General features: G+C 62.0%; 61 protein-coding genes, 3 tRNA genes and 1 pseudogene (1 of these 65 only partly in view). 46 read left to right on the forward strand and 19 right to left on the reverse strand.

From position 1 onward, the window contains the following. The first annotated feature begins 947 nt into the window (after nt 1-947). From QM609_RS05845 to QM609_RS05945, 22 genes and pseudogenes are all read left to right on the forward strand, one after another. A complete protein-coding gene (locus QM609_RS05845; RefSeq protein WP_230587491.1) occupies nt 948-1,697 on the forward strand; it encodes a Tox-REase-5 domain-containing protein in 750 nt (249 codons plus the stop codon). A 3-nt stretch (nt 1,698-1,700) separates the two neighbouring features. After that, complete coding sequence (locus tag QM609_RS05850) at nt 1,701-2,474, forward strand: hypothetical protein (RefSeq protein ID WP_228232371.1); 774 nt, start codon at nt 1,701-1,703, stop codon at nt 2,472-2,474. A 432-nt stretch (nt 2,475-2,906) separates the two neighbouring features. After that, nucleotides 2,907-3,059, forward strand: a pseudogene (locus QM609_RS29245) (HNH endonuclease signature motif containing protein); the annotation flags it as partial. Then, nucleotides 3,010-3,561 carry a hypothetical protein gene (locus QM609_RS05855; protein WP_128637879.1) on the forward strand — a complete coding sequence of 184 codons (552 nt, stop codon included), beginning with the start codon at nt 3,010-3,012 and terminating at the stop codon, nt 3,559-3,561. The pseudogene QM609_RS29245 and the gene QM609_RS05855, both read left to right, overlap by 50 nt. A 17-nt stretch (nt 3,562-3,578) precedes the next feature. Further along, nucleotides 3,579-4,325, forward strand: coding sequence for a hypothetical protein (locus QM609_RS05860; protein WP_283337135.1), 747 nt, complete (start codon nt 3,579-3,581; stop codon nt 4,323-4,325). A gap of 132 nt (nt 4,326-4,457) precedes the next feature. Further along, nucleotides 4,458-5,279: a hypothetical protein gene (locus tag QM609_RS05865; protein ID WP_143541217.1), complete on the forward strand. Its 822-nt coding sequence runs from the start codon at nt 4,458-4,460 to the stop codon at nt 5,277-5,279. A gap of 60 nt (nt 5,280-5,339) precedes the next feature. Beyond that, nucleotides 5,340-5,759 (forward strand): hypothetical protein, encoded by a 420-nt coding sequence (locus tag QM609_RS05870; protein ID WP_050655601.1) that lies wholly within the window; start codon nt 5,340-5,342, stop codon nt 5,757-5,759. A gap of 43 nt (nt 5,760-5,802) precedes the next feature. Further along, entirely contained in the window at nt 5,803-5,979 is a 177-nt protein-coding gene (locus QM609_RS05875) for a hypothetical protein (protein ID WP_158656560.1), read from the forward strand. After that, nucleotides 5,976-6,671 carry an Imm52 family immunity protein gene (locus QM609_RS05880; protein WP_228232375.1) on the forward strand — a complete coding sequence of 232 codons (696 nt, stop codon included), beginning with the start codon at nt 5,976-5,978 and terminating at the stop codon, nt 6,669-6,671. Before QM609_RS05875 ends, QM609_RS05880 begins: the two co-directional genes overlap by 4 nt. A gap of 92 nt (nt 6,672-6,763) precedes the next feature. Further along, on the forward strand, nt 6,764-7,819 hold the full coding sequence (locus tag QM609_RS05885) for a prenyltransferase/squalene oxidase repeat-containing protein (protein WP_283337137.1): 1,056 nt from the start codon (nt 6,764-6,766) through the stop codon (nt 7,817-7,819). A 510-nt stretch (nt 7,820-8,329) separates the two neighbouring features. After that, nucleotides 8,330-10,015 (forward strand): ammonium transporter, encoded by a 1,686-nt coding sequence (gene amt, locus QM609_RS05890; RefSeq protein ID WP_007731720.1) that lies wholly within the window; start codon nt 8,330-8,332, stop codon nt 10,013-10,015. Nucleotides 10,016-10,066: 51 nt separating this feature from the next. Then, entirely contained in the window at nt 10,067-10,369 is a 303-nt protein-coding gene (locus QM609_RS05895; RefSeq protein WP_007731718.1) for an urease subunit gamma, read from the forward strand. 29 nt (nt 10,370-10,398) lie between these two features. Next, nucleotides 10,399-10,836, forward strand: a complete 438-nt coding sequence (locus QM609_RS05900) for an urease subunit beta (protein ID WP_003943812.1) — start codon at nt 10,399-10,401, stop codon at nt 10,834-10,836. A 35-nt stretch (nt 10,837-10,871) separates the two neighbouring features. Continuing rightward, nucleotides 10,872-12,590 (forward strand): urease subunit alpha, encoded by a 1,719-nt coding sequence (locus tag QM609_RS05905; protein ID WP_003943847.1) that lies wholly within the window; start codon nt 10,872-10,874, stop codon nt 12,588-12,590. 9 nt (nt 12,591-12,599) lie between these two features. Beyond that, nucleotides 12,600-13,247 carry an urease accessory protein UreE gene (locus QM609_RS05910; RefSeq protein WP_050655600.1) on the forward strand — a complete coding sequence of 216 codons (648 nt, stop codon included), beginning with the start codon at nt 12,600-12,602 and terminating at the stop codon, nt 13,245-13,247. Beyond that, the gene (locus QM609_RS05915) at nt 13,231-13,944 is read left to right on the forward strand and encodes an urease accessory protein UreF (protein ID WP_047271507.1); all 714 of its coding nucleotides are present in this window, start codon (nt 13,231-13,233) and stop codon (nt 13,942-13,944) included. Before QM609_RS05910 ends, QM609_RS05915 begins: the two co-directional genes overlap by 17 nt. Nucleotides 13,945-13,954: 10 nt before the next feature. After that, entirely contained in the window at nt 13,955-14,596 is a 642-nt protein-coding gene (gene ureG / locus QM609_RS05920; protein WP_007731713.1) for an urease accessory protein UreG, read from the forward strand. Further along, entirely contained in the window at nt 14,593-15,540 is a 948-nt protein-coding gene (locus QM609_RS05925; protein ID WP_007731712.1) for an urease accessory protein UreD, read from the forward strand. Before ureG ends, QM609_RS05925 begins: the two co-directional genes overlap by 4 nt. A gap of 34 nt (nt 15,541-15,574) precedes the next feature. Continuing rightward, entirely contained in the window at nt 15,575-16,618 is a 1,044-nt protein-coding gene (yut, locus tag QM609_RS05930; RefSeq protein ID WP_030535783.1) for an urea transporter, read from the forward strand. A 104-nt stretch (nt 16,619-16,722) separates the two neighbouring features. Next, a complete protein-coding gene (locus QM609_RS05935; RefSeq protein WP_030535782.1) occupies nt 16,723-17,244 on the forward strand; it encodes a gluconokinase in 522 nt (173 codons plus the stop codon). Next, nucleotides 17,241-18,023: an SDR family oxidoreductase gene (locus tag QM609_RS05940; protein ID WP_007731708.1), complete on the forward strand. Its 783-nt coding sequence runs from the start codon at nt 17,241-17,243 to the stop codon at nt 18,021-18,023. The genes QM609_RS05935 and QM609_RS05940 overlap by 4 nt, the downstream gene beginning before the upstream one ends. Before the next feature lie 45 nt (nt 18,024-18,068). Then, nucleotides 18,069-18,995 (forward strand): D-isomer specific 2-hydroxyacid dehydrogenase family protein, encoded by a 927-nt coding sequence (locus QM609_RS05945; RefSeq protein ID WP_047271509.1) that lies wholly within the window; start codon nt 18,069-18,071, stop codon nt 18,993-18,995. Here QM609_RS05945 and nac read toward each other — a convergent pair. Next, entirely contained in the window at nt 18,989-19,912 is a 924-nt protein-coding gene (gene nac / locus QM609_RS05950) for a nitrogen assimilation transcriptional regulator NAC (RefSeq protein ID WP_030535780.1), read from the reverse strand. The genes QM609_RS05945 and nac overlap by 7 nt on opposite strands. Nucleotides 19,913-20,103: 191 nt before the next feature. Between nac and QM609_RS05955 the strand changes: the two genes are divergently transcribed. The 6 genes from QM609_RS05955 to QM609_RS05980 all read left to right on the forward strand — a co-directional run bounded on the left by QM609_RS05955 (nt 20,104) and on the right by QM609_RS05980 (nt 25,914). Beyond that, nucleotides 20,104-20,907, forward strand: coding sequence for a LamB/YcsF family protein (locus QM609_RS05955; RefSeq protein ID WP_007731705.1), 804 nt, complete (start codon nt 20,104-20,106; stop codon nt 20,905-20,907). Then, nucleotides 20,904-21,611, forward strand: a complete 708-nt coding sequence (locus QM609_RS05960) for a 5-oxoprolinase subunit B family protein (protein WP_172403470.1) — start codon at nt 20,904-20,906, stop codon at nt 21,609-21,611. The genes QM609_RS05955 and QM609_RS05960 overlap by 4 nt, the downstream gene beginning before the upstream one ends. After that, nucleotides 21,604-22,677, forward strand: a complete 1,074-nt coding sequence (locus QM609_RS05965; protein ID WP_047271511.1) for a 5-oxoprolinase subunit C family protein — start codon at nt 21,604-21,606, stop codon at nt 22,675-22,677. The genes QM609_RS05960 and QM609_RS05965 overlap by 8 nt, the downstream gene beginning before the upstream one ends. Further along, entirely contained in the window at nt 22,674-24,008 is a 1,335-nt protein-coding gene (locus tag QM609_RS05970) for an MFS transporter (RefSeq protein ID WP_047271513.1), read from the forward strand. The genes QM609_RS05965 and QM609_RS05970 overlap by 4 nt, the downstream gene beginning before the upstream one ends. A gap of 95 nt (nt 24,009-24,103) precedes the next feature. Next, nucleotides 24,104-24,859 carry an SDR family oxidoreductase gene (locus QM609_RS05975; protein WP_007731698.1) on the forward strand — a complete coding sequence of 252 codons (756 nt, stop codon included), beginning with the start codon at nt 24,104-24,106 and terminating at the stop codon, nt 24,857-24,859. Between the two features lie 11 nt (nt 24,860-24,870). Next, nucleotides 24,871-25,914: an L-idonate 5-dehydrogenase gene (locus QM609_RS05980; protein WP_283337140.1), complete on the forward strand. Its 1,044-nt coding sequence runs from the start codon at nt 24,871-24,873 to the stop codon at nt 25,912-25,914. A gap of 59 nt (nt 25,915-25,973) precedes the next feature. On the opposite strand, the gene QM609_RS05985 is transcribed toward QM609_RS05980, so the two are convergent. The 4 genes from QM609_RS05985 to QM609_RS06000 all read right to left on the reverse strand — a co-directional run bounded on the left by QM609_RS05985 (nt 25,974) and on the right by QM609_RS06000 (nt 29,087). Continuing rightward, complete coding sequence (locus QM609_RS05985) at nt 25,974-26,642, reverse strand: 4-carboxy-4-hydroxy-2-oxoadipate aldolase/oxaloacetate decarboxylase (protein WP_007731695.1); 669 nt, start codon at nt 26,640-26,642, stop codon at nt 25,974-25,976. A 25-nt stretch (nt 26,643-26,667) separates the two neighbouring features. Next, complete coding sequence (locus QM609_RS05990; RefSeq protein WP_007731694.1) at nt 26,668-27,876, reverse strand: aspartate transaminase; 1,209 nt, start codon at nt 27,874-27,876, stop codon at nt 26,668-26,670. Nucleotides 27,877-28,036: 160 nt separating this feature from the next. Then, nucleotides 28,037-28,441, reverse strand: coding sequence for a DUF4259 domain-containing protein (locus QM609_RS05995; RefSeq protein ID WP_042447698.1), 405 nt, complete (start codon nt 28,439-28,441; stop codon nt 28,037-28,039). A 25-nt stretch (nt 28,442-28,466) separates the two neighbouring features. Beyond that, on the reverse strand, nt 28,467-29,087 hold the full coding sequence (locus tag QM609_RS06000) for a LysE family translocator (RefSeq protein ID WP_047271517.1): 621 nt from the start codon (nt 29,085-29,087) through the stop codon (nt 28,467-28,469). 399 nt (nt 29,088-29,486) lie between these two features. On the opposite strand from QM609_RS06000, the gene QM609_RS06005 reads away from it, so the two are divergent. Continuing rightward, entirely contained in the window at nt 29,487-30,497 is a 1,011-nt protein-coding gene (locus QM609_RS06005; protein WP_047271519.1) for an alpha/beta hydrolase, read from the forward strand. Between the two features lie 8 nt (nt 30,498-30,505). Here QM609_RS06005 and QM609_RS06010 read toward each other — a convergent pair whose 3' ends face one another. The 3 genes from QM609_RS06010 to hisC all read right to left on the reverse strand — a co-directional run bounded on the left by QM609_RS06010 (nt 30,506) and on the right by hisC (nt 34,284). Then, the gene (locus tag QM609_RS06010; protein WP_047271521.1) at nt 30,506-31,375 is read right to left on the reverse strand and encodes an MYG1 family protein; all 870 of its coding nucleotides are present in this window, start codon (nt 31,373-31,375) and stop codon (nt 30,506-30,508) included. A gap of 37 nt (nt 31,376-31,412) precedes the next feature. Next, nucleotides 31,413-33,107 (reverse strand): bifunctional metallophosphatase/5'-nucleotidase, encoded by a 1,695-nt coding sequence (locus tag QM609_RS06015; protein WP_283337143.1) that lies wholly within the window; start codon nt 33,105-33,107, stop codon nt 31,413-31,415. Nucleotides 33,108-33,207: 100 nt separating this feature from the next. Beyond that, complete coding sequence (gene hisC, locus QM609_RS06020; RefSeq protein ID WP_047271525.1) at nt 33,208-34,284, reverse strand: histidinol-phosphate transaminase; 1,077 nt, start codon at nt 34,282-34,284, stop codon at nt 33,208-33,210. 61 nt (nt 34,285-34,345) lie between these two features. Between hisC and QM609_RS06025 the strand changes: the two genes are divergently transcribed. The 5 genes from QM609_RS06025 to QM609_RS06045 all read left to right on the forward strand — a co-directional run bounded on the left by QM609_RS06025 (nt 34,346) and on the right by QM609_RS06045 (nt 37,474). After that, a complete protein-coding gene (locus tag QM609_RS06025) occupies nt 34,346-35,065 on the forward strand; it encodes a dienelactone hydrolase family protein (protein WP_003943860.1) in 720 nt (239 codons plus the stop codon). 96 nt (nt 35,066-35,161) lie between these two features. After that, nucleotides 35,162-35,253, forward strand: a tRNA-Ser gene (locus QM609_RS06030). Nucleotides 35,254-35,335: 82 nt separating this feature from the next. Further along, a tRNA-Arg gene (locus tag QM609_RS06035) sits at nt 35,336-35,408 on the forward strand. A gap of 237 nt (nt 35,409-35,645) precedes the next feature. Further along, the gene (locus tag QM609_RS06040) at nt 35,646-36,107 is read left to right on the forward strand and encodes a hypothetical protein (protein WP_047271527.1); all 462 of its coding nucleotides are present in this window, start codon (nt 35,646-35,648) and stop codon (nt 36,105-36,107) included. A gap of 188 nt (nt 36,108-36,295) precedes the next feature. Beyond that, entirely contained in the window at nt 36,296-37,474 is a 1,179-nt protein-coding gene (locus QM609_RS06045) for a cation:proton antiporter (RefSeq protein WP_047271529.1), read from the forward strand. 73 nt (nt 37,475-37,547) lie between these two features. On the opposite strand, the gene QM609_RS06050 is transcribed toward QM609_RS06045, so the two are convergent. From QM609_RS06050 to QM609_RS06075, 6 genes are all read right to left on the reverse strand, one after another. After that, nucleotides 37,548-38,750 carry a DUF6461 domain-containing protein gene (locus QM609_RS06050; RefSeq protein ID WP_047271531.1) on the reverse strand — a complete coding sequence of 401 codons (1,203 nt, stop codon included), beginning with the start codon at nt 38,748-38,750 and terminating at the stop codon, nt 37,548-37,550. 98 nt (nt 38,751-38,848) lie between these two features. Beyond that, nucleotides 38,849-40,093 carry an alpha/beta hydrolase family protein gene (locus QM609_RS06055; RefSeq protein WP_047271533.1) on the reverse strand — a complete coding sequence of 415 codons (1,245 nt, stop codon included), beginning with the start codon at nt 40,091-40,093 and terminating at the stop codon, nt 38,849-38,851. A 79-nt stretch (nt 40,094-40,172) separates the two neighbouring features. After that, nucleotides 40,173-40,862, reverse strand: coding sequence for a DUF998 domain-containing protein (locus QM609_RS06060; RefSeq protein WP_283337146.1), 690 nt, complete (start codon nt 40,860-40,862; stop codon nt 40,173-40,175). A 10-nt stretch (nt 40,863-40,872) separates the two neighbouring features. Beyond that, complete coding sequence (locus QM609_RS06065; protein ID WP_047271535.1) at nt 40,873-41,277, reverse strand: very short patch repair endonuclease; 405 nt, start codon at nt 41,275-41,277, stop codon at nt 40,873-40,875. Nucleotides 41,278-41,287: 10 nt separating this feature from the next. Further along, nucleotides 41,288-42,148 carry a hypothetical protein gene (locus tag QM609_RS06070; RefSeq protein ID WP_003943911.1) on the reverse strand — a complete coding sequence of 287 codons (861 nt, stop codon included), beginning with the start codon at nt 42,146-42,148 and terminating at the stop codon, nt 41,288-41,290. Beyond that, complete coding sequence (locus tag QM609_RS06075; protein ID WP_178377331.1) at nt 42,145-43,290, reverse strand: DNA cytosine methyltransferase; 1,146 nt, start codon at nt 43,288-43,290, stop codon at nt 42,145-42,147. Before QM609_RS06075 ends, QM609_RS06070 begins: the two co-directional genes overlap by 4 nt. Nucleotides 43,291-43,528: 238 nt before the next feature. Between QM609_RS06075 and QM609_RS06080 the strand changes: the two genes are divergently transcribed. After that, on the forward strand, nt 43,529-44,116 hold the full coding sequence (locus tag QM609_RS06080; RefSeq protein ID WP_073512852.1) for a putative glycolipid-binding domain-containing protein: 588 nt from the start codon (nt 43,529-43,531) through the stop codon (nt 44,114-44,116). 26 nt (nt 44,117-44,142) lie between these two features. Here QM609_RS06080 and QM609_RS06085 read toward each other — a convergent pair whose 3' ends face one another. Continuing rightward, entirely contained in the window at nt 44,143-45,117 is a 975-nt protein-coding gene (locus QM609_RS06085; RefSeq protein ID WP_047271538.1) for a prephenate dehydrogenase, read from the reverse strand. Between the two features lie 48 nt (nt 45,118-45,165). On the opposite strand from QM609_RS06085, the gene QM609_RS06090 reads away from it, so the two are divergent. The 4 genes from QM609_RS06090 to QM609_RS06105 all read left to right on the forward strand — a co-directional run bounded on the left by QM609_RS06090 (nt 45,166) and on the right by QM609_RS06105 (nt 46,644). Continuing rightward, entirely contained in the window at nt 45,166-45,705 is a 540-nt protein-coding gene (locus QM609_RS06090) for a tRNA adenosine deaminase-associated protein (protein WP_003943823.1), read from the forward strand. Further along, a complete protein-coding gene (locus tag QM609_RS06095) occupies nt 45,706-46,167 on the forward strand; it encodes a nucleoside deaminase (RefSeq protein ID WP_003943976.1) in 462 nt (153 codons plus the stop codon). A 138-nt stretch (nt 46,168-46,305) separates the two neighbouring features. Beyond that, nucleotides 46,306-46,497 carry a CsbD family protein gene (locus QM609_RS06100; protein WP_003943869.1) on the forward strand — a complete coding sequence of 64 codons (192 nt, stop codon included), beginning with the start codon at nt 46,306-46,308 and terminating at the stop codon, nt 46,495-46,497. Nucleotides 46,498-46,553: 56 nt separating this feature from the next. Beyond that, nucleotides 46,554-46,644, forward strand: a tRNA-Ser gene (locus QM609_RS06105). 52 nt (nt 46,645-46,696) lie between these two features. On the opposite strand, the gene QM609_RS06110 is transcribed toward QM609_RS06105, so the two are convergent. Together QM609_RS06110 and QM609_RS06115 are read right to left on the reverse strand one after the other, a co-directional pair. Further along, nucleotides 46,697-48,184 carry a DUF1254 domain-containing protein gene (locus tag QM609_RS06110; protein ID WP_238587972.1) on the reverse strand — a complete coding sequence of 496 codons (1,488 nt, stop codon included), beginning with the start codon at nt 48,182-48,184 and terminating at the stop codon, nt 46,697-46,699. A 98-nt stretch (nt 48,185-48,282) separates the two neighbouring features. Continuing rightward, entirely contained in the window at nt 48,283-48,456 is a 174-nt protein-coding gene (locus QM609_RS06115; RefSeq protein WP_167398190.1) for a hypothetical protein, read from the reverse strand. A gap of 246 nt (nt 48,457-48,702) precedes the next feature. On the opposite strand from QM609_RS06115, the gene QM609_RS06120 reads away from it, so the two are divergent. From QM609_RS06120 to QM609_RS06130, 3 genes are all read left to right on the forward strand, one after another. After that, nucleotides 48,703-49,386, forward strand: a complete 684-nt coding sequence (locus QM609_RS06120; protein WP_003943876.1) for a YceI family protein — start codon at nt 48,703-48,705, stop codon at nt 49,384-49,386. A gap of 123 nt (nt 49,387-49,509) precedes the next feature. After that, the gene (locus QM609_RS06125; protein WP_050655626.1) at nt 49,510-49,860 is read left to right on the forward strand and encodes a YidH family protein; all 351 of its coding nucleotides are present in this window, start codon (nt 49,510-49,512) and stop codon (nt 49,858-49,860) included. Next, entirely contained in the window at nt 49,861-50,199 is a 339-nt protein-coding gene (locus QM609_RS06130; RefSeq protein WP_050655588.1) for a DUF202 domain-containing protein, read from the forward strand. Here QM609_RS06130 and QM609_RS06135 read toward each other — a convergent pair. Further along, nucleotides 50,165-51,106, reverse strand: a complete 942-nt coding sequence (locus QM609_RS06135; protein ID WP_047271543.1) for a sterol desaturase family protein — start codon at nt 51,104-51,106, stop codon at nt 50,165-50,167. The genes QM609_RS06130 and QM609_RS06135 overlap by 35 nt on opposite strands. A gap of 128 nt (nt 51,107-51,234) precedes the next feature. Between QM609_RS06135 and QM609_RS06140 the strand changes: the two genes are divergently transcribed. Then, nucleotides 51,235-51,690, forward strand: a complete 456-nt coding sequence (locus QM609_RS06140) for an RrF2 family transcriptional regulator (protein WP_003943908.1) — start codon at nt 51,235-51,237, stop codon at nt 51,688-51,690. A 12-nt stretch (nt 51,691-51,702) separates the two neighbouring features. Here the strand turns inward: QM609_RS06140 and QM609_RS06145 are convergent, their stop codons facing one another. Next, a complete protein-coding gene (locus tag QM609_RS06145) occupies nt 51,703-52,812 on the reverse strand; it encodes a GGDEF domain-containing protein (RefSeq protein WP_020968182.1) in 1,110 nt (369 codons plus the stop codon). A gap of 250 nt (nt 52,813-53,062) precedes the next feature. Between QM609_RS06145 and QM609_RS06150 the strand changes: the two genes are divergently transcribed. The 3 genes from QM609_RS06150 to QM609_RS06160 form a co-directional block, all read left to right on the forward strand. After that, on the forward strand, nt 53,063-53,692 hold the full coding sequence (locus QM609_RS06150; RefSeq protein WP_050655587.1) for a TetR/AcrR family transcriptional regulator: 630 nt from the start codon (nt 53,063-53,065) through the stop codon (nt 53,690-53,692). Between the two features lie 71 nt (nt 53,693-53,763). Beyond that, the gene (locus tag QM609_RS06155; RefSeq protein WP_050655586.1) at nt 53,764-56,118 is read left to right on the forward strand and encodes an MMPL family transporter; all 2,355 of its coding nucleotides are present in this window, start codon (nt 53,764-53,766) and stop codon (nt 56,116-56,118) included. A gap of 114 nt (nt 56,119-56,232) precedes the next feature. Further along, on the forward strand, nt 56,233-56,496 hold the beginning of the coding sequence (locus QM609_RS06160) for an ABC transporter ATP-binding protein (protein WP_003943950.1). The gene runs 1,470 nt beyond the window's last position; only the first 264 of its 1,734 coding nucleotides appear in the window; its start codon is at nt 56,233-56,235; the stop codon falls past the right edge of the window.

Here is a 56,496-nt window from a genome sequence, read left to right on the forward strand (position 1 = left end):
AACCCTGTCGGCGACGCAATACTCGCCAATCAAACCCAGGAGCCGATCACTTCGAACATCGGCGGGCAGGACTACACCACAGAACCTGCGGACCCGGCAGATTCAGACCTCGGCCATCTCATGTCCGGTGACCCTAACTCCGAGGTCTCCGAACCACCGATCACTGAAACAGGAACCGGAAACCCTGTCGGCGACGCAATACTCGCCAATCAAACCCAGGAGCCGATCACTTCGACATCGGCGGGCAGGACTACACCACCGAACCTGTCGTCACTGACACCTCCTTCACGGACGAAAACGGAACCAGCTGGTCTGGCACAGCCTCGAAAGTGCCGAACGTGTGGAGCTGGACGTACACCGACGCCCAGGGAGAAGAGCACGACCTGCAGGTCACCTACGACGAGCAGGGTCGCCCGCATCGGGTTTTCGACAACTACACCTCCACTCTGTACCTGTACGACTGGAGCACCGGCGAACCCGTTCTGATCGGCGACCCGCATTATCTGGACCCGGGCGTTGCTTTCGATCAGCCTTACACCGGCGAGATCATGAGCTTCGTTCTCCCACCATTGCGTGGGGGGCGTCTGATTGCTGGCGCAGTCCGGGCCGAAGACCTGATCGTCTCGAACCGGACAACACCGACCCGGCCCCCGACCAGCGCACCGTCTGTTCCGGCGCAGAGTGTTCCCCGGCCGGGTGGAGTGCCACCGCGCGGCATACCCGTCATCGACGGCACCGTTCCACCTGCCGAGCATGACCAACCCTCTGTTCCGTCCGTGAATGAACCTGCACGCCCGGATCCCACGATTCCGGAACCCTCGCAACCCACTTTTCCCGGCGATCCCGATCGTGGCGAGTGGGAATCACCCTCGCCCGGTGAGGTTGCTGATCCGGGGTCGAACCCAGAACCGAAGGCTCCCTCGCCAGGTCACGTCGAGGAACCGAGTGTGCCGACTTTGCCCGATGTCGGTCATGTGCCGGTGAATCCGGATGCTCCCGGCGCTCCGCAGCAACCCGGACCACCGGAATTCGACCCCTTCGCCACCGATCCGAGCACGATCGAGCAGCCAGGTGTTATTCCAGGTCCGACAGACCGGCCGACTGTCGCTACTCCGCCGCTACAGCCCGATTCTGGCGAACCAGGCGTATCGCTTCCGATTACAAACACGCAGACGGATCCTGGCGGAATCGAAACCGGTGAACCCGCAGACGTTCCTGCAGGTCGTATTCCGATACTCGGAGATCCTGAGGGCGGTCACGGTATTTGGGACAACGCCTATCCATCAGAGATCGCGTCGATGTTCGACCAGAACGGCAATTTGACACCCAACGCAGCTTTTCAGCAGTTGGTTACCGGAGTTGACCCAGCGTTCACTTACTACCTTCCGGCGCCTTTCAGACCAACCGGGCGCATCAGTATCGACAACTGGATCCGAGAACTCAATATTCTTCAAGAGGTCAAAGGTAATTACGACATGCTGTTCAGACCGCATGTACCAGACTTCATGCGCGACAATATTGTCGATGGCATGCTTGAGCAAGCTGAGCGACAGGTCCGAGCCATAGCTCTTGCGGGCAGCGATGCACACCTCCAATGGGTGTTTCTGCAAGAACAAGCTGCGCAGATAATGGAGGATGCGTTCGACGAGGTAATCGGGCTGGAGAACATCAACATCATCGTATTTGGAGGGGAGTGAAGAGTGCCTACATCATCACTGCGCCGCAATCCTACGGCGGGCTTGACAGTGAAGGTCATTCCACGAAAGGGTGCGCCTGAAAGCGAGGCCGTCACGGCCGCGCTCGTTGCACGTTCGCTACGATTGCTTCGCGACATCGATCCTGTCTTCGACGTCGACTTGTACCAAACAGTAGGCGATGCCCTCCCCGACGGTGCCGGAGTCGAGCAAGCCTTGGCGTCGAATATCCGTCAGATCCTTGTGCCTCCGACGGAAAAATCGATCGAAGCCGCATTGATCGAGCGCAGACGATCCCCTGATGCCACCGGCGGTATGTATCCCCTCTCATTGGGACGACATATGACCCTGTATTCACCCGCTGGAGACGTCAAAGTCGTTGTTAGTTTCGGGGGCACCTCAGGGTCCGGCGCATTCGCATGTGCCTTTGCCGACGAATCACTGATTTCGCTGGCATCGAAGCTCGTACAGGGACTAGCCGACATCTGGGACTCGCGTGTCACCGTGCTCTACCGCCGAACCGAATCATCGCCTCAGCGCAACGTACCGGGTGACGCAATCGTGGGCAGTTGCACCTACTTCGGTCCTGAGTTGCCGATCAAGGAAACGCAGCTCCCGCCCAGCGTGGAGGCATTTCCCTACCATGACGGCACAATCGTCATCCAGAAGAATCTGTCCACGCCGGTAACCGTCGAGGACATCCGAAGCATCCGCGCAGCAGCAGGACTGCCGACCGAACGACCGGAGATTCCTCTACCCAAAGGTTTCAGACGGCTGTGAGCCCTACGTTGGGCGCACTCGGGGCTGCCTGCAGGTAGGGATGGCGCGGACCGACCAGCCTGCCCGCAATTACCGCGCCGCGATCCCGATCCGGCTACGCACCAGCTGATCGACGCTCCGGGTGGAGTGCCACCGCGCGGCATACCCGCCATCGACGGTACCGTTCCACCTGCCGAGCATGATCAACCCTCTGTTCCGTCCGTGAATGAACCTGCACGCCCGGATCCCGCGATTCCGGAACCCTCGCAGATAGTGCTTGATACTGAGGGATGATGTCCGGACTGCCAGGTAGGCCGGGGCTAATTGTGCGGATGATTCGTGGGTCGGTAGTGAGGCGGTCAGCGGAGACCATACCGTTTTCGAAGGCGGGCGGCCGGCTGCGGCCTTTGTCTATGGCGTCGAACCCTTCGGCGATCCAGTCGATGTGGGAGATTCCGGCGCGGTCGAAGGCGCTGGGAGGTGCATCACATACTTCCCCGAAAGTACGGAGGTACGAATGAATTCTGGAATCTAGTTCCCCTGCCCACTTCTATACATGCACTCTTCACTCGATGGTGGGAATTTTATGCCGATATCTATAACTGATGCGCTGGAGTCCTATCCCGACATCCAGCGGGTCCTAGTCCCGACGCATCCAGGCCGATCATTTGACGTCTACAACACATACGACCCGCCGGCAGAGGCTGAAGAGGTGTCTCAGTATTGGAACCTAGATACCCTGCCGAGAGATCTCTTCGATTTATGGAGAAGTGCGAGAGAATGCAGACTTCACCACGATAGGGGCTTAGGAAAGGACGGAATAACACTCCTTTCTCCGCCTAAAGCTCGAGAAGTTACGGAACGCGAGCTGGAATTCTGGGATGACGAGGATGGGCGCTTCTTGAAGAGTGACATAATAATCGGCACAATGGTGGTCGAGCCAGATTTCATTGTATTCGACACAAGAAAAAACGACTTCAATGTTCTGTTAGCTTCAACTCTCGACGGACGTGAGGACTGGCCTATCGTGGGGCGGAATATTTCCGACTTCTTGCTGCGTTATCGTGATTTACCTGGAGAAAGCCACTGGCAGCGCTCGATCGTTTGATACACCGGAGAGCGAAGTTGGCTTCCATCCTCGAGGGAATCGATGGCTTGGCCATGTCGACCCCGAGGAAGGGGCGCGGTTCTGCATGGGAGCGGGTGTTGAAGTCTGCGGCGAGCAACCTTGGCCCAGAGTGGGTTGTGGCACGATCTGGCACTCAGGCGGAGTTGATCCATCTACCAGTGCGATGGTGGTTCAATTCCATTGGGTTGGATCCCAAACCGAATCGGGAAGAGCTGACCTTCAGTCATGCGCCCCTGATGAGAGAATTCACGCCGGGCACTATCACCTTTCGACAGAGTTCATATCAACCTGGTCCCACAGATTCTGAACCACCGAATATTCAGATGGACATCTTCGATACCCGCGGTGCTGCGGAGATCGTGCGCTGGTGGGCGCTCGGTCCGTCCACCAAGTTCTTTGCTGCAGCGCCGCTTCCCGACTCGGTAGCTGCAGCCGAGCAGGCTTATGCCGACCGCAAGGAAGAGCCTTGCCGGGATTGGATGATTTCGGCTGGACTGCGGGTGATAGCTGACACCGGTTCGCCAATCGAGGTCATCGACAGCGTCCTCTGGGAGTTGGCTCGCCGTGATGTCGGTGGCCACGTCCAAAGTTTCTGGCGAGAATTTCGCGCGGTCGCGGAAAACAGAGACCGACTAGCGACATTGCAGTGGCTGGACGAAGAACGACGTCGTTCTGTAAAGGATGCATACGGGCTTCGGGATTCTGCGTTTGCCGATGTGATTTCCCGTACTGAGGACTCGTAGCCGAGGGAAGTAGGCGTGAGGGAGTGGAATCGGATGGATCGCGCGCCGCGTCGGAGAACCGCTGGCGGTGCGCACAGTCGCTCCTTTTCGTCTACCAAATAATACGAATGGTCCTTTATGGCAAGCATGCACATGAGCGATGACAAGCCTAAGTCGCCGAAATCGGTCACTGAGGTCCTGGAGTCCCTGGGAATGGACCGGGATCAGTTGCGGGAGATGGCGATAGATGCGATCGCGGACCTCACTCCGAAAAAGGGGAGAGGCGCTGCGTGGGAGAAGGTGTTGGGAGCGGCAGTGGAGACGCTCGGCCCGAACTGGACGATCATCGGGAGCGGGTTGCGAGCCAAGCTGCTGCACACTCCGGTGCGATGGTTTTTCGACACCGTCGGGATCGATCCGATTCCCAACCGTGAGAAACTGACGATTACTCACCTACCACTCATCGAACCCCTCGATCCCGGAACACTCACTGAGTGGCAGGACCACTACGACAGCAGGCATTGCGGACACGACTACCATGGCCGCCAGATTGATATCTTTGATACCGTCTCCGCTGCCGAGCTAGTGATCTGGTGGGCTGAGGGGCCAGCATCCGAGCTGTTCGACGCACGATCGGAGGCGGCACTCACCCCACTCCGTGAGAAGCAGTACCTTGAGCGCAATCAGTCGGGTCCAGCACGCTGGACAATCTTGGCGGGGCTGCGTGTGATCACTGACACCGGTTCACCGCTCGAGGTTATCGACAACGCAATTGAATACTTCCGCGGCTGGGTTGCCGACCCGAAAGCTCCACTTGTGATGTTCTGGACACAGTTTCGTGAAGTCGCTGCTGCCGATGATCGTGAGAGGACACTGCGGTGGCTCGACGAGCATCGCCGTGCCGCGGTGCGTGAGCACTACCCGTTACCGGATTCGGTGTTCGCCGACGTTCTCGAAGACCTGGGCGACGGCTAGCCATGTGAGTGCAAGAATCTCGGATTTGCTTCGACCACAACACTTCAAGGGGAGAAATTAATGGACTACTGGGTCGTCGTCCCGGAAGAGCCAGGGTTTGTCGGGGATCGTACAGTTGTCGATACCGCAACCTTGCCGCCGACGGTGGAGAGGGCTCACTTCGTGTTCACCCGGCAACCTACCGACGGACTGATCGGCGCCGGCCCGCTGGTGTTGGTGGACCGTGAGACCGCGGAAGCGCTCGAGGACAACGTCTTCGGCGAAGTGTCCCTTCATCCGGCGGACCTCGATACGGACCCGGCGTCGGGGTTGTTGCGGGTTCCCGACTTCGTGTGGTGCCAGGTGCATGGGCAAGCGGGGATGCTCGATATCGGCCTCACCGAGGACGGTCGCCTGGTGATGTCGGGGCAAGCGTTGCTGGTGTTCCACTCTTTCGGTGGCGGTGTCGACAACGCCACCATCTCCGAATGGCTCGGCTGAACCAACTTGCCCAACATATGCTTTGCCGTGGTGAAACTATGTGATGGCATGCCTTGAGCGCAGCGCGCTCCCCCAAGTCGCCGTGATCGAGGAACTACCCACTGACACGTTGATCCGGTTGGGAGACAAGCCTATGCACGTCCATGCCGCCGACATCGTGGCAGTGCGCGCAGTGTCGGGCTATGGAGATCAGGTCGGATTGGAAAGGACGGGGCGATGAGCATAGTCGGGCGATGGCCGACCGTGATCGGATATTGGGGCACGCGGGTGCAGTCGAGTCAGGAAGTGGCGCAGACGATGCGGGCCTTCCTCGACGATCTGGAAGAGATCGACCCGGAGTTGGCGTTGCCGTGGGTGTACACCAAAAAACTGGACAAAGGCCCCGCGGATCTCAGTGTGGACGGGTTGGTGAAAATCTTCGAGCATTCCCGCTCGAAGGAGATGGGGTATTCGGACACCCCCGGACCGGGGTACAGCATCGGTTTGTCGCCCGAGGACGGGACCGCGCGGCGGATTATCGCCGGGGTCGGCGGCTTAGAAACCAGCGCCCCCAACAGTGTCCGGGTGTCGTTGCCGACGGAGACGCAGCTCACCGACAGCACCCGGCAGCTGCTCGGCCCTGACATCGGAGACGCGATCATGAAAGTTATCGTCAAGCATTGGAAACCGGATCGAGCTCGGTGGAGCATCGGCGACTACATAGATCTTCAGAAGCGGTCGAAAGCTGAGGTCGAGGTGGGATGGGAAACATACTTCCATTCAGGAGTTACGTTCGATCGCAGCGCGCTGCCCCAATCTGCGGTGGTAGAGGAACTGCCCACTGGCACGTTGATTCGGTTGGGGGACAAGCCTATGCAGGTCGCTGCCGCCGACATCGTGGCGGTGCGGGCGGCGTTGGGTTATCCGGTGTAGGCCACGCAACGGGTCCGGAGTTCACCATTGCATCAGACGTCGAGAAATGTGTTAACCGGATGGCCTGCTTCGCCTTTCGATAGTATTGCCAGATGGCACCCCGAGCCGACTTGCTCGCGTGGCTCCTCGATTCGGATCCGGCGATTCGGTGGCAGGTGGAGCGCGACCTGCTGAACGAAGCGCCCACTGTGTGGGCGGCGACGCGCGCGTCGATCGCTACCAAAGGATTTGGTGCACGCCTGCTTTCATTGCAGGATCGAGACGGCCAATGGACGGGTGGGGCGTTCTTCCCGGCAGAATTCGACTTCGTGGGACCCGAAGCAGCAGAAGAAGGTTCGCAACCCTGGACAGCAACTACTTGGACGCTCAACTCCTTGCGTGAGTGGGGCCTCGACGCCAGTGTTCTGCGGGAGCGTCGTACCGCAGAACTGCTCGCGGAGAACTGTCGCTGGGAGTACGAGGGCCGGCCGTACTGGGACGGTGAGGTCGATTGCTGCATCAACGCCTGGACGGTGGCAAACGGTGTGTGGCTCGACATGCGCGTTGATGAACTGGCTGATTGGTTTGTGCGGCATCAACTTCCGGATGGTGGTTGGAACTGCGAGTGGATCGAAGGTTCGACCCGATCGTCGTTCCATTCGACCCTCAATTCACTCAAAGGGCTTCTCGCGTACGAGATCGCGACCGGGGGAACAATTGAGACGCGCGCGGCTCGACGATCCGGTGAGGAATTCTTGCTGCAGCGCGGTCTGTTCCGGAGACTCTCGACCGGGGAACCGGTGGGGGACTGGATCGGCCGGTTCGCGTACCCGTTCCGGTGGCGTTACAACGTGCTCAACGCAGCCGACTACTTCCGCGAAGCGTCGTTGTCGGATGGAAATGAGCCTGATCCGCGAATGGCGGACGCGATCGAGATGATCCGGGCCGCTCGAGCCTCGGATGGGACGTGGCTCCAGGCCGGTCGCCAACCGGGGCGGGTGTGGTTCGAGGTCGACACAAAGGCGGGGGAGTCGTCGAAGTGGCTGACTTTGTCCGGCATCCGAGTGCTCGCCTGGTGGGATCAATCCTCCCCTCTAGGGTTCTGCATAACAAAAGAGTTACAGCGAAAGTCATTTCACCTTCAAAGGTTATCGAAAGGTGATCTTTGATCTTCCAGTCGAAATATCCAGTACGGATTAAGAACATATTAACGACAGGATTGCCCTCAGTGCGGTGAAGGTTAATCATCTGAACAGGTGAGAAGATGTTCGGTGAAATTACCTACCCGATTGGATAGGCGGGTCACCGACGTTGGTAATCGCATAAGGTGCTCGCGATTGTCTTGGTTAGGGAGCTAAGTCCCGAGCTGGAAACGGCATTTCTGCTCCGAAAGTGGCGCTCACCTGCGGCTACGTTCCCCATTTTGCAGGACTTAAACCACTTTCGGCGAGATTTAGTCTCGCAATTGCAGGTTGTGGAGCGTCCGCAATGTTTAGGCAAAGTCCCATCTTTTCCCAGAACAATGCTCTACTAAACGTGAAAACCGGATGTTCCCCCGATTTTGCTGAGAAGGTGCAACTATGGGGCGTAGCGTAACTGTCGCAGCGAACCGGAACATCGCGAATTGCTGCTCTAACCAATGACTTTGTTCAGGTCCGAATAATGCTCGGAGGTCGTCGATGTCGATGGAAATGGTGTTAGCCGAAGCAGTGATAGACAGTGGGGACACGGCGTGGGTGCTGATCTCCGCGGGTCTGGTTCTCTTCATGGTTCCCGGACTCGCCTTCTTCTACGCCGGTCTGGTGCGTGGTAGCAGTGCGCTCGTCATGTTGCAGCAGAACCTCGTCCCACTCGGACTCGTCTCGATTACCTGGGTCGTGTTCGGATACAGCTTCGCGTTCAGTGGAGACTGGGGTTCCGGCTTCCTCGGTGACCTCAAATTGTTCGGCTTGCAGGACATACACACAGCCGCCGCCCCGGGCTTCCACCTGATCGAAGGTGCAGTCGCGGTACCGACTCTGGCGTTCGTGGTCTATCAGATGATGTTCGCGATCATCACGCCCGCGCTGATCACCGGTGCGACCGCAAACCGGCTCAAGCCCTTGGGCTGGGCCGTTCTGCTCGTGCTGTGGTCGATCATCGTCTACCCCCCGATTGCGCACTGGCTCTTCAATCCCGAAGGCTGGTTGGCGCTCCGCGGAGCTCAGGACTGGGCCGGCGGAATTGTCGTCCACGCATCCGCCGGCGCCGCCGCCCTGGCAATCTTGCTGGTGGTCGGTAAACGTCCGGGATGGCCCAACGCCGAGGCAGTCCCGCACTCGGTGCCTCTGGCGTTGATCGGCGCAGGCATCCTGTGGTTCGGCTGGTTCGGATTCAACGCAGGCGACGGATTGGCCGCCGATGGTGTTGCGGCACAAGCCTTGATGAACACTCACATCGCCGCAGCGGGCGGTATGGTCGTCTGGCTCGTCATCGAAAGGTACACCGAGGGCAAGGCCACGGCGATCGGCGGAATCACCGGCGCGGTAGCCGGTCTCGCGACCGTCACCCCTTGCGCCGGCTTCGTCAGCACCTTCTCCGCGTTGGCGATCGGCGCGCTTGCCGGACTGGTCTGCCACTTCGCGCTCGCGCTCAAGTCGATCTTCAAGTTCGACGACGCGCTCGACGTCATCGCGGTCCACTTCATCGGCGGCATCCTCGGTTCACTCCTTCTCGGTTTGTTCGGCGAAAAAGCCATCAATTCGATCGGCCGCGACGGACTCTTCTTCGGCGGCGGGGCAGGACTACTCGGCGAGCAGGCGCTGGCGTTGATCGTCGTCATCGCTTTCTCGTTCGTGGTGACCTGGCTGATCGCCACGGGCATCGAGAAGACCATCGGTCTCAAGCTGGCCCCGAAAGACCAGGTGGACATCGACCGTCGTCAGCAAGGCATGGACGCATACCGCTACAACGCCGCATTCGTGGACGCGGGTGGTGCGCCGCAGACCAGCGGGTTCGACTCGGGGGTCCTGGTCGAGGGGGCAAAACTTGTTCCGAACCTCGGCGCCCCGAAGCACGAACTCATCACCGCGGTATTGCAGACCATCGAGTCCGAGAAGCTACGGGAGGCGCTGCTGGCCGCCGGAGCGGAGTCGATAGTCGTATCGGAAGCGCATGTCTCCGCGAGTGACTCGGCCTCGCTCAAGTTCCGCGGACAACGCAACGACGTCGTGTTCACCGAGCGGTTGCGTGTCGAGGTGCTGGTCGCCTCGGAACATGCACAGGCGGTTCTGGACGCGATCAACGAGTACTCGGGCGGCAGGAGGAGCGGTTTCGTCCAGCAAGCGGCCGAACCTCTCACCGAAGCGACGGAACAGGGGAGCTGACATGTATTCGACGACAGGGAGTTACCGCATGATCGACAAGGAGCGTTCAGAATGCATCTGACACCGCGAGAACTCGACAAGCTGACAATCCTCATGTTGGCGGATGTCGCACTGAGGCGAAAGGCAAAGGGGCTCAAACTCAATCACCCGGAGTCCGTCGCAGTTATCACTGCAGCCGCCCTGGAGGGAGCTCGGGAGGGCAAGACTCTCGAGGAGGTCATGGCCGACGCATCGCACGCCTTGACGGTCGACGACGTGATGGACGGTGTGGCGGAGATGATTCCACGTGTGCAGGTCGAGGCGGTGTTCCTCGACGGTAGCCGGCTCGTCACCGTGCACTCTCCGATCCAGTAGCCCGACCGAGATGTCAGGAGCACTCCAAGATGGCAAGCAAATCGACGAAGAAGGATTCCGGCGGCGAGAAGAAAGTACCGGTCGGCGGATACGTGTTGCGGGACGAGCCGATCGAACTCAACGAGGGCCGTCCACGTTTGAAGTTGCGAGTCCGAAACACCGGTGACCGTCCCATCCAGGTGGGTTCGCACTACCACTTCATGGAAGTCAATCGCGCGTTGTCCTTCGATCGTGAACAGTCCTTCGGCTGGCGCCTCGACATTCCCGCGGGCACGGCGGTCAGGTTCGAGCCGGGCGACGAGAAGGAAGTGACGTTGGTGCCGTTCGGCGGCAAGCAACGAGTGCAAGGCTTCAACGGACTTGTCGACGGTTGGGCGCCGACCCACGCCGCCTACCGGCCGAGGCTCCCCGGAGCCGTCCAGCGTGCCGAAGAACTCGGCTTCCTGTCCGAACCTCAAACCGACTGATTCTCGTTCACGGCGGACGAAGGAGAGCAACACCAATGACAAGCATTTCGAGACAAGAGTATTCGGGTCTGTTCGGGGTCACCACGGGTGACCAGATCAGGCTGGGTAATACCGACCTGTACATCGAGGTCGAGGAAGATCTTCGAACGATCGGCGACGAGTCGATCTACGGCGGCGGCAAGACGCTGCGCGACGGCATGGGCCAGGATCCGGAGTCGTGCAGCATCGACGGTGCCCTCGACCTCGTGATCACCAACGTGGTCATCGTCGATGCAACCATCGGCGTCGTCAAGGCAGACGTGGGAATCAAAGACGGCAAGATCGTCGGCTGGGGCAAGGCGGGAAACTCCAGCACGATGGAAGGCGTCACCCCGGGGCTGACCACCGGTCCGGCGACCGACGCGATTTCCGGTGAGCAGATGATCCTCACTGCAGCCGGCATCGATCCGCACGTGCACCTCGTGTCACCACAGCAGGCGTACCACGCGCTCAGTGGGGGAGTGACGACGCTGATCGGTGGCGGCATCGGCCCGACCGACGGAACCAACGGCACCACCATCACTTCCGGTATCTGGAACATGGAGATGATGCTCAAGGCCAACGAGGGTTTGCCGGTCAACGTCTGCATGTTGGGCAAGGGGAACTCGTCCGGGCATCAGTCGCTGGTCGAACAGATCAAGGCCGGTGCGGCCGGTCTGAAGGTCCACGAGGACTGGGGCGCGACACCGGCCACAATTCGTGAGTCTCTTCGGGTGGCAGACGAAATGGACGTTCAGGTCGCCATTCACACGGATACCCTCAATGAGGCCGGATACGTCGAGGACACCATCGCGGCCTTCGAAGGCCGTACCATTCACACCTATCACAGCGAGGGTGCGGGTGGTGGTCACGCACCCGACATTCTGCGGGTGACGGGCGAGGACAACGTACTTCCGGCGTCGACCAATCCGACGTTGCCGTACGGCATCAACACTCAGGCCGAGCTCTTCGACATGATCATGGTCTGTCACAACCTCAATCCCAAAGTGCCCTCGGATGTTTCGTTTGCCGAGTCCCGCGTTCGCGCCGAGACGATCGGTGCCGAGAACGTACTGCAGGACATGGGCGTCATCTCGATGTTCTCGAGTGACTCACAGGCGATGGGCCGGGTTGGAGAAAACTGGCTACGCGCGATCCAAACAGCGGACTGCATGAAGCGGTCCCGCGGAAAGCTGCCCGAGGATTCACCGACGCACGACAACTTCCGCGTGTTGCGCTACGTCGCGAAGGTCACGATCAATCCCGCGTTGACGTTCGGTCTTTCGCATGTGGTCGGGTCGATCGGTGTCGGGAAGATGGCGGATCTTGTTCTCTGGGAGCCCGCATTTTTCGGTGCGAAGCCGAAGACGATCATCAAGAACGGTCTGATCAGTTGGCATGCCATGGGAGATCCGAATGCTTCACTCCCGACACCACAACCGGTGATCTACCGGCCGATGTTCGGTGGATTCGGCAAGGCGTTGCCGCAGAGTTCGGTCTCGTTCGTCTCGCGAGCGGCACTCGACGACGGCATCAAGGACCGGCTCGGTCTCGAACGTCAGGTTGTTGCTGTCGAGGGGACCAGAACAGTCACCAAGCGTGATCTGGTTCGCAACTCGGCCACTCCGGAAATCAAGGTGGACCCGGAGACCTTCGCGGTGACTGCGGACGGCGTCCACGCATACGTCGAACCTGCCGAATCCATTCGCTTGAACCAACTTTACTTCTTCAGTTAGGGGTCTCCAGTGTCGGGAACAATCACACACACGCACGGCGCCGATGCGACGCCACACACGCACGGCGAGATGACCGCGCCGAGCGGAAAGCCGACGCGAGTCGACGCGCTGCTCGGGAAGGAGACCGACGAGGAGTGGGCCGGTCGACTCGACAATGCGGTAGTCGACGTCTTGTCGCTCGATCAGTGGGAAGCGCAGAAGAGTCGGTTACGACGCACCACGATCGGTGGCCGTGAATTGGCCGTCTCGCTCGATCGGGGTATTCAGTTGCAGGACGGCGACATTCTGCTGTGGGACGAGCAGGCGAACACCGTCGTCGTGGCGAGGATCAACCTCAAGGACGTGTTGGAGATCGACCTGAGCGCACTGGTCGAGGTGACGCCCGAGAAGATGATTCAGACGTGCTTGGAGTTGGGACATGCCGTGGGTAACCAGCACTGGCCTGCGGTGGTGAAGGGAATGAAGGTCTACGTTCCGTTGACGGTCGACAAGGCGGTCATGGGCTCGGTGATGCGGACACATGCTTTCGAGGGCATCGAGTACACCTTCATCCCGGGCGCCGAGGTCATTCCCTACATCGCTCCACACGAGGCACGCCGTTTGTTCGGTGCGGCCGCGCGTGAGGGCGAGGGGCATACCCATGACCCTCTCGTCTGAGGGATCCGGGCTCAGCATCAACCGCGCGATGCGGATGATGCAGTTTTCCGATTCCATGTTCCCGGTCGGTTCCTTCTCGTTCTCCAACGGTTTGGAATCGGCCGTGGCGCAGGGAATTGTCACGGGTGGTCCGTCGCTGCGGGAGTTTGTGCTCTCGGCCGCCCATCAGGGCGCGACGTGCGACGGTATCGCCGTACTCGCGGCGCACCGGGGTGCGGCAGCCGGTGATTTCTCGGCGATCCTCGCCGCTGATCATGCAGTGATCGAACGCAAACTCAACGAAGAAGCACGCACGATGAGTACCCGCATGGGTAAGAAGTTGGCCGAACTCGGCGGGCGCTTGGCCGGTGAGACCCTGTTCAACAAGTGGTTGGCCGCGATCGCATCGGGGGAGACGCCGGGTACCTACCCCGTCGGCCTCGGAATTGCTTTCGCGGAGATGGGTTCTCCGGAAGAGGACGCTTTCACGGTCAATCAGTACGGTGTCGCGATGACGTTGCTCGGCGCTGCCCTTCGTATCGTCCGAGTCGATCACCTCACGACGCAAGAGATTCTGTTCGAGGTCAATCAGAGCGCCGGCCGTGAGTACGCCGCAGTGCGTGACTACGGACTCGACGACATGTCCAATTTCGCCCCGATGATCGACATTCTGGCTGCGGTTCACGTCAAGGCGCACGTCCGAATGTTCATGAACTAGAAGGAGAACGATGAAGAAGACAACGCGCATCGGAATCGGCGGACCCGTGGGTTCGGGTAAGACCGCACTCATCGAGGCGATCACGCCGGAGTTCATCAAGCGGGGCACCAGCGTTCTGATCATCACCAATGACGTGGTCACCACCGAAGATGCCAAGCATGTGCGCAAGGCTCTCAAAGGTGTTCTCGTGGAGGAACGTATCGTCGGCGTGGAGACGGGAGCCTGCCCACACACCGCCGTCCGCGAAGACCCGAGTATGAATCTCGCGGCGGTCGAGGACATGGAGAAAACGTTCCCGGACACCGACGTGGTGTTCATCGAAAGTGGTGGCGACAACCTCACACTGACGTTCAGTCCAGCTCTGGTCGACTTCTTCATCTACGTCATCGACGTAGCCGCAGGCGACAAGATTCCGCGCAAGAACGGTCCGGGAATCTCGCAGTCCGACATCCTGGTCATCAACAAGACCGATCTCGCACCGTACGTCAACGCCGATCTCGGAGTCATGGATCGCGACTCCAAGGGGATGCGCGGCGACAAGCCGTTCGTCTTCACCAATTGCATGACCGGGGAAGGCATCAAGGAAGTGGTGGACCTCATCGTGCACGGAGTCCTCTTCGACGAAGAGGAAGTGGGAGCGAGCGCACCGTGAGCGCAACGTCCGTCCCGGGAGCATCGCGGTCGCTCCCGGGGCCGATCCCGACCATCCCGGAACTCGACCAGTACCAGGACCAGCCGAAGCAGGCCCCGGCCGGCAAGGTCGGGAAGACCGGCGTTCTCGAGATGCGATTTGTCGACCGTGGCGACAAGACGATTCTGCGGGACATGTACCGCAAGACACCGCTGCTCGTTCAGCAGGCGCTGTACTGGGACGAAGCGTTGCCGACCATGCCGTGCGTCTACATGATCTCGACGTCCGGCAGTGTGTTGCAAGGCGATCGACTGTTCCTGACCATCGAGATGGAACCGGGTTCCCTCGCGCACGTGACCACTCAGTCGGCCACCAAGGTTCACCGGATGGATGCCAATCACGCGTCGCAACTCCAGAAAGTGGTGCTCGCGGAGAATTCGTATCTCGAACTGATGCCCGGGGTGACGATCCCACACCGCAACGCGAGGTACTACGCGCGCACCGACATCACGGTGGATCCGACTGCAACGCTGTTGTTCTCGGAGATCGTGATGTCGGGTCGCAAGTACCACGACGGCGGAGAGATGTTCGTCTACGACCTGTACTCCACAATGATCAAGGCGGAGCGTCCGGACGGGAAGAACCTCTTCACCGAGAAATTGGTGATCGAACCGGCACGCTTCCCCGTGCGATACGGCGGAATCATGGGCGACCACGACGTGTTCGGCAATGTCATCCTGCTGACACCGAAGGAGCACGCCGACGCGATTCTCGAAGAGGTAGTTCCGGGCCGTGACGGCAAGGTCGTTTCCGGAGCGAGTCGGCTACCGAACGACGCCGGTCTCATCTTCAAAGTCCTCGGTCCGGAGAGCGAACCCGTCAAGGCGAAGGTTCGTGATTTCTGGGCTCTGGTGCGAAAGGCAGTTCTGGACACCACCATTCCGCCCGTCCCGCTGTGGGGATGACGCGGATCGTCGGAGAAGGATCGAGGGACGTGCGATGACCACCATCACCAAACCCTGGGACGACGTCGCGGACAAGAACGTCGTGCTCAGATTCATCGACACCAATCTCAAAGGCTCCGGGCAGGTGATGTTCCAGGGCAATGCGCTGACGGGCCTGCTGTTTCTGGTCGGTATCTTCTGGGGAGCGATAGCCGCGGACACGATCACCGTAGCAATTGGTGCCGTGGTGGGTCTGGTGGTATCCACCGTCACCGGGATGATGCTGCACTCCGACGACGATTCGATGCGTATCGGCCTGTACGGATACAACGGAGTTCTTGTGGGAGCTGCCTTTCCGACGTTCCTTGCCGGCGGTGTGATGCTGTGGATCTACCTCGTGGTGGGAGCTGCCGCGTCGACGATCGCGTTCCTGGCCGTTGCCAATGTCTTCAAGACGTGGGGCGTACCGGCGCTGACCTTTCCGTTCAACCTCGTCAACTGGTTCTTCCTCCTCGCGGCGTTCCAGTTCCTGCGGATCGAAACGTCAGACCTCAGCGCGGGCCAGTTTCCCCAGCACATCGGGGACGCGTCAGTTCATGCCGAAATTACTTTCAGCTTCCTGTGGGACACGCTGTTCCGCAACGTCTCCCAGATCTTTCTGATCAACAACACCGTCACCGGCATTATCTTCGTGATCGCGCTGCTGGTCGCGTCGCGTTGGGCGGCGTTGTTCGCGCTCATCGGTTCCGCGATAGCGATGGGTTCGGTACTGGCGCTGGGCGCAAACACCGTCGACATCGGCAATGGTCTCTACGGGCTCAGTTCGGTGCTGACGGCAATTGCTCTCGGATCGGTGTTCTACAACCCGTCGTGGCGTGTGTTCGTCTACACCGTCTTCGGAGTACTGGTGACTGTTGTCATCCACGGCACGCTGGTGTCTGCCTTTGCTCCGATCAGCCTGCCGGCCGGAACGGGCCCGTTCGTCTTCGCGACGTGGCTGTTCCTGCTGCCGAAGAAGAAGTTCGTTCCCATCCAGCACGACACCATCGAGGGTGGAGCGGCCGAGGGCAAGGATTCGATCGCGAAGGCGAACGGATAGGGCTCGAACGGGCAGAAGTTCCTAGATCGTTCCGCTATGGCACCCTCGCGAACCGGTATCACTCGAGTATTGTCTGGCCTTCGGTAGTCGGGCATGGTCGAAGCATGACCGTGCAGGTAGTTGTGATGGGTGTGGCCGGTGCTGGAAAAAGCACCGTGGCAGTGGGTCTCGCCACGTCTCTCGGGGCAGACTTCGTCGACGGTGACGATCTGCACCCCGAGTCCAATGTCGCCAAAATGCGTTCGGGGACACCGTTGACCGACGAAGACCGTGTGCCGTGGCTCGACGCGATCGCGGCCTGGCTTTCCGAGCGTGCCGATGCGGGACGAACAGGCGTCGTTGCCTGTTCGGCTCTGCGAAAGGACTATCGGGGCCGGTTGCGCCCGGACGGTCTCGACGTGCAGTTCGTCCACCTGGCCGGTGATTTCGAGACTATCTCCGCACGTATGCGTTTCCGCGCCGGGCACTTCATGCCGGAGAGTCTGCTCATCTCCCAGTTCGAGGCTCTCGAACCGCTTACAGACGACGAGCGCGGCATCACGCTGAATGTCGTCTCCGAACCGAGCACACTGGTGGGCGAGGCAGTCGACTACATCCATACATCTCAGAGGAGCGTCACAGCGTGAGTAGCACCGCAAGCCCCGGCCCGTTCGACATTTCCGGGAAGGTCGCGCTGGTGACGGGTTCGAGCCGAGGCATCGGCTCGGCCCTCGCGACTGGTCTCGCCGAGGCGGGTGCGGTGGTGGTGCTCAACAGCCGAAATTCCGACGTGCTCGAAGCCGAGCGTCGACGCATCGCCGACGCGACCGGCGCAACGGTGCACGCATACGCGTTCGACGTCACCGATTCGGCCGCCGTCCGGGATGCGGCGACACGCATCGAGGCGGAGGTCGGCCCGGTCGAGATCGTTGTCAACAACACCGGCGTGCAGCACCGCGCCCCGCTTCTCGAGTTCGGCGACGACGACTTCCGGCGTGTCATGGACACCAACCTGACCAGTGCGTTCTACGTCGGACGTGAATTCGCCCGCGGCATGGTCGAGCGCGGACACGGGAAGATCGTCAACATCTGCTCGGTGCAGAGCGAACTCGGCCGAGCGGGAATCGCACCGTACGCAGCCAGCAAGGGCGGGCTCAAGATGCTCACCCGCGGGATGTGCGCCGACTGGGCACCCTTCGGTTTGCAGATCAACGCGATCGCACCGGGATACTTCGACACCGAACTGACCTCTGCGCTGGTCAACGATCCGGAGTTCACCGCGTGGCTCGCCAAGCGGACACCCGCCGGACGTTGGGGCCGTACGGAGGAGCTGATCGGGTCGCTACTGTTCTTGGCCTCCCCGGCTTCGGATTTCGTCAACGGTCAGATCCTCTACGTCGACGGCGGAATGACGGCCGTCGTCTGATTGTCCGCTGTTAGATCGTCCGCTACTCGAACAGAAAGCACCCACATGACAGACGCCAGCGCCCCTCGCATCCACCTCGGTCCCGTCGAGGATCCTCACGTCGCCGACGGAATACGCCGAGCCGGTGGAGTTCTCGTTCCACTGGCAGACGCCGAGGGCGTCGTGTGGGTACACGGGCCGGAGACGTTCCCGTCGTCGCTACCCGATTCGGTTCGCTGGGTGCAGTTGCCGTTCGCCGGCATCGAGCCCTGGTTCGACGCCAAGGTGATCGACGACAAGCGGGTCTGGACGTCTGCTGCCGGAGCGTACGCGGGCAATGTTGCCGAACATACGATGATGCTTCTCCTCGCCGGAGTTCGTTCTCTCCCCGAACAATTGGCGGCGCAGTCGTGGCGCAAGGAAGAGTTCGACCCGCGGGTGGGCACTTTGCAGGGCTCGACAGTGGCGATCATCGGTTGCGGCGGAATCGGCCGTGCGTTGATCCCGTACCTCGCCGCGTCCAAAGTCAAGGTCATCGCGATCACCCGCTCCGGGACCCCTGTCGAGGGTGCTTCCGAAACGCTCTCGGCCGACCGCACCGGCGAAATCTGGTCCAAGGCAGATCACTTCGTGATCGCAGCACCGTCGACATCCGCGACGCGGCATCTGGTCGGCAAGGCCGAACTGGACCAGATGTCGGAGTCGAGCTGGATCGTGAACATCGCGCGTGGCTCCCTCGTCGACACGGACGCATTGGTCGACGCACTGGAAGCCGGTTCGATCGGCGGGGCGGCACTGGACGTCACCGATCCCGAGCCGTTGCCGGACGGGCATCGGTTGTGGAAGCTGCCCAACGCGATCATCACTCCACACGTCGCCAACCCGGCTACGACGCTCACCCGCGTCCTGGCAGATCACGTTGCAGCCAACGTCGCCCGATTCGCCGCAGGTGAGGACCTCGCCGCCGTGATCGATCCGTCGGCGGGCTACTGACCGCTCGCGTTGGTTCCCTTCACGTAATCGGCAACGACGGTGCGCAGAACATCGCGCACCGCCTCGGCCGGTTTGGAGAGGGGCTGATTGGCCGGGGTGCCAAGGGAGACATGCACTTCGATGCCCGGCTCGATGCGTCGTAGCTCGAGCGCTTCGACGTCCATGACCCTGCGGGCCACCGACCACGGCAGAACCGTCGCGCCCAATCCGGTGCGTACGGCCTCGGACAGCGTCATCACCGATTCCACTTCGGCCACGACGTTCGGTTGCTGCTCTGCACGGTCGAAAGCCTGCTCCACCACCTTGCGGATGGTGTGCATCCGACCCGGAAGCAATAGTGGCAGTTCGGCGATCTCGGGCAGGGAGATGTCGGATCCCGATTCGCCTGCCAGTCCGGTACCGAACGGGGCAACCACCACCAGCTCCTCGGTGAGCAAGCGTTCGAACGTCACACCCTTGATCGGGCCGGCGTCGTACAACAACGCCAGATCCATGCGACCGGTCATCATCGCTTCGCTGAGCACGCCACCGAAGTTCTCGTTGATGTGCAACAAGATATTCGGGTGCTGCTCGCGCACACGGGCCAAGAGCGGCAAGGCGATTGCCGTCGCGGTGCTGTACGGGGCGAGGCCGACCGAGACGCCACCCGCCAGCGCCCGTCCGACCACGGACACCTCGGCCTGGGCACTCTCCACCTGACGCAGAATCACCTGAGCATGCCGATAGAGTGCGTGCCCCGCATCGGTCGGCTCGACACCCTGTTTGCTGCGGATCAGAAGTTGCTGACCGAACTGCGTTTCCAGCGACGTCATCTGTTGGCTCAGGGCGGGTTGTGCGATGTGCAGGATGTCGGCGGCTCGGGTGATGCTGCCGGCATCGACAATTCGTACGAACGAGTAGAGCCTTCTCGTGTCCATGCTGTGCAAACTACCAGCTCAACGGACATATCGAATTCCGATCACCCCAACGCGAAACGGTATTAACAACCCTTTGGCGTTCCTGAGTAGCGTCCCAGAAACACCGAAGTCGACACACAGAACTTCGACAGTCGGACCAACCACGGGCAACGGCGCCCGTACGAACAAGTAAACGAACCGGAAGGACCGAAATGGCAACCAGCATCGATCTTGTCGCCGATCTCGGCGAAGGTTTCGGCACGTGGACCATGGGCGCCGACGATGCTCTGCTCGACACGCTGACTTCGGCCAACATCGCTTGCGGATTCCATGCAGGCGATCCACGAACCATGGATGCGACCGTGCGGGGGTGCGTATCGCGCGGTATCGGCATCGGCGCGCATCCGAGTTTTCCGGACCTCGCCGGATTCGGACGTCGCGCGATGGATCTCAGTGAGAACGAGGTCCGAACCGACGTGCTGTTCCAACTCGGCGCCCTTCACGCCTTTGCGGTCGCGAGCGGAACGTCGTTGTCGCACATCGCTCCCCACGGCAAGCTCGGGAATCTTGTTGCCGTACGCCAGGATTACGCGCGCGCCGTCGTCGATGCGGTCGCGGCCTTCGATCCGTCGTTGATCGTGCTCGCCCAGGACGGGGCGTTGGCCGACGAGGCGACTGCCCGCGGATTGAGCGTCGGCATCGTCGGAATCGCGGATCGCGCATACAACTCCGACGGAACTCTCGTGCCCCGCAGCGAGCCGGGAGCGGTGATTCACGACGTCGACGTTCTGGTCGAGCGGACCGTTCGGATGGTGGTCGAGGAAGTCGTCGAAGCTGTGGACGGCACGTTGATCCCGGTTGTCGCCGATACGGTCCTCGTGCACGGTGACAACCCCGGTGCCGTCGCGAACGCGAAGGCGATTCGCGCCGCGCTCGAGGCCGCCGGTGTCACCATTGCGCCGCTGACCCGGGTCGTGGCGTCACGGCGGGCCCGTGATGTCGGGTGTTCCGCGTGAAGACCTACGTCGCCGACTGCGGTGACGCCGCCGTTCGCGTCAGTGTCAGCGGCGGGACCGCCGAGCAGAACTGGAACACCGTTCGATCGATCGCTGCACGTTTCGATCTCGGTGCCGACGGCATCGTCAGCGTCATCCCGACATACGACGCCCTGCTGGTCGAGTTCGACAACCTCCTCACCGACCACGACGCCGTCCGCGGCCTGGTTCGCGAAGCAACGACTATCCCCCGACCGCTGGAAGGTGAACCTAGGACGTTCGAGATCCCCGTCGTCTACGGGGGCGAACACGGCCCGGACCTGGGTGATACAGCGCGGTTTCTCGGCGTCACCGAAGCCGAAGTGGTGCGCCTTCACTCCGCAGCCCCGTTGGTCATGCGTTGCTACGGCTCACCCGGCGGCGCCCCGATGCTCGACGGCCCGGCGTTCGGCCTTCCCATCCCGCGCCGATCGAGCCCGCGACCGCACGTCGCGGCCGGTTCCGTTGCGGTGGCCGGACGTCAGGCAGTCGTTTCGGCCAGGCCTGCGCCCGGCGGTTGGGCAGTGATCGGCCGGACCCCGCTCATCTTGGTCGATCCGGCGTCGGAGCAGATTTCTGCCTACCGCCCGGGCGATCTGTTCGTCTTCCGTGCGATCGACGCCGATCGCTGGGACGACTTCGACGGACGCTCGCTCCTGCCCGTAGGGGGTGATCCCCATGGCTGAGACCGTCACCGTCCTGACTCCCGGAATCAGCTCCGTCCAGGATTTGGGGCGTGGATCGGCGTCACAGTTCGGTCAGGCGACGGGCGGCGCAGCCGACCAGATCAGCGCGGAGATCGCCAACGCGTTGGTGGGTAGTAGGCGCGAGGCCCCGCTACTGGAGTTGACGGCCCTCGACTTTTCAGCGTCGGCGTCCACGGATCTGCTGATCGCCGTCACGGGTGCACCCGCAACGGTGACGGTGGACGGACATCGGCAACCGCAGTGGGAACCGATCGTCTGGCGAGCGGGTCAGCGGCTTGCCGTCACCGGAATCCACGACGGATTGCGCGTCTACGTCGCCGTCCACGGAGAGCTGACGGCCGACTACCTCCTGGGCAGCTGCGCTCCCGACCAGGTCCTCGGATTCGGCCGTCACTTGACCGCGGGGGAGATGCTGGTCGTCGACACCGACTGCCCGCCGATCGACCACCCGGTCTTCCGGCTACCGCTGTTCCGGTTGTTGCCCGACCGACCGTCCTTCGGCAACGTGTGGACGCTCGACGTGACCGACGGCCCCGACATCGACGACTTCGGGGAGAGTGCAGCCGCGCTGTTCGGCACCGAATTCGTGGTGGGCGATCAGAGCAATCACATCGGGCTTCGGCTGGCATCTACCGATGAGCAGCCGCTCCCACAGCGCACCGGCACCGGCGAGGTTCTCTCGCGCGGCGTCCCCATCGGTGCCGTCGAAGTACCCGCTGGCAACGAACTTCTGGTCCTGCATCGAGGTAGAGGCGTCACCGCCGGTTATCCGGTGCTGGCAGTCGTCACCACCGTTTCACTCTCACAGCTGGGACAGGCCCGACCCGGGCACCGCGTCCGATTCCGGAACTGCAGCGTCGCAACGGCGGTTGCAGAGCACCGCGAACAGCAGCACCGCATCGCCTTGCTGAGGCGGCGTGTGGAGAACGTATTCACCACCCTCCGGATACCTCTTCACACCTCGGAAGCCCGAGTACCGAGCCACGTCGGCACCACACGCCCCGCGAGCGCTCCGCGCCGCGCGTCTATTTTGGAGACAGCATGACCAACACCATCGAAGCGGTAGACGGCCAGGTAGCCGACCCGCGCAAGGTCCGGAAAGTCGTCGCAGCGGGCTGCGTCGGCATCTTCGTCGAGCTCTACGACAACGGTGTCTTCGCGTTCATGGCGACGGCACTGGCCATCGTGTTCTTCGACGTATCGAAGTCGAGCGACGCGCTGATGCTGGTGTTCGCCGGCTACGCGGTCTCGTTCTTCGTTCGACCCCTCGGCGCGGTGGTCTGCGGCATCCTCGGCGACCGGATCGGTCGACAGAAGATGTTGGTGTTCGTCATCATGCTGATCAGCGTGGCGACCGCCGGTATCGGCTTGCTGCCCACCTACGCGGCCATCGGTATCGCGGCACCGGCACTGCTGATCTTTCTGCGGATCGTGCAGGGATTCTCCGTCGGTGGTGAAGCTGCCGGCGCCATGACGTTCCTCGCCGAACACGCCCCGGAAGGCAAGCGCGGCTTGATCACGAGCTACGCGCAGATCGCGTCGTTCCTCGCACTGCTGACCGGAACGATGATCGCGTTTGCCATGTCGCCGTGGCTCAACGCCGACGCGATCAACGGCGGCGGACTCGCATCGTGGGCGTGGCGCATCCCGTTCCTCATGGCCATTCCGATGGGAATCATCGGCTGGTACATCCGCCGCGCGATCTCCGATACCCCGAACTTCGAGCGGCTCAAGGAATCCGGCGGTTTGTCGCGCAATCCGCTCAAGGAAGCATTCTCCACTCCCGAACACCGTCGCGCCATGATCCTCGCCCTGTTCATCCCCTTGATGAATGGTTCCGGCTACTACGTTCTGTTCTCGTACATGCCCACGTTCCTCAAAGGCGATCAGATCGGATTCTCGACCGGGACAGCGCTTCTCGTCACCGCATCCAGCCTGGTCGCGATCTGCTTCGCGATTCCGTTCATGGGTGCTCTCTCCGACCGGATCGGTCGCAAGAAGGTCATCGCCGGTGCAGCTGCGGCAATGGCGATCGGAGCGATCCCCTGCTATGCCATGATCGTGACCGGCAACGTCGGCCTCGCCGTTCTCGGTGCCTGCCTCATGGCAGTGATCTTCGCCGGGCACACAGCCGTCATCCACATCCTGATCGTCGAACTGTTCCCCACGCGGGTTCGCTACTCCGCCTACGGTTTGGGTTACAACATCTCGTCCGCACTCTTCGGTGGTACCGCACCGTTGTTGATGACCTGGTTGATCCCCGAATTCGGTATCTACGTTCCCGCCTTCTACGCGGTCATCACTGCAATCGGCACGCTGATCGCGGTCAGCACCATCACCGATCGCGCCCACGTTCCGCTACGCGACACTCTGTGACTTCTCGCGTGAGTCACTCCTGATCCGGCCCGGTGGCCGCCTGCAGTCCGCGGCGGCCGCCGGGTCATACCAATTTCTTCCTGTAGGAGCACACAATGCCTTTCTCCGATTACCGCACAGCTCTCGTCACCGGCGCCAACACCGGAATGGGTGCCGCCGTCACCGAGATGTTCACCAAGCGCGGACTGACGGTCTACGGCGTCGCCCGCAATGCCGACAAGCTCGGTGAGGTTGCCGATCGCACCGGAATGATCCCTCTGCCCGTGGACATCACCGACACCGCCGCGCTCGCCGAAGCTGTCGGCGGACTGGAGATCGACATCCTCGTCAACAACGCGGGGGTGTCCGCAACCGGAAACATTCTCGACGCCGAAGAAGCATCGGTCGACGCGATGGTGGACGTGAATCTTCGTGCAGTGCTGCACCTGTGCCGCATTCTGCTGCCGGGAATGGTGGAGCGCGATCTAGGTCATGTCGTCAACATCAGCTCCATCGCCGGCCTGTACAACTTCTACGGCCACACTGCCTACCACGCGACCAAGGCTGCGGTGCACCAGATTTCGCGCCAGCTGCGAAACGACTGCATCGGCAAGCGGATTCGAGTGACCGAGATCTGCCCTGGCCGGGTCGAGACCGAGATCTTCGGTCGCAACCTCGGCGGCACGCCCGAAGCCATGAAGGAAGCGTGGGAGACCTTCTACGAAGGCTACGAATCCATCACTACCAAGGACATCGCGGATACCATCGAGTTCGCGATCGACGCCCCTGGCCACGTCAATCTTGGTCTCATCGAGGTGCTCCCCACCTTCCAGGTGCCCGGTGGCCTCGACTTCATCCGTCGCAACGACTGAGAGAGCGCATCATGAGTTTTGTACTACCGGAAACGACGCTCGGAGTGGTGGCCCATGCGGCAGGTGACCTGCGGGTCGAGCATGTTGCGTTGACTGCGCCGACCGCCGAGCAGGCAGTGATCGAGATCGCTTACGGCGGTGTGTGTGGATCAGATCTGCACTACTGGACGCACGGCGCGGCGGGGGAGTCGATTCTGAAGGCACCGATGCTGCTCGGTCACGAGGTGGTCGGCACGGTCGTGACGGCCGCGGCGGACGGAACGGGGCCGGCAGTTGGAACTTCCGTGGCCGTACACCCCGCAACGCCCGGTGGGACCGCGCCTCGGTTCCCGAGCGATCGGCCCAACCTCTCGCCCTGCTGCACATACCTGGGAAGTGCAGCGCAGTACCCACACACCGAGGGCGCCTTCGTGAAATACGCAGTGCTCCCGACACGCATGCTCCGGGAACTGCCCGAGGGGTTGGACCTGCGGACTGCGTCGGTAGCCGAACCGGCAAGCGTTGCCTGGCACGCTGTTTCGCGAGCGGGAGACGTACGCGGGAAGAAGGCGCTGGTCGTCGGCTGCGGGCCCATCGGCGCACTGGTCGTGGCTGTGCTCAGACGAGCAGGCGCGCAGTCGATCACCGCGGTCGACGTGCACGACCTTCCGCTGCAGATCGCGTCGACGCTCGGTGCGGATCGGGTTCTCGAGGCCACCGACGCCGAGGCAGTCGCCGCATCCGATGCCGACGTGGTCGTCGAGTGCACCGGCAATCATCGCGGGCTCGAATCCGCTATTCGCGGGGCGACGCGCGGTGGACGGGTGGTCATGCTCGGGCTTCTTCCGTCCGGACCTCAACCGGTACACATTTCGCTGGCGATCATGCGAGAGTTGGAGTTGGTGGGCTCATTCCGCTTCAACGACGAAATCGACGAGGTGCTGCTCGCCCTCGCCGACGGTTCGCTTGCTGTCGATGCTGTTCTCACACACGAATATCCGGTCGAGGAAGCTCTGGAAGCTTTCGCAGTCGCCAAGGATGCTTCGGTGTCGGGGAAGGTGCTGTTGCGGTTCTGAGTCCTTCGACCCTGTGCGCCTTTATTAACCGCGGGCGGTTAATAAAGGCGCACAGCAGGTTATTCGACCACCAGGCCCTTGGCTTCCAGCAGGGCAGTCAGATTGCTCACCTCGAGTGGGGTCTCGCCCCGCTTGTAACGCTCGATGTACCCGGCTTCGGCTTCGTCACGGGCACGCGAGAGTTCGATTGCCTCGGCAACCTCCTCGCGGCGGACCACGACAACGCCGTCGCAGTCACCCTTGACGACGTCACCGGGATAAATGACCTGTTCTCCGAAGACCAGGGGATGGTTGATCGGGCCGAGAGATTCCTTGACGGTTCCCTCGATGTACACGTGCTTGGAGAAGACGGGGAATCCGAGTTCGCGGATCTCCCGGGTATCGCGCACTCCGCCGTCGGTGACCAGTGCGGTAATGCCGCGCGCAACACAGGCATTGGCGAGGACATCGCCGAACTGGCCGGCGGCTTGATCACCTGAAGAGACGATCAGGACGTCACCCGGCTGTGCGTAGCTGATCGCAACCTGCAGCATGAGGTTGTCACGGGGATGGCACTTGACTGTGAAGGCGGAGCCGCAGAACTTCATGTCGCGGTCGATCGGTTTGATCGCCGGATGCAGCGACCCCTTACGTCCCTGTGCCTCGTGAATCGTGGCCGCGGAGAACGTCCCCAGTTCGGCAATCAGGTCCTTGTCCGCGCGATCAATTTTCGTCTTGACGTGAATCATCTTGTACTCCAGAAAGTATGAAAGATCAGGAAAGGCGTTCGACTGCCGCGGCGATCTGTGCCGCGGCCTTTTCGAGGACAGCCTCGGAGGTGGCGAAGGAGATACGGAAGTACGGCGATGCGCCGTAAGCCGAACCCTGAATGGTGGCAACCGACGCCTCGTCGAGGAGATAGAGGACGAGATCCTGGTCGGACTCGATCACGGTGCCATCCGGGGTCTGCTTGCCGATCAAGCCGGCACAGTTGACGAACAGGTAGAACGCACCCTGCGGCACGACGGGCTCGAGCCCGGGGACAACACTGAGGAGGTGAGCCGAGAGGTCGCGTCGTCGTCGGTAACTTCGTACGGATTCGGTGAGGAAACTCTGGTCGCCGGTGAGGGCTTCCACGGCTGCGGCCTGGCTGATCGAGGACGGGCAGGAAGAACTCTGACCCTGCAGTTTGTTGACGGCGCCGATCAATCCGGAATTTCCGAGTCCGTATCCGAGTCGCCACCCGGTCATGGCATGAGACTTGGAGACTCCGTTGGTGACCAGTACCTGATCACGGAGGTGCGGAGCGACCTGCAGCAGACTCGGGATCGGAGCGTCGCCGAAGTTGATCTCGTCGTAGATCTCGTCGACCAACACACTGACATGGGGATTGGCCTCGATCACTTCGGCGAGGGCCTGCAGCTGCTCGCGGGTGTACACAGATCCGGTGGGGTTGCCCGGGGCATTGAGGATGACCCACTTGGTGTTCGAAGTGATTGCAGCGGATAGTGCTTCGGCTGTGAGAAGAAAGTTGTCGGACTCCTCGCACTGAACGATCACCGGAGTTCCGTCGTGAGCGAGGACCATATCCGGGTACGAAACCCAGTAAGGGGCGGGAACGATAACCTCGACGCCGGCTTCGACCGTCGCCATGAGAGCGAGGAAGATGACCTGTTTCGCGCCGCCGCCGACGGTGATCTGGTTGTCCGCGTACTGGATTCCGGTTCGCGAAGCCGCGCGTGCTGCGATTGCCTCGCGTAGAGCCGGGATGCCGTTGACTGCGGTGTACTTGGTCTGACCCGTGTTGATCGCAGTGATCGCCGCAGACTTGATGTTGTCGGGTGTGTCGAAATCGGGCTCCCCGACGGTCAGGTCGAGTATTTCACGGCCCTGGGCCTTCAGCTCGCGCACTCGTTGTGCGGCAGCCACACTCGGCGACTCCCTGATTCTGTCGACGCGCGCAGCCGGAACGAAAGTCGCCATGATGGTCTGCTCCTGGGTCCGGGGTGAGCGTGGATTCCCGTCGTCGACGAGCCACAGTTCTCACTCGGTGATCCGTTCGACCATAGGGTCCTACCAGGGCATCTGACCAAGACCGAACCGTTGTGGCCCGATAAGCAAACGTGATGGAGCGGCGACGGAATCAGACCGACAGAACGCGCAGATCCTCGAGACCGTCCACGACGGGAACGCGCCACGACGCAAGCTCTTCCGGTCCCTGCTCGTCCCACAGCTCGAACAGTTCCGAATCGGTCGATGCGATGGTGCGCTCCACCATTTCGATCAGCCAGGTGAGCCGTTCACTGGTCAGAGCCGAGGTGAAGGAGTCGAGATCGAGGTCTTGGGTGGCAGGGTCACGCTTGCGGTCGGCACGCACGATCAGTACCAATTCGAGCAAGGCGACGGCGATTTGACCGCCGTCGACCTCGAGGTAGTCGTCTTCGAATGCCCACTTCACCGATTCGAAGGTGAAATCACCGTGCCCGATGGACGCGATCAAATCCCCTGCACCGTCGTTCTCGAACGGTCCCGATCCCCACGCGCCCACTGTCTACTCTTTTCCGATTGCCGTGTCAGCGCGCTTCGAGCGCGATCTTCGCTCCGAATCCTAGAAGAACTGTTCCGGTTATGCGCTCGAGTGCCTGTCGCACTCGGGGCTTTTCGAAGGTGCTACGCGCTCGCGAGAGAAGGACCACGTAGCCACTGAGCCACACGATGGTGATGGCTGCGTGGATGAGCACCAGCAATGCAAGCGACGGTCCCGTCGGCCACCCGGCCGGAACCAACTGCGGCAACAGTCCGGTGTAGAAGACGGCGATCTTGGGGTTGAGCAGGTTGGTGGTGAAGCCCGTCTTCCATGTCCCGGCCTTCTGCGATCGTGGAGCGTCGGCATTGTGTTGCATCCGCGACGTCCGGCTCTCCCACAGTGCTCGCACACCGAGATAGATCAGGTAAGCCGCGCCGGCGAGCTTGACGACGGTGTACGCCTCCACCGACGCGGCCAGGATCGCCGACAGCCCGAGGACGGTCAACAGACCCCACACCAGAAGGCCCGAGACGATGCCGGCAGCTACCCGGAAACCGGCGGATCTGCCCGCGCCGAGAGCAGCCTGCGTCACGACGGCCATGTCGGGCCCGGGGACCAGAGTCAGTAGGGCGAGCACAGCTGTGGCGGCGAGCAGAGCGGTCAGCATGCAACAAGTATGAAGTCGGGGTGGGGAGCATTGTCGGCCGGTGGTGTCGGGCCTGTGAACAAAGAGTGGCGCGGCGGTGTGAACTGCATGGACACGCCCGGAAACCGGCGTCTCGCGAGCCCTGTTCGACAAAGTTATGCACACTGTGGGGAAACGAATCGTTGCAGGTAGAAGGAATAACTATGTTGTAATTCATCCTTTTGTCCACAGGTTATGCACAACTGGGAAGCGGATGTGAATGAAGTTATCCACACCTGTGTGTGCATCGGTGGAGAACTGTCCAACTCCATTGGATACCCGCGAGTAATAAATCCCAACCAGTGGGTTGACCCCGGGACGTTCGTCCTGTCCAATCGAGAGTCAGCGGTAGTCGTGCGATGCTCAGGGGGCGCTTGACGGATGCGGAGATTTGGGTTTGTCGGGATTGTGTTGGTCGTGCTCGCGCTTGTCGTGGGCGGAGTGGCGTATGCCGAACCGGCACCTGAAAACCCGCCAGGAGATTCGGCCGGTCAGGCCGGGGCTCATATCAATCGCATAGAGCAGTTGTCGCCCACACGCAGTGCCGTCTTCGTCGAGTCGCCGGCCATGCGGCGCGAGGTGCAAGTGCAGGTTCTGCATCCAGCGTCGAGCGCCGGTTCACGTCCGTCCTTCTATCTACTCGACGGAGTCAGTGCCGGTTCGGAATCCGGATACTCCGAGAGCACCTGGACCCAGAAGACCGACATCGAAACGTTTTTCGCCGACAAGAACGTCAACGTCGTTCTCCCCGTGGGCGGCACCGGCAGTTTCTACACCAACTGGAAGAACGACGATCCGAACCTCGGTGTGAACAAGTGGGAATCGTTTCTCGCAGAAGAACTTCCGACGTTGATCGATTCTGCGTTTTCCGGAAATGGGACGAACGTGGTCGGCGGGGTGTCCATGGGTGCGCTCGGCGCGGCCAACCTCATCACACATCACCCGAAGCTCTACACCGGATTGGCCTCGTACAGTGGCTGTCTCGACAACTCCGAATCGTCCTCGCAGGACTCCGTACGGCTCACCGTGGCCAGCAAGGCGGGCGACGCCACCAACATGTGGGGCCCGGCGTCGGACCCCGACTGGCAAAAGCACGACCCGTCCACCAACGCGGAAACGCTGCGTGGGAAGACGATCTACGTGTCCTCCGGTACAGGTGCGCCCGGAGAATACGACAACGTCTTCACCCTGAGTGGACTGCAGACTGCCATCGAAGGCGGACCGCTCGAGGCGCTCGCTAATACGTGCACACAACTGTTCGAAGCGAGGTTGGGGGAGTTGTCGATTCCCGCAGTGTTCGCGTATCGGAACGACGGCACCCATTCGTGGCCGTACTGGCAAGACGCGCTTCACGATTCCTGGCCGACGGTGAAGACGGCGCTGGGAATGTGAGCTGAGAACTACTCGGCCAGTGCCAGTTCGAGCAATTGGAGGGCGCCGTCACGGGTCTGCGCAGCCGCGATGAACCCGGCCTTGTGGCAGAAGACCGAACTGTCGACGCCCGTCTGGGCGGCAAGATCCGAGCCGTTCAGGCCGCGCCACGGCTCCGGCAACAGCTTTCGTGAACCGAACTTGGAGTCAGCAGGCTTGACCGTCTGAATCGACCAGCCGCCGTTGGTGTTCGGGAAGATGGTGAACAGCAGCTCTGGCTGGGCCGACGCGGCGCGGCCGTGGGGAACGAAGCGTTCCAGCACGACGAAGCGCGGATCCGTTGCTTTTTCGTAGGTCTCGGTGAACTCGCGCTCGGCCGCCGCGTCGCCGGCATACTTGGCGCGCAGGCGAATCAAGACCTGGGTTGCGAGAACGACGGCCAGCTCGAACTGGGTGTCGAACTCCTCGTCGGTGGACGAGATCGGATTGAAAAGGTCCAGCACGGACGACAGATCAAAAGGCTTGGTGCCGTAGTCGTTGAGGGTGTAGATCTCTTGGCCGTTGTCGACGGCGTCGATGCCCTCGACCAGTCGGCTGTCGATACGGCGGAACACGGAGGCGTCGCCTTCACAGAACTGCAGGCCGTATTCCTGCCAGAGCAGACCGAAGGCGGAGTACAGGATGCCGTTGCTGCGCTCGCCGGCATCACGCTGGTGATGGTCGAAGCGCCCCTCGGCCGGGTTGTAGCGACCGCCGACGTCGAGCACGATGTCCGCGCTGCCCAGGACGGACTCGTCACGGCTGCGAACGACGGTGGCGTCGGGGTACAGCTGCTTGAGCAGCGATACGCCGAAGACGTCGTCTGCATGGAACTTGCCGTTATGGGTCGCGATGATCACCCGTCGAGACTAGGCAATCGAGCGGGGGGATGCCTATTCAGCCGACGGTGCGGATGCGATCGGTGGCAGGCGGCGAGACCGGGGACCCGGCTGCGAACAGGGCAGTCAAGGCGTCGAGGTCGTTGCCCGCGCCGGTCATCTGGGTGGAGTTCTTCAGTGCGGTGAAACCGTCCCCGCCCTCGGCGAGGAACTTGTTCACCACGACGCTGTAGACGCCGTCGGGGGCGATGTCCTGCCCGTTCAAGCGCATTTCCGAGATTCGCGAGCCCGGCGCTGCTCGCCGGTCCATGGCGTAGGTGAAGCCCGCGGACGGGGAGAGGATGCGCTCGGTAGCGGTGCCGTCGAGGTCGATCTGGAATTGCTGTTCGAGAGCGTCCTTCAACACCGCTCCTGTGACGGAGAGCACCTCGAGGCTGTTACCGAAGGGTTGAACACCGTAGGCCTGGCGGTAGGTGACCTGGCCGGAAGTGCCGAAGTCCAAGTCCTCGCGCATGCCGCCGGGGTTCGTCAACGCTAGTTGGGCGCCTCGTGTCGATCCGGCGGCGAGTTGAGCGTCGGCGACCAGGTTGCCGAGTGTCGATTCGCCGCTGGGTACCCGGTCCCGTGTCAGATCGGCGGTGATGGTCCCCACCGGTCGCTGAGCGCTTTCCGATGCCTCCGACCAGGCTCGGTCGGCGAGCGCCTGAATATCGGGATCCGGCGAAATATCGTGTGTCACTATCTGATTGAACGCGGACGTCTGATCGCGAACGACCTCGCGGGTGTTGCGATCGATGGTGACGTCTGCGACGGACACGATCCGGCCGTGCGAAGCGCCCTGCATCACGACTCTGGGATTGCCTGCGGGATCAGGGAATTCGCAGTTGTACTGCTGGTGGCTGTCGGCGGTGAAGATGACGTCCACCTTCGGTGACGCACGAAGGGCGATGTCGCGGGCCGGCCCGGACTCGACGTTGCAGTCGTTGGGCCCACCTTCGACGGCCGGTTCGTCCCCACGGTGCAGGAGGACGGTGATGGCTTTGACGCCGAAGAAGTCGAGGACGTCGGCGGTGCGGTTGATCGCTTCGACCTCGTCGCCGAACTGCAGATCGGCGATCCCACCCGGTGTCACGATCTGCGACGTGTTGGCGGGGGATATCGCGATGACTCCGAGCGGAATGCCGTCGACCATGTTCACGGTGAAGGGCAGCGTGGCCGGGGTGCCGTTGGTGTACGTCATGTTCGCGGCCATCAGCGGGAAGTTGGCGCCGCCGAAGGACGGACTGAACGTGCACGCATCGACGGCGGAGCAACCGCCGGACTGCATGCGTCGGAACTCGGCGAGCCCTTTGTCCAGTTCGTGGTTGCCGATCGCGGAAGCGTCGATCTTCATCCGGTTCAGGAGTTCGACCGTCGGTTCGTCGTTGAACATCGCCGACTCGAGCGCCGACGATCCCCAGTTGTCACCGACCGAATACAGCAGCGAGTTGGTGGCTTGGCTGCGAAGTTGCGTCACGTAGGCCGCGAGATACGCCGCGCCACCTGCGGGAGTGAGCGAGCCGTCGGCCTGCCTGATCTCGCTGCGAACACCTTCCGGCGGGCGGAGACTGCCGTGCAGATCGTTGAACGCCAACAGACGTACCGACACCGTGTCCTGGGACTCTGCGTTGGCGACGCCACTCAGGGAGGTCGCGGTGGTGGCGAGAAGGGTCGTTGCGAGCACGGCACACGTTCGTGTCATGCGTCGCGTCATGCGTCGTGCTCCCTCGCTCGGACCGGCTTCGAACCTCCCTGAGTGTGCCCGTCTGCCGAAACGAATTCCAGTCCCCGGCGTAACAGTTATGTATCGAGTGTCACGCGGTGACGCCGATGCCCGCGGCCTGCTTCGCGACGTCGGTGTCAGCGAAAGCGAGGAATGCGTCGTTCTCGTGTGGATCGCCGATGGTCATCCGGACGCCCTCGACGCCGTACTGGCGGATCAGAATGCCCGCTTCGGTACTCGCCTCGGCAAAAGCGGGAGAGAGTTCTCCGAGGGGGAGATAGACGAAGTTCGCCGACGACTCGGGGACGGTGTACCCGGCTTCGATCAGAGCGGTTCGAACTCGCGTCCGCTCGGTGATGACACCTTCGGTGCGGGCAAGCAGTTCGTCTGCTGCAGCCAGGGAAGCGATTGCGGCGGCCTGCGCGACAGCGCTCACGGTGAACGGGGTGTGCACCTTGCCGAGGGCCACGATGATCTCCGGATCCGCGACCGCGTAACCCACGCGGATTCCCGCGAGGCCGTACGCCTTCGAGAAGGTGCGCAGAACAACCACGTTGGGGCGGCTGCGGAACAGCTCGATGCCGTCGGCGTCCGAGCGTGAGTATTCGAAGTACGCCTCGTCGAGTGCGACGACGACGTGCGCCGGGACCGCGTCGAGGAAGCTCTCGAGCTCTGCCTTCGACAGTGCATTGCCGGTCGGGTTGTTGGGGTTGCATACGAAGATCAACCGCGTGCGATCCGTGATCGCGGCCAGCATCGCGTCGAGGTCGTGGCCGAAGTCCTCGGTCAGCGGAACCTTGACCGAGACGGCATGGCCGACCTGGGTGACCACGGGGTACGCCTCGAACGAACGCCACGCGTAGATGACCTCGTCACCCTGATCGCACGTGATCTGCACGAGTTCCTGGCACAGTGTCACGGAGCCGCAACCAGCGGCGACGTTGGCCGGCTCGACTTTCAAGAAGCTGGCCAGCGCCTCGATGAGTGCAACCGCGGCATTGTCCGGGTAGCGGTTGGCATTGGCGACCGCGTCGGCGACGGCGTCACGCACACCGGGCAACGGCCCTACTGTCGTTTCGTTGCTCGCCAGCTTGATCGCACCCGGAAAATTGCGTCCGGGAACGTAGGCGGGGATGGAGGCGAGGTCAGGGCGAATGTGTGCGGTCACGAGTCGATTATGCGCGCACTGATTTGGTGCGTAGCGGCCGTCTGCGTGTCAGAGTTAGAAGATGTCGGAAATCTTCCGAGCCACCGCGTATCTGCGCGGAGCCGAAGGGGAGGTCGCCACGGCTGTTCCGCTGACCGTGGTGGAGCCGGACGGCCCGACGCGGGGCGGGATCGTCGTCCTGCATGAAGCCCGGAAGTTCAGCCCGGCTCTGCTGAATCTGATGTGCGCGCTTGCCGGCGAAGGGTGGGTGAGCGTCGCACCTCACCTGTTTCACCGCGAACCCGAACACATGCAGGGTGAGGTGTTCGGTGACAACCTCTTCGCCGACTTCGACGCGACCCTCGATTGGCTCGTCGGACGCGAAGTTCTCGCAGACACTATCGGGGTGCTCGGATTCGACGACGCCGGTACCGCCGCGATGCTCGTGGCCACCAGCCGTCCGGTCGGCGCCGCGGTGAGCGTCGCCGCCCGGGGAATCGTCGAAGCCTTGTCGGTGGATGCTCAGGCGCTTGTCGACGCGGCCACTTCCCTGCAGGCGCCGTGGCTGGCGCTGTACGGCGAGGACGATCCCAGCACGCCTCGCGAACACGTGACTCTGCTCCGGGAAGCGACCGCGAAGGCCGACGTCGCGACACTGGTGGTCAGCTACGCCGGACTGGCTCACCGGGCGGACGAGCCGCCACAGCTGTCCGAGGACGCTGACCTCGACGACCCTGATTCGGCCTCGATCATCGAAGCTCAGACCCGGATCTTCGACTGGTTCGACAGCCACCTGCGGTAAGTCCACAAAACAGTCCGCTGACCACACGTTTTGCCTTTGGTGGCGAAGGGTGTGTAATCTTTCGATCCGGCGGTCCGAAAGGATCGGAACCCCCAGGGAGGCGTGCCAGAGCGGCCGAATGGGACTCACTGCTAATGAGTTGTCCCTTTTACGAGGGACCGGAGGTTCAAATCCTCTCGCCTCCGCCAAGCCGGTGATTTTGACCGGCGGGTTAGAAATGATAGAAAGTACGACGGTAAGACACGCAAGACCAGCAAGACAACAGAACATGCGCCCGTAGCTCAACGGATAGAGCACTTGACTACGGATCAAGAGGTTAGGGGTTCGAATCCCTTCGGGCGCACAAAAGGAAGCCCCTCACCAGTAGAGATGCCGGTGAGGGGCTTTCTTGTATGCAAGTGTCCTTTCATGGCGACGTTGGTCACATCTTGACCCGTTTGGCGGCTGACCAGACCTGACCTCCGAATTGACGTTCTCGATCCTCGTATCGCGCCGCGGTGTCTCGGGCGGGCGGCTCGCGACTCTCGGGACTGCGCCAAATCGCCATTTAGCGGTCCGATCGGTCTGGTATGCATTGCTGATGAATCGGACTATCTCGGTTGTGCTCGTGATTGGTGTTGCGGTCGGAGCTCTAGTTGGGTGTTCGGGTAAGTCCGACACTGTTGTAGTTTCATCGACGCAGTCGGCCTCGTCATCCGCAGCGACGACGATTGAGGCCGCACCGCAGCGTGGCGATCAAACGCAGGAGGGCTTGGAGGCCGCGCTGGACGAGCAGTGGGCACTCGCGCAGAGTGCGGACTGGGCTGGGATCTATGATTTCAGTTCGCCTCGTTGCCAGGTTCAATACTCGGTTGAAGAGTTTGTGGCAGCGCTCGACGACGCGTACGCGGATCGGGATTTCAGCGGGACGCCCGAGTATCTGATCAACATGAACGGTGACTCGGTAGCGACCGTTGTCATCAAGGCTCCGGACGGCAAGAGTCCGATGACGCCGGGGACATGGAGTTACATCAACGGTTCTTGGTACGACGACGACTGCTAGGCCGATCCTGCGGGCGAAGCTGTGGGATCCGTCGACGTGGCCCGCATCCGATGAGGTGCCGAGTCTGCGCGACATGATGGCGGAGCGACACAGCCTGCGCGTCGAGGACCTCGAACCCGCCAGACAAGAGGCGTACCGCAAGTACCTGTACTGAGCGCAGATCCGTCACCTATGTCCGATAATGATCCGTGCCTTCAATTGCCTCATCGCTGTTCTGGATCGCGCTGATCGCGGCCATCGCGCCGATAGTCGCGGGCCTGATCCCGCGTCGACTGGTTCCCGAAGTGGTGTTGCTACTGGTCGCGGGCGCAGTGGTCGGGCCGTTCGCCCTCAACATCGCAGCTGACAGCGAAGCGATCGGCATCCTGCGCGAACTCGGCCTCGGCATGCTGTTCCTGCTCGCCGGCTACGAGATCGACCGACAGGAACTCAGTGGGCGCGGCGGACGTCGAGCGCTCTACACGTGGCTGTTCTGCCTCGCGCTGGCGTTCACGGTGGTCGCGCTGCTTGGCATGAGGAACGTGATCTCCGCCGAAGCCGCTGTTGCCATCGCGATGACGTCGACCGCTCTGGGCACGCTGCTGCCGATCCTCAAGGACAACAAACTCCTCGACACACGCTTGGGTAAGACCGTCCTCAACCACGGGGCCGTCGGCGAGCTCGGGCCGGTCGTCGCGATGGCGGTGCTGCTGAGTGCCCGTGGTGCCGTACTGTCGCTGATCGTTCTTGCCGTCTTCGCCTTGATCGCTGTCATCGTTGCGGTGCTGCCCGGCAAGCTGATTCACGAAGGCTCGTGGACACATCGCCTGGTGCGGGCAGGGGCGGACACGACGGCGCAGACGACGGTCCGCCTCACCGTTCTGTTGTTGGTCAGCCTCGGAGTGCTGTCGGCTGTGTTCTCACTCGACGTCATTCTCGGTGCATTTGCGGCCGGCTTCATCCTGCGGCGATTGATGCCAGAGGGCGACGAGCGCCTCGAGATCAAGCTCGACGGGATCGCCTTCGGGTTCCTCATCCCGATTTTCTTCATCACTTCAGGCATGGCGATCGACGTCTCGGCGGTCGCCGCCAGTCCCGGCATACTGATTGCGTTTTTGATCCTGATCGTTGTAGTCCGCGGCGTGCCGGTGTTCTTCGTGACCAAGTTCGAGAAGGTCGAACCACCCTTCACCACGCGCGAAAGTGCGCAAGTCGCGTTGTACGGGGCTACCGGCCTGCCCATGATCGTGGCGGTCACGGGCGCGGCCGTCGACGCGCATCAGATGTCCTCGGACAACGCGTCGATTCTTGTCGCGGCCGGGGCGATCACGGTTCTGCTGTTGCCGATGATTGCCACTCTGTTGACGAAGAAAGAGAAAGTGTCCTGATTCAGAGATCCAACTGCTCGTCGAGCCGGTCGAACATCCGCTGATCCGTCAGACGCCTCGCTTGCTTCGATTATCAGGGGCCGGAGAAAAAGCCGTCGTCGACGTCGATACCGGTTTCCAGCGCCGATATCTCATGGCTGCCCGTTCGGTCGGCCCACCGCAAAGGGATCCCGGTTTCCGCGTCGAACGCCACCGTGGCATCACGGCCGGCCCAATCCGGTGGCATCGCGAATTCCCACGCTCTCCGCCCGTCGACCTCTACTTCCCGCCCTGTCGTGTCGGGTGGGCGTAGGTCGGCGAAACGTGTGTACGGCCAGGTTCTGTGTATCTGGAGAAGTTGTTCGATATGGATGTCGAGACTGTATCCGCCGTTTCGTCGTTCGAGGACCCCGTCGGTGCGGAACCACGTCTGCTTCTGTCGGTTCTGCAGAAACAGCACTCCCTGCTCGTCTTCGAGACGGATGCAGGTGCGCGGCTTGAACCAGAATTCGAGTCGCACGGAGGGACGACCGCCGGGGGGTCGCCCGCGGAACATCACCCCATGTAGCGGAATCCGTTCCGCCGCTTTGTAACGTCGCGCTACCTCGCTCCACGCAGCGGGCGACTTTCGCGGAGAAGCCTCAGATGGCACATCTGCCGAGGGGGACTGTCCTGACTTGGGGACAACGGCCACCATAAATTGGCCTTCCACGAATAGTGAGGCGGAGACTGCGACGCCGGTGATCTGCTCGGCGAGAGCAAAGGCGCCCTCCAACGCATGCTCACCTGCATAGCCTTGGGCGTCATCGTCGATTCCGATTCCGCCGACATCGAGAATCAAATCCACCATCCGATCGTCCCCGACCACCGGGCTGGATCCGAAGAGTTCGAATTCAGCCACGCGTGTGCCGTTCGACCACCAGATGAACTGGCTGTCGGCATTGACGCTGAGATAGTGCGAAGCCACCTCGCGATCGGATAGAAGGGGCCGCATCAATTCTTCGGAGATAGCGAAGGAACCGCCGTTGATCTGCATCAACAGTGTGCTGTCGTCGCCCACCGCCGCGACTGCGACTACCTGCCCAGCCCCGGCTGTCTCGGGCTGTTCAGTGAGATCGGACATCACCTCGCCGAGTTCGGCGATCCCGATTGCCTCCGATTGTGTGTTCTCGTCGGCGCCGAGGGCACTCAACACCTGTGCGGGAGTGGACCGAGGGATGAGTGCAGCGCAGTACCCGAGAGACAGGCTCGTGTTGAGGTACTGCTGAATCCACACATAGTCGTGATAGGTAGGCACACTCGCACGCTTCCACAGATCGATACCCGACGAATGCCGAACTCCATCGAGCGCACAGCAAATACGCCATCATTCGATCGTTGATTCGAGGGCCTGATTCAGAGATCCAACTGCTCGTCGAGCCAGTCGAACATCCGCTGATCCGTCAGACGCCTCGCCATGGGCTGGCAGTGGAAGTTCGCGCCCTCGGCAGCGGTGAAGGGAACCACCGTCGTCGGTCCGCCGGCGAGGGCGGCAAGCCGCTTGGATTGACCGGGCCAGAATTGCTCGCCTTCCGGATCGGTGATGAGCAGGGGAGTGGAGATCGAGCCGGCGACGTGTTCGAGGTGGTACTTCCGAACCTCGGCGAGAGTGTTGTAGTAGCCGGCGGCGAGGTACGGACGCGCTCGGAAACGCCAGATTCGGGCGCTGTCCTTGGAGAATTTCATTCCCAGCCCTATCGCCATGTCGCGGTCGAAGGCCTCCGACTTTCCCTCGTCGAGTAGCTTCTGCATGTTCTTGGGGATGTGGGCGAGCCACGACGCGGCCACGTCCACGACCCCCGGATCGGCGATCGCTGCCGCGATCCGATGCTCGAACGCCAACGACTGCGGCACCCAGTACCCGCCCTGACTGATCCCGTACATCGCCAGCTTCGACGCATCGACGTCCGGCCGGTCCACGAGATAGTCGACGACGGGCGTGATGACGGCTTCCCAGTCGTGACGGAACGGGATGTTGCGCTCGAAGAGCATCGACTGCTGACCGGGACCGTCGAACATCAACACGTTGTAGCCCCGCTCGAGCGCCCCGGCACCGCCGCTGCCCCACAGCCCGCTGATCGGGCCGTCGCTACCGTTCACCATGATCAACGTCGGCCGTCGCACGTCCCCGGGCGGCCGGAAGAAGTACCCGGGCAGGTAGGTGTCCTCGTAAGGGATCCGGACGCGTTCGACGGGCTGGGAGGTGGTGTCGACGAAGCGGTCCCACGCCTGTCGGTGACGTTTGAAAGTGGGGACCAGAACCGAATCGTCGCTGAGACCGTCGACTGCGTTGATCGCCACACCGAAGTACGACGCCGCCCGCAGGTACGCGTTGGACGCGCTTCGCGAATGCCCGGCCTCGGCTGCCTCATCGGCCTGCCCGAATGCCCGTGTGCCGAGGTCGAACCAGGCCTCGTACCAGCCTTCGAGGTCCTTCTCGCCGACGTGAGCGATGGCCGAGAGCACTTCGCCGGTGTCTGCCGCGCCGAAGGTGGCTTGCCCGAGAACGACTCGTAGCTCGAAGTCGAAGGATTCGTTGCGATAGAAACCAGCAGTGAACGCCTGGTGCGGATGGGCGAAGAACGACGACGCGAGAGACATGGGCACACCTTCGCTAGTTCGGGGCAGCCATTTTCAGTTGTAGTTCCAGGATCGCCCGAATCGCTTGCCGGAAAACCTGTCAGCGCGGCGACGCCGGGAGCCCGGTGGATGGCGGCCTCGACATCGCAAATGCCAGGGTGCACAACCACAACGACATTCCCAGCACCTGCGCACGTTGAGCGATACCCAGTCCGAGATTACCGCCGCCGGAGACTTCGATGCTGTTGGTCGTCAACATCCACACCGTCGCAAGGGAAGTCAGGATCAGAATGGTCAGACCCGTCGTCCGCAAAGAAGGGTGCTCGCGATACCTGAACGCTCCCACGGTGAATGCGATCATCGCGGTGAAGATCGCGAAGACCGCCACGCTGCTCGTCAACGCGTGAACATGGTGGAGCTGCGGAAGTAGACCGTCGGGTGCGCGCGACGGGCAACCCTCGCCCGAGCATTCGAGGGGGAACGACGCGTCGGCGATGGTCGCGATGCCGAACACCGCCAGCGCAATCCAGCCCGTGACGTAGAGCCTTCGCCGGGGCGTGATCAGCAGACCCAGCGCTCCGGAGATCAACATCAAGATTGCGGACAGGACATCGGCGTTACCGAAGACATCGCGGTATTTCTGGTTCTCGGCATCGAGTTCGCTGAGGAACGATGTCACCGGGTCGAGGCCGGTGTCCAGGAAGAATTCGAGAATCCACGACGAGTAGACGATTCCGCCCAGAGCCAGCGCAGCCACCAAACCCCACCGCGCAACATTGCGTTCCTTCACGAAATCGAGCTTACGGACCGAGCAGGGCTTTCTGGACGCGTTCGGCCGCTACCAGCGGATCTTCGTGCTCCCAGATGCGGATGACGGTCCAACCCTGCTCTGCCAGACGTGCATCGGTGTCGCGGTCTCGAACCACGTTGGCGGCCAACTTTTCCGTCCACCACTGCGCGTTGTTCTTGGGAAACGTCGCATGCTGCGGGCAGCTGTGCCAGAAGCATCCGTCCACGAACACCGCGACGTTGCGGCGTGGAAATACCAGATCGGCCCGTCGGCGAACACCTTTGATCGGCGCTCGGTCCACGAAGTACCGGAGTCCGCGTCGATGCAGCTCGCGTCGAAGTGCGATTTCGGGTTTGGTGTCGCGCCGACGCTGAGCGCTCATCCGAGCGCTGGTGGCAGGATCCGTCGCAGGCACCGTGGTTCCCTCAGCCGTCGGAATCTTCGCTGTCTTCGGGATCGGACCAGGTGGGCGCAAACCTGTTGCGACGCTCCACTTCACCGTGCACGACGGTCACGAAGTCGGTGAACGAGAGCGTCTGAGCTTCGGTGGGGCGTCCGTTGCGCGGCGGCGGCTCGTCGACGTCGAAGAACCGAACTGCGCCATCGGGTTCGTAGAGTCCGATGTAGACCTTCTCGAAGAGGTCGTAGCGGGTGTCCTCGGCGCCGAGATCCACCCAGGCCTTTCCCGGAACGCCGACCACCGCGCGCTTGCCTCGGCCCGAGCGCTTCGAGAGCGTCGTGACGTGGTGTGCAAAAGAGGATTTGCCGGTGTCGCTGGTCTTGGTCGGGTCGCCGTCGTCGCACGTGGCGTACGGCTCGAACATGACGGCGACCAACACGCTGTACGGCTGACGCTGATGCAGAACCATTGCCTCGCCACGCAATTCGTGGTCGTTGCGGACGATGTTCTTGGTCCACCGTCCCAGCTTGCCGCTGCGGGGACTGTAGTCCTGGAAGTTGTACGTCTTGATGGAGACGCAGAGGATCAGGCCGAGAGTGGGGTCGAGTGCCTTGACGTCCAAGCGCTTTCGGCCCTTGGCGACATCGACTGTTGCCTCCTGGCCTTCACCGGACGCCGTCGGGGTGATGTTGGGATACAGCGGACGCAGAGCGTCGGCCACCGTCTGTGCCAGTTGATTGGACAGTCGCTGGGCGTAGTTCTTCTTCTCGCCGCGATCGGCGTCGGCCGGGGGCTTGTCGCCCGCGAGTTGCAGTGCACTCCACAGTGGTTCGTGTTCCGGTTCGGAAAACAGCGTTTCAGGTTCGGGGAACAGCGAGTCCGTCATGCTGCGGCCTCGGGGTATCCGCCCATCCGCTCGAGATGGCTTTCGACGTCCTCGATGAAACCGGGGATGAACCGAAGATTACCCATGCGTGCGCGCTTGAGGAAGCCGGCGGTGGCCCGAGCCGACAGCAACCGCGTGTCTTCGAGGAAGCCGCTCAGATCCTCGTAGTCGTACTGGACCGGCCAGGTCGAGGTATGGACGCGGAAGGCCTGGCGGTTACGGCCCCAGGCCGCACTCGGCCAGGCGTCGCCCGGTTCGAGTGGCGTCTCGCCCGCGGCGTCGTATTCGATGGGATCGCTCAACCGGCCACCGACCCACGACGCCATCCGCACGCTCACGGCATTGCCGACGAGCTTCCAGCGATGGCTGTGGCGTAGGCCGGGAACCTCGACGGACGGCAGCGTCCAGTCGGGATCGAAACCCTGCAGTCGCTCGGCATCGACTAGACCGGGAGTGACGATCTCACCTGACGGCAACCGGACTGCCGGCTGACTGGGGATGCCGACGGACGAGCCGCCCTTGAGCGTCGGCACGGCATTGACGGCCCATCCGAGACCGCGAGTGCCTTCGGTCCAGTAGAAGCCGCAGGGGTAGTCCGCGGGATCGCCACCCAGGCGCTCGCCGGCGTCCTGGCCGAACAGGATTTCGCGGGGATCGTCTGTGCGCGAGGCAAGCATGATGACTCGCTGGCGACGCTGGGGGAGTCCGAAGGCGCGGGCGTCGACCACCCGGTACGCCCAGGTGTATCCGAGGTCTTCGAGGGCGTCGGTGATGTGCCGCATGGCGGCGCCCTTGCCGAGCTGGAGCATGAACGGAACGTTCTCGATCAACAGCCAGCGCGGGCCCCTCTTACGCTTGACCAGACGGAACACCTCGTCCACCAGGCCTGAGCGTGCGCCGGTGATGCCTGCCGTTTTGCCGGCCTGAGAGAGGTCCTGGCAGGGGAAACCGGCGGCCACCAATTCGATGTCACTGGGCAGCGCGCGAAGTTTGGTGACGTCACCGTGCAACGGCACGTCGGCGAAACGCGAACGGAGAACTGCCTGCGCGCCCGGATCGATTTCACACAGCAGTTCGGTGTTCCACCCATGTTCCGAGAGCCCCAACTCGAGACCACCGATACCGGCAAACAAACCCACCATGCTCCGCGACGACGTCACAGCACCCTTCCTCACGAACCGACCTAGAAGCACGGTACTCGAGAACTCCGACACCGTTTGCCAACTATTCGGTCCGCGGCGTGCTCCTTACGGAAGAACCGTTGTGAAACGCCTTACATCGAGATCTTCGGGGCCGATCGAAGTCCCTAAAAGGTCCCTGATCGAAGCAATAACCCGAACCAGCGGTGCTCCGTGCCCGTTCGTCCATTACCGTGGTCGGGTGAGCATCCAACCTTCCGGTGACGCGTCCTGGCCCGCGGTATTGACCTGGCAGGCCCACAACGCTCCTCGTATGGAGTCTGTTCGTGTGCAGCTGAACGGAAATCGCATCAAGGCTTCCGGCCGGATCATCGGTGGAGCCTGCAGTGAGCACCCGGCATTCAGCGCGTCGTACGACCTGGTCACCGACGAGGCCGGCATCACCCGCCGGTTGTCCGTGCGGACCGCCCTGGCCGCCGGTGAGCGTCAGATGTCGATCAGCCGGGACGAAGAAGGCACCTGGATGGTCGAGAACGGCGCCAGTCACCAGCGCTCTGCGTTCGATGGCGCACTCGATGTCGACGTGATCCTCAGCCCGTTCTTCAACACGCTGCCCATCCGCCGCGTCGGTCTGCAGAACGACATCGAAGACGCCGAGGTGCCGGTCGTCTACGTAAACCTTCTCGACCTGCGCGTCGAGGGTGCGACCATCACCTACAGCTCCGGCGCCGACGGAATCAGTGTGCTGTCCCCGGTGTCCAGCTCGACGTTGTCCGTCGATACCGAAGGCTTTGTCCTCGACTACCCGGGTCTGGCAACTCGTATCTAGGTTTCGTATCTCCAGGTTGCGTAGTTCTAGGTTGCGGATCGCCGGATGACGCCGCCGCGTCGACCGGCGTCCCGCATCCGGTTGATCCAGTCGGGTTCTCCGACCTGAACGTCTTCGATGTCCCACCGCTCGTGCGACTCGTACGCTCCGCGCGCAGCGAACCCCGCGTCCACCAGTCGTGCCGTCGAGCCGTTGTCGAGCAGATCGGTACGTGCACCCTGCAAAAGGTCGAGCGCCTCGTCCAGCGCGACCAGCAGGGCGTCGCGGTTGCCCTCGCACATCGCCCGCACCAGGCCAGGAGCGCTCCCGGCCACGCGAGTGCCGTCGCGAAATGATCCGGCAGCCAGCCCGAGAGCCAGTTCGCCTCCGGCAGCTCCGGTGATCGCAAGCGTTTCCGCGAGCAGGTGAGGCAGATGCGAGATTCGCGCGACTGCTCGATCGTGTTCCAGAGATTCGGCCGGCACGACGACCGAGCCGCAGTCGAGTGCAAGGTCGGCGACCTGCGACCACACGTCTGCGTCGACGCCCTCGTCGGTGGCAACGACCCACACCGCGTCGACGAACAGATCGGCATCCCCGACCGCCCAACCCGAAGCTGACGTCCCCGCCATCGGATGACCGCCCACGAACTTGGCGCTCAAGCCCGCTCGTTCGACCGCGGCCTTCACTTCACCCTTGACGCTGACGACGTCCGTGATCGGATTGTCGGGCGCATGCGCGGCGATTGCCTCCAAGGTGGCGTCGACGGCAGGCATCGGCACGGCGACCACGATGATCGCGCCGCTTTCGTTTGCTCTCTGCAGCACTGAAACCAGATCGGTGTCGGCGTCGAAACCGTCGGCTCGGGCCGCGTCGGCGGACTCGCTGGAACGGTTGTAACCCCACGCCCGGCGGCCGGATCGGACGGCGGCGCGAAGTAGCGAACCGCCGATCAATCCGAGGCCGAGAACGCAGACTGGTGGGGCGGAATCGATCGCAGACACGAGTTCAGGTTGGCACATCGATGCTCGGACTTCACTCACTGGCACCAGGCGGGCTACCGTTGCGCCATGGGTGCACAGCGCGCGGGTAACAAGAGCGCCTCTTCGAACCAGTCGGAGGAGCTTGAAGGCTTCGGTGTCGCGGTGGTCCGTGAAGAGGGGCGTTGGACGGTCAAGGCACTGACGCCCGACGCGTTGACCTCGCTCTCGGCCGCCGAAACGCAGCTGCGTGAGCTGCGAAGTTCGGGTGCCGTCTTCGGTCTTCTCGACGTCGACGACGAGTTCTTCATCGTGTTGCGTCCGGCGCCGTCGGGCACGCAGTTGCTGATTTCCGACGCGACCGCCGCCATCGACTACGACATCGCGGCCGACGTCCTCGACGCCTTGCACATCGAGATCCCCGACATCGACCCGGACGACCTCGACGATGTCGAACCCTGGGAAGAGGGCGATCTGTCCGTGCTGGCCGATCTGGGCCTGCCGGAACCCGTGCTCGCCGTCATCGCGGCCGAGACCGATCTCTATCCGGACGAGCAGTTGGGGATGATCGCGCAGCGACTCGGGTTCGCATCCGAGTTCGGCGCAGCGCTCGACAAGCTCCCGCGCTAGATGACTCTCGCTGACGATCAGCGCATGATCCGTGCGGCCATCGTGGCCGCACGTTCCGCCTCCGACGCAGACGTCCCGGTCGGGGCAGTGGTGTTCGACGCAGACGGCGTCGAAGTTGCTCGGGCCTCCAATGCCAGGGAAGCGTCGTCCGATCCGACCGCGCACGCCGAAATCCTCGCGTTGCGTGCTGCCGCAAAAACCTACGGTGACGGCTGGCGCCTGGAAGGTGCGACGCTTGCCGTGACCCTCGAGCCATGCACGATGTGTGCGGGCGCTCTGGTCCTCGCCCGGGTTTCTCGGGTCGTTTTCGGGGCGTGGGAGCCGAAAACCGGAGCCGTCGGATCATTATGGGACGTAGTTCGAGATAAAAGATTGACCTATCGGCCGCAGGTGCGCGGCGGGGTCCTCGAGGACGAATGCGCTGGGCTTTTGGAAGATTTCTTCCGCGAGCAGCGGGCCTGAATTCGGTATTCCCCATCGAGAGTGATCGCACACTCGGGTAGCCGGATCCATCAATCGAGGGCATGGTGGAGGCAGATGCCGTCAGGGCATCGGCGGATCGTCGGAAGGCGATTCGTTCGCGTTCACAGAGGAGTACTCATGGGAATCGCAGACAAGGCTCAGAACAAGGCCGAAGACCTCGGGGGCAAGGCCAAGGAAGCTGCTGGCAGCGCTACCGGTGACCGGGACCTCGAAAACGAAGGCAAGGGCGACCAGGTGAAATCGGCCGTCAAGGATGCAGGCGAGAAGGTCAAGGACGCCGCTTCCAGCATCAAGGACAAGCTCACGTAATACCGCTCCACCTGGCGATTTCAGCCACGGGCACTCCATCCGGTAAAGTCACCAACGGTGGCGTGTCCGAGCGGCCTAAGGAGCACGCCTCGAAAGCGTGTGACGGGTAACCCCCGTCCGAGGGTTCAAATCCCTCCGCCACCGCCAAAGCTCCCCACCTGTTCACGCAGGTGGGGAGCTTTTTTGTGCTTGGTGGCGCCTATAGTCCCGTTGCTCGGACGACGTCGGGGAATCGGTAGGTTTCATCGAGGACTGATTTGTCGGGGACATAGCTGCGAATGATCAGTCGAAATTCGTCGTGCGGAGCGGGTAGCCAGTTGGCACGAGCATCCGGATCGGTCGGCTCGTCGTGAGACAGGTGCAAGGTGAGCTTCCCGTCACGAAAGACGAGATCGCCCGCGTCGAGATTGACGGTGCCGAGGTTGACGCGGTTACCCGGTGCGTCGGCGAGCATAAATGCGTCCTTGTCGTACATGGTCAGAGACCAGAAGCCGCCGCGACTGCGGTCGACGGGTGGGAGTGCGTCTTCTGTGAAGGTCATGGTGTGCCGCTCGCGGCCGTGGAGCAACGCTCCGTCGTGGTCGGTACCCCGGATGAGGTAGACAGCCTCGTGAAAGTCGTTGACGTAAATGTAGATGACGGCCGCGAGCGCCCGTCCGAACCAGTCGGTGCCCCACAGGCCACTGTTGCGTTGCCGTTGCCATCCGTTGCCTGCGTCGACCCCGGTTTGGACGTAGCTCGCCGATTGATGGAGGGCGACGTCGGCGCGGAGCGCGGCGCGGTCGAGCAGCGCTCGGTACGACTTGTCCGAACGATGCAGTGCGACAAGCGTCTTGGCTTGATCAGCCATCGGGGTGTCTGCTGCGCCCATGGTCGGGTTGAAATCGAGCATTGCTGCAAGATCGGTCCAGAAAGATTCCGGCTTCACCCATTGAGGTCGACTGGCGTCGGGATCGGCCGCCAACATTTCGGCGGTGACGCCCTGAGGGTAGATCGAGTTCGCGGCGTGGGCCTCGTAGCCGAAGGACCGCGGGCCGGGGCGATCCTCGCTGAACGGGTACATGCCGATCTGGTCGAGCACCGACCGCGCCTGCTGCTTGGACGCCTCGGAACGTGCTGCGAAACTGCGAGGGAAGACACCAGCCACGTTCGTCGGTGATCGAAGCACATCGAGGAAGTCTTCCGGCAACTCGCCATCCCAATCAGGTCCGACCAGAAGGAACTTTCCGCCGGGAGTGCCTGTCGCCGAACCAAGTTGGTGAGTCACATTGGTCAGCACGTCGACGATCTGGATAGTCCAGCAATGGCCGTCGGGTACCTCGGTCGGGGTCTGTATCACTGCGGTTTCGTCGGTGAGATCGGCGAATCCTGCGCCGTAGATCGTGTCGTTGTTGGGTGAGACGACCCACCGCTGCGCCGGGCTCATGTAGTCGGTGAGGGCACCTGTGTAATTCTTGGCGGCGCCTGGCAGAAGACCGAGTTGGAGTCCGGTCTTGCCATCCATGATCTCCCACATGTTTGTACGGCCGAAGGTGTCCACAGCTGGATAGCCCCAGTAATAGACGATCCGGGCGAGGGCTTCCACGTAACTCTCAGCGGCGAGCGTTGCTGGAACTCCGGCCGATCTCGCCAGTTGAGCGTGTGCCGGCGTGAAACCTTGTGCGATTGAGTCGGTCGGGGAGTCCATGAAGTCATGGTGCCGGTGACCGTCCGCTGCATCATCACCCTTGCGGGGTGAACCGGTGAGGAAATCGAAAACCGGTTCTGTGTGCGCAATTCGAACGTTCAGTAGCGGCGGGCGATCCACTCTGCAGCGGCGGCATCGATGTCCTGCTTCAGCTTCTCGAAGAACGAAGGTGGCGGGGTGGGGATCAAATCTGCTGCGGTAGTGAGGGATCGACTGAGGGCGATCCGACGCTCGCGTAACTCGTCGTCGGTCAGGAGCGTCAGGTCCGCCATCGCGAGCTCCCTCGATCGGTGTGATTCGTGTTTCGGGCAGACCGTGCGCATCGGGATCGATGCATGATTCGATGCGCACGGCCCAGGCATTCCAGACTGGGGGCCGGAATGCACAGTCGACTTTACCAAATGATTACTAATGGCTGTAGACGCGGCTCACCCTTCGATGTTCGTGGAGCACTTTCACAGGGTTCTCCCAGGTCGTAAGTCCTGACAACTGTTGAAGCTGCAACTATCGTCGAGCCCATGAAAAAGATCTGGTGGATCGGCGGAGCAGTAGTTGTGGTCGTACTCGCCCTGCTCGTGGGGCCGTGGGCGTACGGGAAGTTCATCGCTGAAGACGATGCACCGGCGGCCGTGGTGTCCACTGAGGGCGCGGAGGCGGCGTCCGGATCGATCGACGGGCAATGGACCGTCGTCGCCGGGCAGGGGGACAACCAGACGGCAGCTGGGTACACCGTGCACGAGATTCTCAACGGATCGAGTGTGACCGTCGTCGGAACCACTGGCGAGGTGAGCGGAAACGCGGTTGTCGAGGGTGAAAAGCTCACTTCCGGCGAAGTAACGGTGCAGGTGGCAAGCATCAAGACCGACTCGGATCGGCGCGACGGCCAGTTCACAGGCAATGTGATGGATACCAGCACGTATCCGACGGCGACGTTCACGATCGACTCGCCGGTGGACTTGTCTGCTGTACCGACGGACGGAACAACGGCGACGGTCACGGTGTCAGGAACGCTGACGCTCAAGGGTCAGTCCAAGCCGGTGTCGGTCGACATGACCGTGCTGCATTCGGGTGATTCGCTGATCGCATCGGGCTCGATTCCGGTCACCTGGACCGATTTCGGAGTCGAGCCTCCGTCCCTCGGTTTCGTCACCGTCGACGGCAGCGGCTCGGTGGACTTCCTGGTCTCACTCGCCGCGAGCTGAATTACGTCCACCCGATTCGCACTGCTTCGGGGCGGGCAGGGAAGATTAAGGACATGACCTTCCTTTCTTCTTGTCCGTTCCGAAGGCAGTGTGCGATCTCTGCCCGGACGGAATGAACAGGTGATGCCCCGGTGGAGACCGTTCCGAACGGGCGAAGACCCCGATCCACGGTTCACGCTCGCCAATGAGCGGACATATCTGGCTTGGATCCGCACTGCAACGGCCTTCGTCGCGTCGGGCGTCGGACTCGAAGCGTTCGGCGGCGACATTCTCGACCCGACGGTTCGTTCCGGCTTGGCCGCGTTGTTGCTCGTCGGCGGTGCTCTGATCGCCATCACTTCCTTTGTCCACTGGATCAGCGCCGAGCGTGCACTGCGAACTGAGCGCTCGTTGCCGGTGCCGCTCATGGCGCCGGTCGTCGGCATCGTGCTGGTGATCTGCGCGACCGTCCTGGTGGTCGAGGTCGTGAACTGATTGACCGCGCTGGAACCGTCGGAAGGTGTCAAGCCTCCGGACAAGGGCTTGCAGTCCGAGCGCACATCGCTCTCGTTCGTGCGTACGAGTCTGTCGATCCTCGGCTTGTCTGCCGCCTGTCTGAGATGGTTGCCGCAGTTCGGGTCGGTGGCCCTGATCGGCCCGTCCGTCGCTGCCGTGCTCGTCGTCGCGGTGACGGTCTACGAACGTCGGTCGCGGCCCAGGCGGTTGGCCCAGTTTTCGGCCGAAAAGGCAACGCCCGCTTTGGGTATGGGAGCAACTCTCGCGGTCGCTCTGCTCCTGCTCAGTGCGACGGGGCTGTGGATTCTGCTGAAGTGACCTCGGCTTTCGGCGCCCAGCCGGGCGGGCCGAACACGTAGCCGGCTCGCTGCCGCCACGATGTCGACGCCTTCCAATCGCGAGCAATGGCAGCATATTCGCGCGTTTGGAGCTTCCAGATGTTGTACGTTCCGACCGGCGTCGTGAGTCCGTAGGTGGGGCGGTGGGTTTCGGCTGCGAAGGTTCCGAACATCCGGTCCCAGATGATGAGGATTCCGGCGTAGTTGCGGTCGAGGTACTCGGCGTCGGAGCCGTGGTGGACGCGATGGTGTGACGGCGTGTTGAAGATGAATTCGATGGGCCGCCAGAGTTTTCCGACACGTTCGGTGTGGACGAAGAACTGGTAGACGAGGCTGACGGAGAAGCCGACGAACACCATCCACGGCGGGATCCCGAGGAACGGCAACGGCAACCACATGATGATCTCACCGCTGTTGTTCCACTTCTGCCGCAGTGCGGTGCTGAAATTGAAGTACTCGCTCGAATGGTGAGCCTGGTGTGTGGCCCAGATGACTCGAACTCGGTGTGCGATGCGGTGATACGCGTAATAGAGGACGTCGATTCCGAGCAGCAGGATCACCCAGGTGTACCAGGCAGTCGGCGAGAGGTGCCACGGAGCGAGATACACCCAGATTGCGGAATAGCCGATCAGCGCCAGCACTTTCCAGAAGGTGCTCGTTGCGATCGACACGAGTCCGAGTAGAACGCTGGTTCTGGCGTCGGCGCTTCGGTAGCCGCCCTGTGCCGGCCGTGCGCGTCCGTCGGCGTCGTCGGGATGATCTTCGAGCGCACGGGCCGCGAACCATTCGATTGCGAGGAAGATGACAAACGCGGGGATTGCGAGCGTAACGGGATCATGGAGCGGTTCGAGCAGTGACTTCCATGATTCGAGAAGGGTTTCCCACACGCGATTTGTCCTGTCCTCTAGCTCTGATCGTTACATCATGCATCAAAATGTAACGTCAGGGAACCCTTTGCGGCGAAGAACTCGCAGGTTTGTTGCGACTATTCATAGAACGATGGTAGGAATTGCCGGTGCATATCACCGCGAAGGTGGACTACGCCGTGCGGACTCTGGTCGAGCTCGCGGCAGTTGGTCCTGACCCGGCCAAGGCCGAGTTTCTCGCCAAATCCCAGGTAATACCCCACAAGTTCCTGGAAGCGGTGCTCTCGGACCTGCGGCGCGGCGGCTTGGTCAACAGCCGTCGAGGCCCGGACGGGGGATACTGGCTCGCTCGGTCCGCGGACGAGATCACGATTGCCGACGTCATACGAGCTGTCGAGGGACCGCTGGCTTCGATTCGGGGTCAGCGACCGGAAGACGTCGACTACGGGGGACCGGCAACGCCCCTCAAGGAGGTGTGGATTGCAGTGCGAGTCAACCTCCGTGCTGTGCTCGAAAATGTCACACTCACCGATGTTGCAGGTGGAGAGTTGCCCGAGTTCATTCACGAACTGACGGCAGATCCCGAGGCGTGGAATCGGCGCTGATACAGCCCGGTTTCAGTGTGCCCGTCGACGCGGAACTGCCATAGGAGCAGTGTTCGCGGTGTTGCCTCCCGCGGATTTTGCGTCGTACATCAGATGATCGGCCGCAACGATTGCTCGGGAGAACTCGTTGTAGTCGAACTCTTCCTGATGTGGGATGAAAGGTAGCGTCGCTGCGCCGACGCTGACCGTGGCCAGGGGGTCGTCGGAGGCGTTCACCACGGCTTTGGGGAGCGTCGCGATTCGTTTGCGAAGTCCGTACGGAGTACCGATCATCACAACGGTGAACTCCTCGCCGCCGGTGCGCGCGGCGTAACCGAAACCGTTCACATGCGCCTGCAGGCGCGTTCCGGTCCGGATGATGACGGCGTCACCGACTTCGTGGCCGAACGTGTCGTTCACCGCCTTGAACTTGTCGATGTCGACGACGGCAACAGCAATGTCGGCACGATTTGCCGACGCGACCGACCAGATGCGCTCCGACATGTCCCACAGTCCTCGTCGGTTCAACAGGCCGGTAAGCGCATCCACTTTGGATCCCGTTGCGCGCGCGAGTAATTGCCGCCAAGTGAACTGAATCGTGGCCGGAATGAAGATCACGGCACACAGGACGACGTCCGTGCGTGCGATCACGCTGGTTGTCGAGTAGTCGCCGTTCGTCAGGCCGAGCACCGTCAGGGCGATGACAAATGTCGTGGCAAAGGCGAGATGGAAGGCCAACCAGCGGTAATCGAGAAAATAGGTGAAGTAGGCGCCGGTGGCGACAAAGAGTGCCGCGCCGAAGAGGGCGGCGTTATGGCTGGTGAAGGTGATGAGAACCGAGGCAGTTCCGAGATCCGCCCACAGTCCGTAGAGCTTGAGCATGCGTGAACCTCTGATTCGGCCGACAAACCAGAGAATCGTAGGGATCAGGTTGACGGCCGCAATGCCGACGAGCCAACTGCGCGCAAACGGTCCGTCCGGGCCCTCTCCGCTGAGGAGAAACAGGAACGCCACGATCGAGAAATTGAGTGAGCAGAACCCGATGGTGAGACGGACGAGACGTAGTACGGAGCCTCGTCCGGACTTCGATCCCCACAGCATCACCGTGGACGAAACCGGCCAGGTGTGCAGGAGCGGGTCCATCAGATTCCTTCGCCGAGCAAATTACGGTTAATTCACCGCAAAGTATGTCAGGCCATGTTGATTCACGCGTCAACTTGGCAGGGGGCGTCAGGCGGTGGAGTTGCTCGCAACTCTCTCTGTCGCGCTGTTCAGGCATTTGCCGTGCGTGAGTGTGAGGTACGCCTCGAGTTTCCGTGCCGTGTGTTCGATCGCACAATATTGCAGACCTCTGCAAAGTTGCAGAGCTCTGCAAGTTCGGTACCGTGTTGGGGTGATCATCGAACAAGGCCTTCGTGACCGCAAGAAGGCAGCAACCCGTGCCGCACTCAGCGGCGCGGCAGCACGGCTCGCTCGTGCGCTGGGGATCGAATGCGTCACCGCTGACGCAATCGCCTCCGAGGCCGGAGTGTCGACGAGGACGTTCCACAACTACTTCTCCAGCAAGGAGGAGGCAGTGCTCGCCAGTTTCGAGGAATCGGTGACTTTGTGGATCGAGGCGCTTGCGTCACGGCCCGCGGACGAACCAATTCTCGACGTCCTCGAAGAACTTGTGGTCGAAATCGTGAACGACTCAGGTCCGAGTGGGAGTGAGAAGGCAAGTATCTGGCTGCTGTCGGATTCGAGTCCCGCGCTCTACCGGGATGCCGCAGACATGCATCAGCGGATCAACCGTGCAGTAGTTCAGGCATTGGCGGAACGCACCGGTACCGACGCCGAGAAGGACCTGTACCCGACGCTCCTCCTGGGAGCGGTGGGCGGAGCCGCTAAATCGGTGATCGACGTCTGGACTGGCGGAAAGTCGGAGGCTTCCAGTCCGGAAGAGTTGGTTCACGACGCTTTTCGGCAGATTCGTGCCGGGTTGCCCGCGCCGCCGCCTGTCCCTGAGATGTCGCGTCCCTGAGATGCCTCGTCTCTGAGCCCCACACGTAATACCTGTCCACGTACACGCACCGAAACAGCAAGGAGCCCGTCGTGGCCACCTATCTTTATCGGATCGGCAAGTTCGCCTACCGGCGAAAAGGCGCGGTCCTCAGCGTTTGGCTGATAATCCTGGTCCTGATGGGCGTCGGGGCAGCGACTCTGTCCGGCCCCACCAAGGATTCGTTCTCCATTCCGGGAACCCCGGCGCAGCAGGCGCAAGACCTGATGGCGGAGCGTTTTCCCGACGCGCCCAATCCTATGGATTCGCTGAGCGCGCGATACGTAGTGCAAGCTCCGGCAGGCACGACGCTGGCCGATCCGGCGAACGTCAAGGCCATGGACGACATGCTCGCGAGTATTCGTGGCATCGACAAGGTCGCCGACTCTGCCAAGGTGGACCCGGCGACTGCCACTTCGGAACAGGCCGCGAAGGCGTTGGTCAATCCGGTTACCGGCAACGACTCCATGGTTGCGATGTTCAAGGAAAAGGCTGCTGCGGCTGGAACTTCCGAGACACAGGCCGTGGACGACGCGCGTGCGTTGTCGCCGCTCAGTGCCGACGGCACAGTCGGGTACGTCGAGGTTCCGTTCAGCGGCGACTTCGCCGATCTCGATCAGGCATTGCGTGATTCGATCAACTCCGCAGCCGATGTCGGTCGGGCCGAGGGACTCAACGTCCAGGTCAGTGGTTCTGCTGCTCAGGAAGCGGAGATGCCCGGTGGTGTCACCGAGCTGATCGGTATCGCCGTTGCCGCTGTCGTTCTGGCCATCACGTTCGGTTCGCTTGTGGCCGCGGGGCTTCCGCTCCTCACCGCGATCATCGGTATCGCTATCGGCAGCCTCGGAATCACGGTTGCCACCGGATTCATGGATCTCAGTTCGATGACTCCGACGTTGGCGATCATGATCGGTCTGGCCGTGGCGATCGACTACTCGCTGTTCATCATGTCCAGGTTCAGGCATGAGCTCACCCTTACCGACAACCGTGCCGAAGCAGCAGGTCGCGCCGTCGGAACCGCCGGTTCCGCAGTGGTATTCGCTGGTTTGACGGTCATCATCGCGCTGGTTGCATTGCGCGTCGTCGGCATCCCGTTCCTCTCCGATATGGGTGCGGCAGCGGCCTTTACCGTGCTGATCGCGGTTCTGATCGCCTTGACCTTGCTGCCTGCGATCCTGGGTATGTTCGGACGCAAGGCTTTTGCCGGCAAGATTCCCTTCCTCAGCAAGCGCGCTGAGGAGTCCGAAGACGAAGATTCGGGCAAGCCGAAGTTGGCTCTGCGCTTCATCAGTGCCGTCGTCCGTCGTCCGCTCGTGCCGCTGATCGGTGGAGTAGTGCTTCTGGGCGCATTGGCTCTGCCCGCAACGGGATTGAGCCTGGCACTGCCGTCGGAGGCCACCGGTGACCCGGCGACCAGTGCGCGTCAGGCATACGACCTGATCGACGAGGGCTTCGGTGACGGTCGCAACGGACCGCTTATCGCCGTTGTCGACGCGAAGGGGGCCAGCGTTCCCGCCGGGGAGGCCTTTGCGGAGGTCGTCTCGACCATCTCGGGCTTCGATGACGTCCAGAACGCACAGGTCGTCGGGGTCAACGAGGCCGGCGACACCGCGCAGGTACTGATCACTCCGAAGAGTGGTCCGACCGACCCCGCCACGATGGATCTGGTGTCCAGCCTTCGTGGAGCCGAAGGCGGACTCAACGATTCGATCGGCGTCAGCTACGGCATCACCGGTCAGACCGCACTCGAAGGCGACGTCTCGGACACGCTGAAGGATGCATTGGTGCCCTACCTGGCCGTCGTCGTCGGCCTTGCATTCATCTTGTTGCTCTTGGTGTTCCGTTCGATCCTGGTTCCGCTGACGGCGACGCTCGGCTTCCTGCTCAGCGTGCTCGCGACATTCGGTGCGACGGTGGCGATCTTCCAGCACGGTTGGTTGGGCATCATCTCGAACCCGCAACCACTCGTGAGTTTCATGCCGATCTTCCTGATCGGTGTGGTGTTCGGACTCGCGATGGACTACCAGGTGTTCCTCGTGACGCGTATGCGTGAGGAGTACGTCCACGGCGCGAGCGCGAAGGAGGCCGTGACCATCGGCTTCAACCATGGCGCCCGGGTCGTCAGTGCGGCCGCGGTCATCATGATCTCCGTGTTCGGTGCCTTCATCGCGGAACCGAACTCGTTCATCAAGTCGATCGGCTTCGCGCTTGCCGCGGCGGTGTTCTTCGACGCCTTCATCGTGCGCATGGTGATCATCCCGTCCGTCATGGCACTGCTCGGCGACAAGGCGTGGTGGCTGCCGAAGTGGCTGGACAAGATTCTGCCGAACGTCGACATCGAGGGTGAGAAGCTCAGCAAGGCCCTCCGTGAAGAAAAGGAAGCGGAGCTTCAGTCCGCATCTGCTTGATCTCTGCTGTGCGCCTTTATTAACCCCCCGCGGTTAATAAAGGCGCACAGCAGTTTTTGTGTATCGAAATATCCAGCGGCACATGTCGGCCAGGATTGGTAACCTTCGCTCACTATGCTGATCAGGCTGCTGCGCACTTATCTGACGCCGTACCGGGGTGAACTCACGGGCGTTGTCGTCCTGCAGTTTATTTCGACTATGGCGGCCCTTTACCTTCCGAGTCTCAACGCCGACATCATCGACAACGGCGTGACGAAAGGCGACACCGGCTACATCCTCTCCACCGGCGGGATGATGCTGATGGTCACGCTCACGCAGATCCTGTGCTCGGTGGGTGCCGTCTTCTTCGGTGCGCGAGTCGCCATGGGCGTCGGACGC

Origin of the sequence: Rhodococcus sp. IEGM 1302, assembly GCF_030056935.1 — a bacterium.
GTDB lineage: Bacteria > Actinomycetota > Actinomycetes > Mycobacteriales > Mycobacteriaceae > Rhodococcus_F > Rhodococcus_F qingshengii.

Excerpts from the sequence above, each read along its gene's own strand:
- QM609_RS05945 (WP_047271509.1), top strand. The coding sequence starts at position 18,069 with ATGACAGACGCCAGCGCCCCTCGCATCCACCTCGGTCCCGTCGAGGAT.
- QM609_RS06120 (WP_003943876.1), top strand. The coding sequence starts at position 48,703 with ATGAAAAAGATCTGGTGGATCGGCGGAGCAGTAGTTGTGGTCGTACTC.
- QM609_RS05955 (WP_007731705.1), top strand. The coding sequence starts at position 20,104 with ATGGCAACCAGCATCGATCTTGTCGCCGATCTCGGCGAAGGTTTCGGC.
- QM609_RS06070 (WP_003943911.1), bottom strand. The coding sequence starts at position 42,148 with ATGACGGACTCGCTGTTCCCCGAACCTGAAACGCTGTTTTCCGAACCG.
- QM609_RS05880 (WP_228232375.1), top strand. The coding sequence starts at position 5,976 with ATGAGCATAGTCGGGCGATGGCCGACCGTGATCGGATATTGGGGCACG.
- QM609_RS05905 (WP_003943847.1), top strand. The coding sequence starts at position 10,872 with ATGACAAGCATTTCGAGACAAGAGTATTCGGGTCTGTTCGGGGTCACC.
- QM609_RS05985 (WP_007731695.1), bottom strand. The coding sequence starts at position 26,642 with ATGATTCACGTCAAGACGAAAATTGATCGCGCGGACAAGGACCTGATT.
- QM609_RS06090 (WP_003943823.1), top strand. The coding sequence starts at position 45,166 with ATGGGTGCACAGCGCGCGGGTAACAAGAGCGCCTCTTCGAACCAGTCG.
- QM609_RS05900 (WP_003943812.1), top strand. The coding sequence starts at position 10,399 with ATGGCAAGCAAATCGACGAAGAAGGATTCCGGCGGCGAGAAGAAAGTA.
- QM609_RS05990 (WP_007731694.1), bottom strand. The coding sequence starts at position 27,876 with ATGGCGACTTTCGTTCCGGCTGCGCGCGTCGACAGAATCAGGGAGTCG.
- ureG (WP_007731713.1), top strand. The coding sequence starts at position 13,955 with ATGAAGAAGACAACGCGCATCGGAATCGGCGGACCCGTGGGTTCGGGT.
- nac (WP_030535780.1), bottom strand. The coding sequence starts at position 19,912 with ATGGACACGAGAAGGCTCTACTCGTTCGTACGAATTGTCGATGCCGGC.
- QM609_RS06040 (WP_047271527.1), top strand. The coding sequence starts at position 35,646 with ATGAATCGGACTATCTCGGTTGTGCTCGTGATTGGTGTTGCGGTCGGA.
- QM609_RS06015 (WP_283337143.1), bottom strand. The coding sequence starts at position 33,107 with ATGACGCGACGCATGACACGAACGTGTGCCGTGCTCGCAACGACCCTT.
- QM609_RS06110 (WP_238587972.1), bottom strand. The coding sequence starts at position 48,184 with ATGGACTCCCCGACCGACTCAATCGCACAAGGTTTCACGCCGGCACAC.
- QM609_RS06005 (WP_047271519.1), top strand. The coding sequence starts at position 29,487 with ATGCGGAGATTTGGGTTTGTCGGGATTGTGTTGGTCGTGCTCGCGCTT.
- QM609_RS05915 (WP_047271507.1), top strand. The coding sequence starts at position 13,231 with ATGACCCTCTCGTCTGAGGGATCCGGGCTCAGCATCAACCGCGCGATG.
- QM609_RS06100 (WP_003943869.1), top strand. The coding sequence starts at position 46,306 with ATGGGAATCGCAGACAAGGCTCAGAACAAGGCCGAAGACCTCGGGGGC.
- QM609_RS06055 (WP_047271533.1), bottom strand. The coding sequence starts at position 40,093 with ATGTCTCTCGCGTCGTCGTTCTTCGCCCATCCGCACCAGGCGTTCACT.
- QM609_RS05935 (WP_030535782.1), top strand. The coding sequence starts at position 16,723 with ATGACCGTGCAGGTAGTTGTGATGGGTGTGGCCGGTGCTGGAAAAAGC.
- amt (WP_007731720.1), top strand. The coding sequence starts at position 8,330 with ATGTCGATGGAAATGGTGTTAGCCGAAGCAGTGATAGACAGTGGGGAC.
- yut (WP_030535783.1), top strand. The coding sequence starts at position 15,575 with ATGACCACCATCACCAAACCCTGGGACGACGTCGCGGACAAGAACGTC.
- QM609_RS05895 (WP_007731718.1), top strand. The coding sequence starts at position 10,067 with ATGCATCTGACACCGCGAGAACTCGACAAGCTGACAATCCTCATGTTG.
- QM609_RS06085 (WP_047271538.1), bottom strand. The coding sequence starts at position 45,117 with ATGTGCCAACCTGAACTCGTGTCTGCGATCGATTCCGCCCCACCAGTC.
- QM609_RS06000 (WP_047271517.1), bottom strand. The coding sequence starts at position 29,087 with ATGCTGACCGCTCTGCTCGCCGCCACAGCTGTGCTCGCCCTACTGACT.
- QM609_RS05870 (WP_050655601.1), top strand. The coding sequence starts at position 5,340 with ATGGACTACTGGGTCGTCGTCCCGGAAGAGCCAGGGTTTGTCGGGGAT.
- QM609_RS05865 (WP_143541217.1), top strand. The coding sequence starts at position 4,458 with ATGAGCGATGACAAGCCTAAGTCGCCGAAATCGGTCACTGAGGTCCTG.
- QM609_RS05965 (WP_047271511.1), top strand. The coding sequence starts at position 21,604 with ATGGCTGAGACCGTCACCGTCCTGACTCCCGGAATCAGCTCCGTCCAG.
- QM609_RS05980 (WP_283337140.1), top strand. The coding sequence starts at position 24,871 with ATGAGTTTTGTACTACCGGAAACGACGCTCGGAGTGGTGGCCCATGCG.
- QM609_RS05975 (WP_007731698.1), top strand. The coding sequence starts at position 24,104 with ATGCCTTTCTCCGATTACCGCACAGCTCTCGTCACCGGCGCCAACACC.
- QM609_RS06025 (WP_003943860.1), top strand. The coding sequence starts at position 34,346 with ATGTCGGAAATCTTCCGAGCCACCGCGTATCTGCGCGGAGCCGAAGGG.
- QM609_RS06125 (WP_050655626.1), top strand. The coding sequence starts at position 49,510 with ATGCCCCGGTGGAGACCGTTCCGAACGGGCGAAGACCCCGATCCACGG.
- QM609_RS06115 (WP_167398190.1), bottom strand. The coding sequence starts at position 48,456 with ATGGCGGACCTGACGCTCCTGACCGACGACGAGTTACGCGAGCGTCGG.
- QM609_RS05885 (WP_283337137.1), top strand. The coding sequence starts at position 6,764 with ATGGCACCCCGAGCCGACTTGCTCGCGTGGCTCCTCGATTCGGATCCG.
- QM609_RS05855 (WP_128637879.1), top strand. The coding sequence starts at position 3,010 with ATGCACTCTTCACTCGATGGTGGGAATTTTATGCCGATATCTATAACT.
- QM609_RS06095 (WP_003943976.1), top strand. The coding sequence starts at position 45,706 with ATGACTCTCGCTGACGATCAGCGCATGATCCGTGCGGCCATCGTGGCC.
- QM609_RS05970 (WP_047271513.1), top strand. The coding sequence starts at position 22,674 with ATGACCAACACCATCGAAGCGGTAGACGGCCAGGTAGCCGACCCGCGC.
- QM609_RS06145 (WP_020968182.1), bottom strand. The coding sequence starts at position 52,812 with ATGGACCCGCTCCTGCACACCTGGCCGGTTTCGTCCACGGTGATGCTG.
- QM609_RS06075 (WP_178377331.1), bottom strand. The coding sequence starts at position 43,290 with ATGGTGGGTTTGTTTGCCGGTATCGGTGGTCTCGAGTTGGGGCTCTCG.
- QM609_RS05875 (WP_158656560.1), top strand. The coding sequence starts at position 5,803 with ATGGCATGCCTTGAGCGCAGCGCGCTCCCCCAAGTCGCCGTGATCGAG.